53 protein-coding genes, 1 rRNA gene and 1 other RNA gene (1 of these 55 cut by a window edge) are annotated in these 57,472 nt (G+C 53.6%); 29 read left to right on the forward strand and 26 right to left on the reverse strand.

Annotated elements, in window-relative coordinates; genetic code table 11:
• Positions 1-117: ribosomal RNA gene (locus tag ACW17M_RS00005) — 16S ribosomal RNA — on the reverse strand; the annotation flags it as partial.
• 579 nt (positions 118-696) lie between these two features.
• On the opposite strand from ACW17M_RS00005, the gene ACW17M_RS00010 reads away from it, so the two are divergent.
• Complete coding sequence (locus ACW17M_RS00010; protein WP_027958465.1) at positions 697-1,722, forward strand: aspartate carbamoyltransferase; 1,026 nt, start codon at positions 697-699, stop codon at positions 1,720-1,722.
• Positions 1,723-1,760: 38 nt separating this feature from the next.
• Here ACW17M_RS00010 and ruvX read toward each other — a convergent pair whose 3' ends face one another.
• The 4 genes from ruvX to ACW17M_RS00030 all read right to left on the reverse strand — a co-directional run bounded on the left by ruvX (position 1,761) and on the right by ACW17M_RS00030 (position 4,572).
• Positions 1,761-2,216, reverse strand: a complete 456-nt coding sequence (gene ruvX / locus ACW17M_RS00015; protein ID WP_022520995.1) for a Holliday junction resolvase RuvX — start codon at positions 2,214-2,216, stop codon at positions 1,761-1,763.
• On the reverse strand, positions 2,216-2,773 hold the full coding sequence (locus tag ACW17M_RS00020) for a YqgE/AlgH family protein (protein WP_027958466.1): 558 nt from the start codon (positions 2,771-2,773) through the stop codon (positions 2,216-2,218). Before ACW17M_RS00020 ends, ruvX begins: the two co-directional genes overlap by 1 nt.
• A gap of 72 nt (positions 2,774-2,845) precedes the next feature.
• Positions 2,846-3,802, reverse strand: a complete 957-nt coding sequence (gene gshB, locus ACW17M_RS00025) for a glutathione synthase (protein WP_027958467.1) — start codon at positions 3,800-3,802, stop codon at positions 2,846-2,848.
• Positions 3,803-3,879: 77 nt separating this feature from the next.
• Positions 3,880-4,572 (reverse strand): CvfB family protein, encoded by a 693-nt coding sequence (locus ACW17M_RS00030; RefSeq protein WP_457546700.1) that lies wholly within the window; start codon positions 4,570-4,572, stop codon positions 3,880-3,882.
• A gap of 172 nt (positions 4,573-4,744) precedes the next feature.
• On the opposite strand from ACW17M_RS00030, the gene ACW17M_RS00035 reads away from it, so the two are divergent.
• Both ACW17M_RS00035 and ACW17M_RS00040 read left to right on the forward strand, forming a co-directional pair.
• Complete coding sequence (locus ACW17M_RS00035; protein WP_009286380.1) at positions 4,745-6,373, forward strand: sodium:solute symporter; 1,629 nt, start codon at positions 4,745-4,747, stop codon at positions 6,371-6,373.
• Positions 6,366-6,914, forward strand: coding sequence for a hypothetical protein (locus tag ACW17M_RS00040; protein ID WP_457546701.1), 549 nt, complete (start codon positions 6,366-6,368; stop codon positions 6,912-6,914). The genes ACW17M_RS00035 and ACW17M_RS00040 overlap by 8 nt, the downstream gene beginning before the upstream one ends.
• 25 nt (positions 6,915-6,939) lie before the next feature.
• On the opposite strand, the gene ACW17M_RS00045 is transcribed toward ACW17M_RS00040, so the two are convergent.
• Genes ACW17M_RS00045 through ACW17M_RS00055 form a run of 3 tightly spaced genes read right to left on the reverse strand, consistent with a single transcriptional unit; the run spans position 6,940 to position 8,684 of the window.
• Positions 6,940-7,704, reverse strand: coding sequence for a 16S rRNA (uracil(1498)-N(3))-methyltransferase (locus ACW17M_RS00045; protein WP_051430501.1), 765 nt, complete (start codon positions 7,702-7,704; stop codon positions 6,940-6,942).
• A gap of 15 nt (positions 7,705-7,719) precedes the next feature.
• Positions 7,720-8,220, reverse strand: coding sequence for a protein-export chaperone SecB (gene secB, locus ACW17M_RS00050; RefSeq protein WP_027958471.1), 501 nt, complete (start codon positions 8,218-8,220; stop codon positions 7,720-7,722).
• A 41-nt stretch (positions 8,221-8,261) separates the two neighbouring features.
• On the reverse strand, positions 8,262-8,684 hold the full coding sequence (locus ACW17M_RS00055) for a rhodanese-like domain-containing protein (RefSeq protein ID WP_027958472.1): 423 nt from the start codon (positions 8,682-8,684) through the stop codon (positions 8,262-8,264).
• A gap of 204 nt (positions 8,685-8,888) precedes the next feature.
• Between ACW17M_RS00055 and gpmI the strand changes: the two genes are divergently transcribed.
• From gpmI to ACW17M_RS00070, 3 genes are all read left to right on the forward strand, one after another.
• Positions 8,889-10,466 carry a 2,3-bisphosphoglycerate-independent phosphoglycerate mutase gene (gene gpmI, locus ACW17M_RS00060; RefSeq protein ID WP_041157473.1) on the forward strand — a complete coding sequence of 526 codons (1,578 nt, stop codon included), beginning with the start codon at positions 8,889-8,891 and terminating at the stop codon, positions 10,464-10,466.
• Between the two features lie 23 nt (positions 10,467-10,489).
• Positions 10,490-11,608 (forward strand): murein hydrolase activator EnvC family protein, encoded by a 1,119-nt coding sequence (locus ACW17M_RS00065; RefSeq protein WP_235270462.1) that lies wholly within the window; start codon positions 10,490-10,492, stop codon positions 11,606-11,608.
• A 106-nt stretch (positions 11,609-11,714) separates the two neighbouring features.
• Positions 11,715-13,031: a S41 family peptidase gene (locus ACW17M_RS00070; protein WP_009286378.1), complete on the forward strand. Its 1,317-nt coding sequence runs from the start codon at positions 11,715-11,717 to the stop codon at positions 13,029-13,031.
• A 28-nt stretch (positions 13,032-13,059) separates the two neighbouring features.
• Here the strand turns inward: ACW17M_RS00070 and ACW17M_RS00075 are convergent, their stop codons facing one another.
• The 4 genes from ACW17M_RS00075 to ACW17M_RS00090 form a co-directional block, all read right to left on the reverse strand.
• Positions 13,060-14,340, reverse strand: coding sequence for a UbiH/UbiF/VisC/COQ6 family ubiquinone biosynthesis hydroxylase (locus tag ACW17M_RS00075; RefSeq protein ID WP_041157471.1), 1,281 nt, complete (start codon positions 14,338-14,340; stop codon positions 13,060-13,062).
• A gap of 41 nt (positions 14,341-14,381) precedes the next feature.
• On the reverse strand, positions 14,382-15,611 hold the full coding sequence (gene ubiH, locus ACW17M_RS00080; RefSeq protein ID WP_027958476.1) for a 2-octaprenyl-6-methoxyphenyl hydroxylase: 1,230 nt from the start codon (positions 15,609-15,611) through the stop codon (positions 14,382-14,384).
• Between the two features lie 94 nt (positions 15,612-15,705).
• The gene (gene pepP / locus ACW17M_RS00085; protein ID WP_027958477.1) at positions 15,706-17,046 is read right to left on the reverse strand and encodes a Xaa-Pro aminopeptidase; all 1,341 of its coding nucleotides are present in this window, start codon (positions 17,044-17,046) and stop codon (positions 15,706-15,708) included.
• Positions 17,047-17,086: 40 nt separating this feature from the next.
• Positions 17,087-17,665, reverse strand: a complete 579-nt coding sequence (locus tag ACW17M_RS00090) for a UPF0149 family protein (protein ID WP_039857873.1) — start codon at positions 17,663-17,665, stop codon at positions 17,087-17,089.
• A gap of 181 nt (positions 17,666-17,846) precedes the next feature.
• On the opposite strand from ACW17M_RS00090, the gene ACW17M_RS00095 reads away from it, so the two are divergent.
• From ACW17M_RS00095 to ACW17M_RS00105, 3 genes are all read left to right on the forward strand, one after another.
• Complete coding sequence (locus ACW17M_RS00095; protein ID WP_022521011.1) at positions 17,847-18,146, forward strand: cell division protein ZapA; 300 nt, start codon at positions 17,847-17,849, stop codon at positions 18,144-18,146.
• A 92-nt stretch (positions 18,147-18,238) separates the two neighbouring features.
• Positions 18,239-18,421: non-coding RNA, 6S RNA (gene ssrS / locus ACW17M_RS00100), on the forward strand.
• 47 nt (positions 18,422-18,468) lie between these two features.
• Positions 18,469-19,125 carry a 5-formyltetrahydrofolate cyclo-ligase gene (locus tag ACW17M_RS00105; protein ID WP_009286373.1) on the forward strand — a complete coding sequence of 219 codons (657 nt, stop codon included), beginning with the start codon at positions 18,469-18,471 and terminating at the stop codon, positions 19,123-19,125.
• A 403-nt stretch (positions 19,126-19,528) separates the two neighbouring features.
• On the opposite strand, the gene ilvA is transcribed toward ACW17M_RS00105, so the two are convergent.
• Entirely contained in the window at positions 19,529-21,043 is a 1,515-nt protein-coding gene (gene ilvA / locus ACW17M_RS00110) for a threonine ammonia-lyase, biosynthetic (RefSeq protein WP_009286372.1), read from the reverse strand.
• A gap of 175 nt (positions 21,044-21,218) precedes the next feature.
• Between ilvA and rpiA the strand changes: the two genes are divergently transcribed.
• Positions 21,219-21,893, forward strand: coding sequence for a ribose-5-phosphate isomerase RpiA (rpiA, locus tag ACW17M_RS00115; RefSeq protein WP_027958479.1), 675 nt, complete (start codon positions 21,219-21,221; stop codon positions 21,891-21,893).
• A gap of 23 nt (positions 21,894-21,916) precedes the next feature.
• On the opposite strand, the gene waaA is transcribed toward rpiA, so the two are convergent.
• The 3 genes from waaA to ACW17M_RS00130 are packed head-to-tail and all read right to left on the reverse strand — an operon-like array spanning position 21,917 to position 25,737.
• On the reverse strand, positions 21,917-23,209 hold the full coding sequence (waaA, locus tag ACW17M_RS00120) for a lipid IV(A) 3-deoxy-D-manno-octulosonic acid transferase (protein WP_027958480.1): 1,293 nt from the start codon (positions 23,207-23,209) through the stop codon (positions 21,917-21,919).
• Positions 23,210-23,219: 10 nt separating this feature from the next.
• The gene (hldE, locus tag ACW17M_RS00125) at positions 23,220-24,650 is read right to left on the reverse strand and encodes a bifunctional D-glycero-beta-D-manno-heptose-7-phosphate kinase/D-glycero-beta-D-manno-heptose 1-phosphate adenylyltransferase HldE (protein WP_027958481.1); all 1,431 of its coding nucleotides are present in this window, start codon (positions 24,648-24,650) and stop codon (positions 23,220-23,222) included.
• A complete protein-coding gene (locus tag ACW17M_RS00130; protein WP_041157470.1) occupies positions 24,640-25,737 on the reverse strand; it encodes a glycosyltransferase family 9 protein in 1,098 nt (365 codons plus the stop codon). Before ACW17M_RS00130 ends, hldE begins: the two co-directional genes overlap by 11 nt.
• Here ACW17M_RS00130 and ACW17M_RS00135 point away from each other — a divergent pair.
• From ACW17M_RS00135 to ACW17M_RS00170, 8 genes are all read left to right on the forward strand, one after another.
• Positions 25,736-26,455, forward strand: a complete 720-nt coding sequence (locus ACW17M_RS00135) for a 3-deoxy-D-manno-octulosonic acid kinase (RefSeq protein WP_041157469.1) — start codon at positions 25,736-25,738, stop codon at positions 26,453-26,455. The genes ACW17M_RS00130 and ACW17M_RS00135 overlap by 2 nt on opposite strands.
• Before the next feature lie 102 nt (positions 26,456-26,557).
• Complete coding sequence (locus ACW17M_RS00140; protein ID WP_084625225.1) at positions 26,558-27,931, forward strand: O-antigen ligase family protein; 1,374 nt, start codon at positions 26,558-26,560, stop codon at positions 27,929-27,931.
• Positions 27,928-28,872, forward strand: a complete 945-nt coding sequence (locus tag ACW17M_RS00145) for a glycosyltransferase family 8 protein (RefSeq protein ID WP_041157467.1) — start codon at positions 27,928-27,930, stop codon at positions 28,870-28,872. Before ACW17M_RS00140 ends, ACW17M_RS00145 begins: the two co-directional genes overlap by 4 nt.
• Positions 28,869-30,023, forward strand: a complete 1,155-nt coding sequence (locus ACW17M_RS00150) for a glycosyltransferase (RefSeq protein ID WP_414127314.1) — start codon at positions 28,869-28,871, stop codon at positions 30,021-30,023. The genes ACW17M_RS00145 and ACW17M_RS00150 overlap by 4 nt, the downstream gene beginning before the upstream one ends.
• Complete coding sequence (locus ACW17M_RS00155) at positions 30,020-30,802, forward strand: glycosyltransferase family 2 protein (RefSeq protein ID WP_022521019.1); 783 nt, start codon at positions 30,020-30,022, stop codon at positions 30,800-30,802. Before ACW17M_RS00150 ends, ACW17M_RS00155 begins: the two co-directional genes overlap by 4 nt.
• 3 nt (positions 30,803-30,805) lie before the next feature.
• The gene (locus ACW17M_RS00160; protein ID WP_041157465.1) at positions 30,806-31,843 is read left to right on the forward strand and encodes a glycosyltransferase family 4 protein; all 1,038 of its coding nucleotides are present in this window, start codon (positions 30,806-30,808) and stop codon (positions 31,841-31,843) included.
• Positions 31,843-32,820, forward strand: a complete 978-nt coding sequence (locus tag ACW17M_RS00165; RefSeq protein ID WP_052475486.1) for a glycosyl transferase family 90 — start codon at positions 31,843-31,845, stop codon at positions 32,818-32,820. Before ACW17M_RS00160 ends, ACW17M_RS00165 begins: the two co-directional genes overlap by 1 nt.
• A 170-nt stretch (positions 32,821-32,990) precedes the next feature.
• Positions 32,991-34,571, forward strand: coding sequence for a sulfatase-like hydrolase/transferase (locus ACW17M_RS00170; RefSeq protein WP_101148389.1), 1,581 nt, complete (start codon positions 32,991-32,993; stop codon positions 34,569-34,571).
• On the opposite strand, the gene waaF is transcribed toward ACW17M_RS00170, so the two are convergent.
• Positions 34,561-35,604 (reverse strand): lipopolysaccharide heptosyltransferase II, encoded by a 1,044-nt coding sequence (gene waaF / locus ACW17M_RS00175; protein WP_009286366.1) that lies wholly within the window; start codon positions 35,602-35,604, stop codon positions 34,561-34,563. The two genes, ACW17M_RS00170 and waaF, sit on opposite strands and share 11 nt — an antisense overlap.
• Complete coding sequence (rfaD, locus tag ACW17M_RS00180; protein WP_039857862.1) at positions 35,597-36,553, reverse strand: ADP-glyceromanno-heptose 6-epimerase; 957 nt, start codon at positions 36,551-36,553, stop codon at positions 35,597-35,599. The genes waaF and rfaD overlap by 8 nt, the downstream gene beginning before the upstream one ends.
• A 109-nt stretch (positions 36,554-36,662) precedes the next feature.
• Between rfaD and glyQ the strand changes: the two genes are divergently transcribed.
• From glyQ to gmhB, 3 genes are all read left to right on the forward strand, one after another.
• Entirely contained in the window at positions 36,663-37,634 is a 972-nt protein-coding gene (glyQ, locus tag ACW17M_RS00185; protein ID WP_022521024.1) for a glycine--tRNA ligase subunit alpha, read from the forward strand.
• Entirely contained in the window at positions 37,634-39,700 is a 2,067-nt protein-coding gene (glyS, locus tag ACW17M_RS00190) for a glycine--tRNA ligase subunit beta (RefSeq protein WP_027958491.1), read from the forward strand. Before glyQ ends, glyS begins: the two co-directional genes overlap by 1 nt.
• 167 nt (positions 39,701-39,867) lie before the next feature.
• Positions 39,868-40,416, forward strand: coding sequence for a D-glycero-beta-D-manno-heptose 1,7-bisphosphate 7-phosphatase (gene gmhB, locus ACW17M_RS00195; RefSeq protein ID WP_022521026.1), 549 nt, complete (start codon positions 39,868-39,870; stop codon positions 40,414-40,416).
• 256 nt (positions 40,417-40,672) lie between these two features.
• Here gmhB and gyrB read toward each other — a convergent pair whose 3' ends face one another.
• The 4 genes from gyrB to dnaA all read right to left on the reverse strand — a co-directional run bounded on the left by gyrB (position 40,673) and on the right by dnaA (position 47,010).
• Positions 40,673-43,093, reverse strand: coding sequence for a DNA topoisomerase (ATP-hydrolyzing) subunit B (gene gyrB, locus ACW17M_RS00200; RefSeq protein ID WP_009286362.1), 2,421 nt, complete (start codon positions 43,091-43,093; stop codon positions 40,673-40,675).
• A gap of 57 nt (positions 43,094-43,150) precedes the next feature.
• Positions 43,151-44,254: a DNA replication/repair protein RecF gene (gene recF / locus ACW17M_RS00205; protein WP_009286361.1), complete on the reverse strand. Its 1,104-nt coding sequence runs from the start codon at positions 44,252-44,254 to the stop codon at positions 43,151-43,153.
• Positions 44,255-44,379: 125 nt separating this feature from the next.
• Positions 44,380-45,483, reverse strand: coding sequence for a DNA polymerase III subunit beta (gene dnaN / locus ACW17M_RS00210; RefSeq protein WP_022521028.1), 1,104 nt, complete (start codon positions 45,481-45,483; stop codon positions 44,380-44,382).
• 60 nt (positions 45,484-45,543) lie between these two features.
• Complete coding sequence (gene dnaA, locus ACW17M_RS00215) at positions 45,544-47,010, reverse strand: chromosomal replication initiator protein DnaA (protein WP_022521029.1); 1,467 nt, start codon at positions 47,008-47,010, stop codon at positions 45,544-45,546.
• Positions 47,011-47,543: 533 nt separating this feature from the next.
• Between dnaA and rpmH the strand changes: the two genes are divergently transcribed.
• The 4 genes from rpmH to mnmE all read left to right on the forward strand — a co-directional run bounded on the left by rpmH (position 47,544) and on the right by mnmE (position 51,400).
• Positions 47,544-47,678: a 50S ribosomal protein L34 gene (gene rpmH, locus ACW17M_RS00220; protein WP_008959105.1), complete on the forward strand. Its 135-nt coding sequence runs from the start codon at positions 47,544-47,546 to the stop codon at positions 47,676-47,678.
• A 7-nt stretch (positions 47,679-47,685) separates the two neighbouring features.
• A complete protein-coding gene (gene rnpA, locus ACW17M_RS00225) occupies positions 47,686-48,084 on the forward strand; it encodes a ribonuclease P protein component (RefSeq protein ID WP_027958493.1) in 399 nt (132 codons plus the stop codon).
• 121 nt (positions 48,085-48,205) lie between these two features.
• Positions 48,206-49,894, forward strand: a complete 1,689-nt coding sequence (yidC, locus tag ACW17M_RS00230) for a membrane protein insertase YidC (protein ID WP_009286358.1) — start codon at positions 48,206-48,208, stop codon at positions 49,892-49,894.
• 135 nt (positions 49,895-50,029) lie between these two features.
• Positions 50,030-51,400 (forward strand): tRNA uridine-5-carboxymethylaminomethyl(34) synthesis GTPase MnmE, encoded by a 1,371-nt coding sequence (mnmE, locus tag ACW17M_RS00235; RefSeq protein WP_457546702.1) that lies wholly within the window; start codon positions 50,030-50,032, stop codon positions 51,398-51,400.
• Between the two features lie 18 nt (positions 51,401-51,418).
• On the opposite strand, the gene ACW17M_RS00240 is transcribed toward mnmE, so the two are convergent.
• The 4 genes from ACW17M_RS00240 to rdgB all read right to left on the reverse strand — a co-directional run bounded on the left by ACW17M_RS00240 (position 51,419) and on the right by rdgB (position 54,891).
• Positions 51,419-52,264 carry a 23S rRNA (adenine(2030)-N(6))-methyltransferase RlmJ gene (locus ACW17M_RS00240; RefSeq protein ID WP_009286356.1) on the reverse strand — a complete coding sequence of 282 codons (846 nt, stop codon included), beginning with the start codon at positions 52,262-52,264 and terminating at the stop codon, positions 51,419-51,421.
• Positions 52,265-52,351: 87 nt separating this feature from the next.
• Entirely contained in the window at positions 52,352-53,026 is a 675-nt protein-coding gene (locus ACW17M_RS00245) for an OmpA family protein (protein ID WP_022521033.1), read from the reverse strand.
• A gap of 79 nt (positions 53,027-53,105) precedes the next feature.
• Entirely contained in the window at positions 53,106-54,290 is a 1,185-nt protein-coding gene (hemW, locus tag ACW17M_RS00250; protein ID WP_457546703.1) for a radical SAM family heme chaperone HemW, read from the reverse strand.
• A complete protein-coding gene (rdgB, locus tag ACW17M_RS00255) occupies positions 54,283-54,891 on the reverse strand; it encodes an RdgB/HAM1 family non-canonical purine NTP pyrophosphatase (protein ID WP_009286354.1) in 609 nt (202 codons plus the stop codon). Before rdgB ends, hemW begins: the two co-directional genes overlap by 8 nt.
• A gap of 281 nt (positions 54,892-55,172) precedes the next feature.
• On the opposite strand from rdgB, the gene ACW17M_RS00260 reads away from it, so the two are divergent.
• The 4 genes from ACW17M_RS00260 to ACW17M_RS00275 form a co-directional block, all read left to right on the forward strand.
• Positions 55,173-55,865, forward strand: a complete 693-nt coding sequence (locus ACW17M_RS00260; RefSeq protein ID WP_027958498.1) for a response regulator transcription factor — start codon at positions 55,173-55,175, stop codon at positions 55,863-55,865.
• A gap of 24 nt (positions 55,866-55,889) precedes the next feature.
• Positions 55,890-56,411 (forward strand): CsgE family curli-type amyloid fiber assembly protein, encoded by a 522-nt coding sequence (locus ACW17M_RS00265; RefSeq protein WP_039857848.1) that lies wholly within the window; start codon positions 55,890-55,892, stop codon positions 56,409-56,411.
• On the forward strand, positions 56,411-56,824 hold the full coding sequence (locus ACW17M_RS00270) for a curli assembly protein CsgF (RefSeq protein WP_051051829.1): 414 nt from the start codon (positions 56,411-56,413) through the stop codon (positions 56,822-56,824). Before ACW17M_RS00265 ends, ACW17M_RS00270 begins: the two co-directional genes overlap by 1 nt.
• A gap of 70 nt (positions 56,825-56,894) precedes the next feature.
• Positions 56,895-57,472 carry the 5' portion of a CsgG/HfaB family protein gene (locus tag ACW17M_RS00275; RefSeq protein WP_009286353.1) on the forward strand. It continues 253 nt past the right edge of the window, so the window shows 578 of its 831 coding nt (coding positions 1-578); its start codon is at positions 56,895-56,897; the stop codon falls past the right edge of the window.

The following is a 57,472-nucleotide window of genomic DNA, read 5'->3' on the forward strand; positions in this document are numbered from 1 at the left end:
TACTCACCCGTCCGCCGCTCGTCAGCGGGTAGCAAGCTACCCCTGTTACCGCTCGACTTGCATGTGTTAGGCCTGCCGCCAGCGTTCAATCTGAGCCATGATCAAACTCTTCAGTTTAAGATCTATGTGATCCTTACATGTCACCCGAAGGCAACAAAAGCGGATCAAACTTGGCTCAAGGTTCAAACGAATTCATTCAAAACAGATCCCAAAGGACGAATCCTTTAAAACCTTATTGCTTGAGTCGCTTGCCTTGATATTTGGTGATTTGTCACCAACATCAGCAAGCGCCCACATGAATTACCTGATCAAATTGTTAAAGAGCTGTTTCGCTGTGGTGGCTAGCTAATAAACAAACTGGGCCACTCGGCTTGCCGTTGAACTGGCTTGCCTCAGCGAGGAAGGCGTATTCTACGCATTCCGTGGTGTTTGTCAATCGCTGTTTTTTTAGCGAGTGAGGCGAGCGACACAACCTGCTCTAACCTCCTGACAAACCAAGGCTTTTACACCTTATTCACCGCTGGTAACGCTTGGCGTCCCCGGCAGCGGATGCGTACTTTACGGATTCGCTGACGGGTTGGCAAGCGGTTTTGTAGAAAAATTACAAATTCGTCATATTGAGTGGATTAAACCCCTTCGGCGGTACCCTCATTGGCGGTTACACTAGACTCATCTACCACTTTGCTGAGGTCCGCCATGAGCCACCACCTGCTAACAGTCGACTCATTAAACCGTGAAAGCGTTGATCATTTACTGCGTGTGGCTGCACGCATGGAGCCGATTGCTCAACGGCGCCAAGTGACACGAGTGTTGGAAGGGGCGGTACTCGGCAACCTGTTTTTTGAAGCCAGCACTCGTACGCGTGTAAGCTTTAATGCTGCCTTTTGTCGTTTAGGTGGCAGTGTGTGTGACACCACGGGCTTCACTTTCTCCTCTATGGCGAAGGGAGAGTCACTATATGACACCAGCCGTGTAATGAGTGGCTACTGCGACGCCATTGTAATGCGCCACCCCGACCAGGGCTCGGTGGCTGAGTTTGCCGCGGCGACGAATGTACCGGTTATTAATGGTGGCGACGGCCCCGGGGAGCACCCCAGCCAAGCACTACTTGACCTTTATACGATTGATAAAGAGTTTCAGCGCCTAGGTAAATCACTGACCGGTGCGCATATTTTACTCACCGGCGACTTGAAGTACGGCCGTACCGTACATTCACTGATTAAGCTTTTATCCCTCTATGACCCGCTGCGCATTACCCTGGTGTCGCCGCCGGGCCTTGAGATGCCTTCCAAGCTGATTGACTTAGTAGCCTCTCGCGGCCACCGCATTGAGCAGCGCGATTCTCTCGCTAGTGATTTTGCCGATTTAGATGTGGTGTACACCACACGGATACAGAAGGAACGCTTTACCGACGAGATGAATGAGAGCTTTCAGGGGCTCTCTGACGACTTTATGGTTAACCGCGATTTTCTCGATCACCGCTGCAGCCAAAGCACCATTGTGATGCACCCGCTACCCAGGGATAGCCGCCCCGGCGCGAATGATTTAAACGTCGACCTTAACGGCGATCCGCGTCTGGCGATTTTCCGCCAAACCGATAACGGTATCCCCATGCGAATGGCGATTTTCGCGACACTGCTCAATGTCGATGAGCTAATCGAAAAAGAGCTACGCCCCGTGCGCTGGTACGTACCCACCCAAACGGGCACGCTGGATCGTTAAAGCGCAAAAGTTTAAGGGTAGGAATTTCAAGGTAGAACTTATAGAGAAAGGCGCCCGCCAGGCAAGCCTTCCTGGTGGGCGAACCAGCCTTCAAGAATAAGAATAGCCGCAATGCCATCGACACTGTCTTGACGATAATTGCCTTTATGGCCCGCCTCGCGAGCGATTAGCTTAGCTTCTCGCGTGGTGCCACGCTCATCGACCATTTCACACGGTTTACCAAAACGGCCATGCAAACGATTACCGAACTTGCGAGCGCGAGTGCTCATATCTGACTCGCTACCATCCATATTCAACGGTAATCCCACCACTAACAGATCCGGCTGCCACTCGTTAAGTAGCCGTGACACGACATTCCAATCGGGAATCCCATCCCTTGCCGTCAGCGGAGTGAGCTCGCGCGCACTGCGCAGCAGCTCGTTGCCCACCGCCACACCAATACGCCGAGTGCCGTAGTCAAAGGCCAGGATTAAGCGCTGCCCCGCTTCGGCCATCAGGCGTGCCCCGCGTCTCGGGTCATTAGGTTAAGATCAATACCGAGTAAACCAGCCGCCGCGGTTAAGCGCTCAACGGGCGGGGTATTGAAGAGCACGTTGCTCTCGGCTTCTACCGTTAGCCAGCTGTTCTCCTTCAACTCCTCTTCCAATTGCCCGACTTCCCAGCCCGCGCAGCCTAAGCAGACTAAAAAGTGCTCTGGCCCCTCGCCAGCGGCAAAGGCCTGAAGAATATCCAGCGAGGTGGTCAGCGCAATACCGTCCTCCACCTGGATACTCGAGTCCCACTGCTGACTATCGCCGACATGCAGAATGAAGCCACGGTCTTTATGCATAGGCCCGCCATAATAAACCGGCGCATTACGATGTGGGCTTGTTTCACCGCCTAATTCCAGCTGATCAAACAGCGCCTCAAGCGTGATCTCTAACGGTCGGTTAGTAATCACCCCCATGCAGCCGTTGTTATCGTGATCGCAAAGATAGATCAGACTACCGGCAAAATTAGGATCTTCTAAATGCGGCATAGCCATTAGAAAGTGATGTTTCAAACTTTGCATGCGTCTCCCACTGCCTGCTGGCATCTCAGCAGACATAGCGTAATAAGTGTCATTATAAGAGTGAAGCCGTGCCTAGGCTAAGCGGCGCTCGATGGCATCCAGCAGTAAACCGGCAATATTGGTGCCCCGCTGATCATCAATTTCACGCACACAGGTGGGGCTGGTGACGTTGATTTCAGTAATATAGTCACCGATGACATCGAGGCCGACAAACATTAAGCCTTTGTCCCGAATCATGGGCTGTACCTGCTGAATTAGCCAGCGATCACGATCAGTAAGCTCGCGACTCACGCCCCGCCCTCCGGCAGCTAGATTGCCACGAGTCTCGCCCGCAGAGGGTATACGCGCCAGTCCAAAAGGAACGGGCTCACCATCGACTAACAGAATACGCGTATCGCCATTCTTAATTTCCGGCAGGTAGCGCTGGGCCATAATTTGCCGCTGCCCGCGCAAGGTAAGCTGCTCAATGACCGCGCCGATATTACGGCCTTCCGGGCCAATATGAAAAATGCCGGTACCGCCCATGCCATCCAGTGGCTTGAAGATTACATCGCCGTGCTCCGCATGGAAGGCGCGCAGTACATCGTCGCGGCTGGCCACAAGCGTCGGCGCGCAGCACTGAGGAAACTGTTGCGCAAACAGCTTTTCATTACACTGCAACAGCGCTGCCGTGGGGTTAACCACCAGCACACCCTCACGCTCAGCAAAACCTAATAAATGCACGGCGTTAGTGAAATCGGCATCGACGGGCGGATCTTTACGCATCAGCACCACATCCAGCTCAACCATTGGACGCGCAGAGGGCTCGCCCAGGTCGTACCAGTGGTTCGGATCACGATGCACCGTTAACGGCCGCATACGTGCGTAGGCTTGCCCTGCATTCAAGAAAAGGTCTTCCTGCTCCATATAGTGCAGGGTGTAACCGCGCTCCTGGGCGGCCCATAGCATGGCCATGGTGGTGTCTTTCTTGTAAGCGATGTCGCTGATGGGATCCATCACAACGCCGAGATGCAGATTTGATTGGCTCATCGGGGGCACTATCCAAACATAAACAATTGATGCTCAGTATGCCGTACTGCTCGCCCGGCTCCAACTGCCCCCGCTAACTACTCGCTAAGCGCGCCGGGCACTAAGCGGATAGCTCCAGATTCTAGGGTAATCAGCTGCTGCTTATAAAGCCGCCCAATGGCCTGTTTATAGGCGCTTTTACTCACCCCTAAACGGGCTTTAACTTCATGAGCAGGGCTTTTATCCCCCAGCGCCAAATAGCCGCCGCTTTCACGCAATACCTGCAGTATCTTATCGCCCACCACATCCAAACGAGCCGCACCTGGCGGTAGCAGCGAGATATTTAGGCGACCATCTTCACGACGCTGCTTTACGTAGCCCTTGACTGATTGACCACGGCGCAATGGCTGGGTGACGTCGTCCTGGTAAATAAGCCCCCAGTAGCGGTGATTCACCACCACCTTCATACCCAGATCAGTACGCTCCGCCACTATGACGGCGACTTCGTCACCCTTTTCCATGGCCCAGGCGTCATCGGTCAAAAAACGATCCAGCTTCATCGACGCCACTGGCCGCCCCTGGTCGTCGCTATACAGCATGACCAGTACACGTTTGCCGGGATCAGGGCGGAACTGCTGCTCACTAAACGGCAGCAACACATCCTTCGGCTGCCCCCATTGCAAAAACGCCCCGATGTTATTGACGGCCGTGACCGTTAGGTACGCCACTTCTCCCAACTGGGCGGCTGCATCGCTGGCGGATCGGGGGGATGAGTGTGACTCACGCACCATGGGTAACGTCCTTCAAGAAAATAGACCAACATTATGGTGCCTGACACCCACAGGGCAAAGCGAGATAGCATTTTTTAGTGGTTGAAAGCATGCCTGACGCCTGAAAAAGCAAACACTCCACAACCTGCTACTCTCAAAAACACTAGACAAAATTAGGCGTAAGGGGGCGAACATGGAAGGGTTCACGCTTTTTGATACGATCGTTTTGATTGGTTACATCAGCTTAATAGCCTGGATTGGTTCACGCTTCGGCAAAGATCAGCATAACCCCGAAGACTATTTTCTAGGCGGACGCAAAATTCCCGGCTGGGCCATCGGTCTTTCGGTCATGGCGACCCAAGCCAGCGCGATCACCTTTATCGGGGCGCCGGGCTGGGGCTTCGAGGGAGGCCTTGAACGCCTGGTGACGTTTATCAATGTGCCCTTGGCCATGATTGTGTTGATTTTGGTGCTGGTACCTATTTTCCACCGCGCGGGCATCTACAGTATTTACGAACTGCTGGAGCGCCGTTTCGGCCCAGCGACGCGAACCCTCACAGCCCTGCTGTTTCTGATTGCCCGCGGCCTAGCCACTGGCGTGGTGCTCTATGCGCCAGCGCTCGTGCTTGCAGTGGTGACCGGCTGGAGCGTTAACCTCACCATTATCATTATGGCGGTACTGGCCATCACCTATACCGTGATGGGCGGTATCAGCGCGGTAATTTGGACCGATGTGGTGCAAATGTTCGTACTCTGGCTTGGTGCACTGTTAAGCATCTTCTTTTTAGTGACCAGCCTGCCTGGCGGTTGGGGCGATGTCTTCGACTTCGGCGCGGCCAGCGGCATGTTCAACGCCATCGATTTATCCTTCGACCCCAGCGTAACCTACTCGCTATGGGCAGGCTTACTCGGCGGTTTTTTCCTCCATGTGGCCTACTTCGGCACTGACCAGAGCCAAATCCAGCGAGTGCTCTCAAGCCCATCAGTGCTCGATGCTCAGCGCTCGCTGCTGATTGGCGGCTACCTGCTGATTCCGCAGATGCTGCTGTTTCTATTTATTGGCATCATCTTGGCCGCCTATTACCAGCAGCATGGGCTAACGCCCCCCGAGGATCTCAATGAACTGCTACCCCGCTATGTCGTCAGCGCCTTTCCCTCAGGCATGGCGGGACTAGTCATTGCCGGGGTGTTTGCCGCGGCGATGTCGAGTCTCGACTCGGCGCTCAACTCGCTTTCGGCGGTAACCGTGCGGGATTTTTATAGTCGCTATATCAACCCCAATGCCAGCGATGCTCATTATCTGAAAGCATCACGCACGGCCACCATTTTCTGGGGGCTTTATGCCACCCTGTTTGCTTTCTTCGCCGGTAATCTTGGCCCTGTGATCGAGGCGGTCAACCAAATCGGCTCGTGGTTTTACGGGGCGCTACTAGGTACCTTCCTATTGGCTATTTTTAGCCACCGCTCCAACGCACGGGGAGCGATGGCCGGACTGATTGCCGGCATGCTCTCCGTATGGGCCGTGTCTGCGCTCCTCGATATCTCGTGGCTGTATAACAACACGGTGGGGGTAGCGGTTTCGATGAGCGTTGGCTATCTCGTTAGCCTAACAGCAACCGCACCCAGCCAAGATCAGCTAAGCGATGTGATGATGACCGAAGCCGCGCCGGATATGCAGGCCGTATTGGCCGCAAGAGCCGATAACGCCCAGGTGATTGGTCAAGAGGCACGGTTGACGCGCCGTCGCTGTATCGGCCTATTCGCTTGGTTTTGTCTCATACTGGGCATGCTAGCGCTGCTGCAGGGGTGGGCAAATGGCTGAACGCTTAACACTTGCGCGGCGGATTGAAGAAGATGCTGCTAAACGGTGCTTACAGCGCCTTGGCGCGACGGCTTGCGAACCTGCCTGGGTTGGCCTCTGGGCGGCACCGCTAGGCCTATCGAATGGTGCAGCGGGTGCTTGGTTACTGTGTGCTAAGGAAATGCGCCGTGCACTACTACTAGTGGGCACCGAACTACCCACCCAGGCCGAAGAACCCAGCTCAGCACTTAACATTGATAGCGGCTTACCGCCAACGCCAGAAGCACTGGACCAGCTGTGGCTATGGGAGCGCATGGCGACACCACGCCACTGGCGAATTCAAGTGCTGGATAGCGCCCCAACGCCGATATGGCTGCCCTGCTATCTGGGCTATGCGCAAGGCCGACAACACCGCTTGCTGGTGATCAGTGGGCTATCAGGTGAACCGCTGCCGATGCTTAAACCCATCGTGCTTAAGGGCCTTCAGCAGGCATATCGAAATGGGCCGGAATCAGAGACAAAGAGCTCAGGGGCAAGCAAGCGAAGGGGAAAAGCAGTTTGACAAGGCTTCGATTGATAGTAAGTACTTACAAATCACCAAAGTAGTGCTGCAGCAACGAAAGCGCCACCACCGGTGCCGTCTCCGTACGCAAAACCCGTGGGCCAAGAGTCAGCGGCGTAAAGTCAGCGGTTTGGGCAGCGGCGATATCACTCTCGCTTAAACCGCCTTCAGGGCCGATAAGCAGCGCTACCGAAGCCGGTCGGTCTTGGCGATCAAACGCATTGCCGGTCGCTAGATGCAGCATCAAGCGCAGCGGCTCCTGGCGCTCTTCAAGCCATGCTGATAACGGCATCGGTGAATGCACTTGGGGCACCACCGCACGGCCACTCTGCTCGCAGGCACTGGCCGCCACTGCCTGCCAGTGGGCGAGCTTTTTATCTTCACGGTCGCCCTTTAAGCGCACATCACCGCGCTCGGTATACAGTGGAGTAATTGCCGCAACGCCCAACTCGACGGCCTTCTGAATGGCATAATCCATTCGGTCGCCTTTAGAGATGGCCTGGCCTAAATGGACAGACAGCGGCGATTCACCACTGCCCGACCATACCGCTTCGACCCGCACGAGCGTCTGCTTGCGGCTAACGTCCGCCAAGCGCACCCCCGCCTCAAGACCTTGGCCATCAAATAGCACCAACGGTGCACCTTCGCCCATGCGCAACACGCGGGTGATATGACGCACCGGGCCGTCAGGCAATGCAAGTTCTCTGCCTGCTACGAAAGCAGCAGGCACATAGAGACGTGGCATTTTGCCATGCAGGGCGTACCAATCAGCGGCGTGCGTTTCTGACATGGCTTTTGGCATCGCTTAGTGAGTGTTTTCGGCGGCTTGCTTAGCTTCGCGCTGCTTACGCTGGGCGTACATCGCTTCGAAGTTAACCGGTGCCAGCATCAGTGGCGGGAAACCACCACGGTTGACCAGGTTATCCACGCACTCGCGGGCGTAGGGGAACAGCAGGTTAGGGCAGAAAGCGCCTAGGGTTTGATCCAACTGCGCACCTTCAATACCGGCAATACGGAAAAGGCCCGCTTGCTCCACTTCCGCCAGGAAAGAGGTGGTACCGGTTTCGTTGTCGTTCACCTGGGCAGTAACTTTGACCACCACTTCATACTGGTCATCAGCAATTTTAGTGCTGGTGGTATTAAGATCCAGGTTCACCTTGGGTTTGAACGCCTGCTTAAACACCGAAGGTGAATTGGGCGCTTCAAACGAAATATCTTTTACATAAATACGCTGCAGCGAGAATTTGAGCTGCGGTTTTTCGTCCGCCGCGGCACCAGCCTGCGGGGTGTTGTTATCTTCCGCCATGAGAAAACTCCTGATTGTTCATTAAATAAAGGTAGCGTTGCTTACTTTTTAACCACCGGAAGGCCGTCGCCTTGCCACTGCGCCATACCGCCTCTCAACTTGTAAGCACGCTCAAAGCCTGCTTTGGTGAGCTTGGCCTGTGCGGCGCCAGAACTCTGACCGTGCTTGCAAACCACGATGACCGGCTGGGCTTTTACTTTATCCAGTTCGCTCATGCGGCTATCGAGGTTGCTCTGCGGAATGTTGCGCGCCCCCGCGATATGCCCGGCTTTGAAGTCTTTGTTTTCACGGATATCCAGCACCACCGCGTCTTCGCGGTTGATAAGCTGAGTGGCCTGCGAGGCAGTCAGTGCATTCGTGGCGGCGCTGCGCGTTTCATAAATAATCCACGCTATCAGCACCAGCAAAAATGCCCCAACTAGCAGGGGGTGGTTCTGTACGAATTCGAACACCTGATCGATCATCGCGAACACAATCTCTTGGTCTATGCAGAAAAAAGCGGCCTAACCGCTGCCAAAACGCGACAAGTATACACGTCAGATAGCTTCCCGCGCAGGCCTAACTCATGACGCCTGGCAGTTGCCTGCGTTATGATGCCCCAAGCGTGCGCCTGTCGCGACCCCGAATTTTCGAGTCGTTCGGCTTGCCAATCTTAACGAGGTTTTTTTATGGATACTTCTCGCACCCCGCGCCCCGTGGCGCTGATTATTCTCGACGGCTACGGCCACAACCCCGAGAGCGACCATAATGCGGTGGCCGCTGCCCATACGCCGACAATGGATAAACTGTGGGAAAGCCGCCCTCACGCCTTCGTTCACACCGATGGCCTTAACGTGGGGCTTCCCGATGGCCAGATGGGCAACTCTGAAGTTGGCCATATGAATATTGGTGCCGGACGTATCGTTTATCAGGACTTTACCCGTATCAGCAAGGCGATTGAAGACGGCGACCTGGATGTTAATGACAACCTCACCCAGCCGATTGACGAGGCTGTCGCCAATGGCCGGCCGGTACACTTGATTGGCCTGCTCTCCCCCGGCGGCGTCCACAGCCATGAAGACCACTTTATTGCCATGGCCGAACTTGCGGCACGCCGTGGGGCCCAGCGTATTTTTATTCATGCCTTTCTCGATGGTCGTGATATGCCACCGCAAAGTGCGCTGGCCTCGATAGAGCGCGCCAATGCTCGCCTGGCCGAGCTGGTGGGCGCTGACAATGGCTTTGTCGCCTCGATTATTGGCCGTTTCTACGCCATGGATCGCGACAACCGCTGGGAGCGCGTCGAGCAGGCCTACCGTCTGCTTACCGATGGCCAAGCAGAGTACTACGCCACCAGCGCTGAAACCGCACTGCGTGACGCCTATCAGCGTGGTGAAACCGATGAATTTGTGGCGGCTAGCAGCATACCGCTCAAAGACGGTTCCAAAGAAAAAGCAGTTACTTTGCAGGATGGCGATGCAGCGATTTTCCTTAACTTCCGCTCCGACCGCGCCCGTGAGTTAACTCGTGCCTTTGCCGAGCCGGATTTCAACGGTTTCGAGCGGCGGGCATGCCCTAAGCTTGCCGGTAAAGGGCTGGTAATGATGACCCAGTACGCCGCTGACATTCCTGCGCCTGCCGCCTTCCCGCCATCGGATCTCAATGACACCCTGGGGGAGGTCGTCGCCAAGCGTGGCTTGAAACAGCTGCGTATTGCCGAAACCGAAAAGTATCCCCACGTGACGTTCTTCTTTTCAGGCGGTAACGAAGCCGAGTACGAAGGCGAAGAGCGCATCCTCGTGCCCTCTCCCCGTGATGTGCGCACCTACGACGAAAAACCTGAAATGAGCGCCTTTGAGATTACCGATAAGCTTGTCGATGCCATTGACGGCGGCAGCTTCGACCTGATCGTTTGTAACTACGCCAACGGTGATATGGTCGGCCACACCGGCGACTTCAATGCGGCGGTAAAAGCCATTGAGACCGTCGATACCTGCGTGGGTCGTGTCGTTGAAGCCATCGAGCGTGCAGGCGGCGCCTGCTTAATTACCGCCGACCACGGTAATGCCGAACAGATGGTTCATCCCGAAACCGGCGCACCGCAAACCGCCCACACCACCTTTGTGGTGCCGCTTATTTACGTCGGCGAACGTGCGGCCTCGCTTGAAGAGGGCAAACTATGCGACCTGGCCCCCACGCTGTTGACCATGATGGATCAGAAACAGCCCGAGGCGATGACGGGTAAACCACTGATCCATTATAAGTAATGTCTAATCGGTGCTATTTGGCAATGACCCTCCTGCTGGCGATAAGTTATGCGCCAGCAGGCTTCGCCCAGCAGGATGAAAGTGCGGCGCGCCGGCAGTTGGATGCGATTGGCCAAGAGATCGAGTCCGTTGCCCAACGCCTCAGCGCCACTGGCGAGGCCCGCGATAGCGCCGAACGCGAGCTCAAGGAAGTCGAAACCAAGCTTGCCGAGACTCATCAGCGCTTAGACACGCTACAAGCTGAGCGCCGCCAGTTGAATGATGAAACGACCCAGCTCCGTCAACATCGTGACCGACTGGAGAGCGAGCGTGCCGATCAATATGCAGCCTTGGGCCAGCAGCTCTCAGCGCTTTACCGCCTTGGCCCAACGCCGCAGCTCAAACTGCTGCTTAACCAGGGCGACCCGTCCGAGCTTGATCGTATGCAGGCGTATATGAATCGGCTGACCGAAGCACGCAATCGCCGCTTAAATGCTATCGCCCGCCTCGATACGGCGCTCTCCGATACTCAGGAGGAACTAAGCGAGCGGCAGGCCCGCCTCGATACGCTGGCCGACGAGTTAGAAGAGCAAAGCGCGCTGTTAGCCCAACGCACCACCGAACGGCGAGGCGTTGTTTCCAATCTGGATGACCGCTACGGAAGCGAAGAGGAGCGGCTGGCCGACCTCAATCAGAGCCGCGAAGAGGCCGAAAGGGTACTCCGTAATATCCAGGCGGAGATGGCAAAACTTGCTGAACCCACGCCTACTACGCATATTGTAAGCACCCAAGGTGATTTGCCTTGGCCGGTACAGGGTTCAATCAGCAGCAGTTTTCACCATCGCGACGGCGTGCACTATAACGGTATTGTGATTCAGGCCAGCGCGGGCACCCCGGTCACTGCCGTACACACTGGCCGGGTGGTATTCGCTGACTGGATGCGGGGGTTTGGTAACTTGTTGATTATCGACCACGGTGACCAGATCATGACGCTGCATGCTCACCTGCAACAGTTTAGCGTCAGGCCTGGTCAGCAGGTCAGTCGCGGTGATGAAATTGGTCGCGTAGGTGATAGCGGTGGTCAAACCCGCGCGGCGCTCTACTTCGAAGTTCGCCGCGGGGGTGAACCAATTAATCCACAGCGTTGGATTGCGCGTCGCTGACGGGATAAGCTGCATGACTATTGATGTCTCAATGTTCATTTTCAACTAAACACTTTCCACGACAGGGTGCGCGCTATGGCGCCACCTATCGCCCTGCGGAGTCTGCATGACGCTATCAGTTACCGGGGTATCAGCCCCCGCCAAGCGCTTCTTGGCTACCCTGCTCCCGATTGCTTTACTGGCGGCCCCGCTACCGTTGCTCGCCCAGCCAGCCGGTAGCGGTGCAGTGGATGAGCCATCCTACGACCAACTACCCCTGGAAGATATTCAGACCTTCGCCGAGGTGTTTGAGCGCATTAAGCGTGCCTACGTTGAGGAGGTCGATGACAGTACGCTGCTGCGCAACGCTATGCGCGGCATGCTGAGCGAGCTAGATCCCCACTCCGCCTACTTGGATGAGGAGGAGTACCAGAGCCTGCGCGAGTCGACTCAGGGCGAATTTGGCGGCATCGGTATCGAGGTGGGCACCGAGAATGGTCAGCTCATGGTGATTACGCCTATCGACGACACCCCCGCTTCCCGCGCGGGGCTACTTTCTCGCGATATTATCGTCGCCATTGATGGCACCCCCACCGACAGCATGTCGCTGCAAGAGGCCGTCACCCTGATGCGCGGTGAGCCGGGCACCGATCTACGCATTAGCGTGCTGCGTTCAGGCGAAGATTCGCCGCGGGAATTTATTCTGACCCGCGAGGTTATTCGCAGCGAAAGCGTTAAACATGAGCTGCTCGAGCCCGGTTATGGCTACCTGCGCGTTAGTCAGTTTCAGTCGCGCACACCGGAACAGGCGCGCGATGCGCTTGAGCTTATGGCTCGCGAACAGCCTTTAGAAGGGTTGATACTCGATTTACGTAATAACCCCGGTGGGGTGCTACAGGCCGCCGTCGGCATTGCCGACCTGTTCCTGGATGAGGGCTTGATCGTGTATACCGAGGGGCGCCTCTCAGATACCGAAATGTCGTTCTCTGCCTCACCCACCACGCCCGCTGCCGATGTGCCGCTGGTCGTGTTGATCAATGGTGGCAGTGCGTCAGCGGCGGAAATCGTCGCCGGGGCGCTGCAGGATCAGCGGCGTGGTGTGATTATGGGCACCGATAGTTTTGGTAAAGGTTCAGTGCAGCAGATTATGCCACTCGGTAATGGCGAAGGACTCAAACTTACCACGGCGCTCTACTACACTCCCAACGGTCGCTCCATTCAGGCCCAAGGCATTGAGCCCGATGTAGACGTTGTGCGTGGTCGCTTGGAAGTCGCCGAGAGCCGCCGGGAGATTCGTGAAGCCGACCTCGAGGGCCACCTAAGCGCTCAGCAGGCGCCACGGGATCGCCAGGAGATGGCCGAGCGACTACTCAATGATTACCAACTCAGCGAGGCGCTTAATCTGCTTAAAGCACTCAACGTAGTCGACCGTCAACGGCGTTGACGGCAACCTGATTTAACGACAGCCCGGTTTAACGACAGCTAAGCGGCAGGCGGCCGCGCTCCCCGGTCGCCTGCCGCATCAATACCCGTTTTAGCGGCACCAACTGGTTCATGCCACTCATTCCCAGGTTACGCGCCAGCGTCAACGCCGGGTCGTGGCTGCCGAACAGTACTTTAAACCCCTTCATGAGCCCCAGCATGGCGCTGTTATCAAAGCGCCGCCGGCGTTCATAGCGCTTCAAGGTGCTTAACTCTCCCCAGGGCGCACCGCGCTGCCAGGCATACACCACCTCTTCTGCCAAGACCGCCGCATCCATAAGGCCTAAATTGACGCCCTGGCCCGCCAGCGGGTGAATGTTGTGGGCAGCGTCGCCCACCAGAGCAAAATGCGGCTGCACATAGTGGCGGGCATGGCGCTGCACTAACGGAAAACGGTGGGCTTTATCGCAGACCGTTACCTCACCTAGGCGATGACCAAATGCTCTCCCCAGTGCCTCCCCAAGCGCTTCGCGGGGCAGTTCACTCAGTTCAGCGGCGTGCTCCGGCGTGGTTGACCATACGATTGAGCAGTAATGGTCATTCCCTTCCACGGTTAACGGCAGAAACGCCAGTGGGCGACCATCAATAAACGCTTGCCGAGCAGCGCCACCATGGGACTTGGCGCACGTAACGGTGGTTACCACTGCCTCCTGCTGCATATCGTCGCTGGCCACCTCAATACCGGCCATTTCGCGCAGCACCGAGTGGGCACCATCTGCGGCGATGATTAACGGCGCATGTAGCTGTCGCCCATCGTCAAGTATCAGCCAGTCGCCACTTGAGGCTTGCTTTGAAGGATATGAGCTTGGGCGCTGCAGCGCCTGTAGGCGAGCGCCAAAAAATGGGGTGACATTGGGATGCTCAACGACCTGATGATTGAGCGCGGCCAGCGTGACCGCATTCTCAACAATATGGCCCAGTACGGCTACTCCCGCCTCGTCGGCGGAGAAGGCGATTTCACCACTCCCTTCGGCATCCCATACCTGCATGCCTTGGTAGGGCGTTACCCGGGTTTTCTGCATCGCGGGCCAAGCGCCCACATGGGTTAGCAAGCGTTGAGAGACCGGCGTTAACGCGCTAACCCGCGGGGCTGGCAGCTGGCTAGTGGCATTCTCAAGGCTTAACGGCGCGGGCTTTGCCTCAACAAGCGCTACCTGCATGCCCGCCTGGGCTAACAGCGCGCAGAGTGCGGTACCGACCATGCCACCGCCAACAATAATCGCTTCAAAGCTTTCCACTGGCGGCTTCGCAATGGATGAGTCCGTATGCATAGCGTTCCCTTGTTCATATTCATGGCCTAGGATGTATAAGCTTAACGTTCTAAGCCCATGGCGCGTCGAGCCAGCCCTCGCCGCAGGGGCCCAACCAGATTCAAGCCGATTAACCCCGCGGCCCGGGCATTGGGCAACAGCGGGAAGGAGAGCCCGAATAGCCGCACCAGGCCGTCGCTAAAGCGAATCACATTGGCGCGGTCTCGGGAGCGCTGCTTCTCAAAGGCTTGCAGCGTACTCATATCGCCCAACGGCCGCTTGGCCTGCTCACCCTGCTCCAGCGCTTCGACCAGATCCATTACCCCACGCAGGGCCAAGTTGAACCCCTGCCCCGCGACCGGGTGCAAAGCGTGGGCAGCGTTACCCAATACCGCCAGCCCTGGACGCACCGGTTCTTCAGCGGTGACCAGTGAAAGCGGATAAGCGTGCCGGGTGCCGACCCGGGTAAAGCGACCCACTCGGTCGCCAAAGGCACGCTGAAGTTGCAGCAGGAATTCACGCTCGGGAAGCGCCATACGCGCTTGTTCGCTACCACTGGGGTGCGTCCAGATTAGCTCCATGGCCTGGCCGGGGAGCGGCAACAGCGCCATTGGCCCTTGGGAGGTAAAGCGCTCATAAGCGACGCCCATGTGGGGCTGGCTTACCCCCACGTGAGCGATCAGCGCCGTCTGCTGGTAAGATTCATGGCGGCTGCCAATGCCTAACTGCTCTTTAAGACCGGAGCGTCCCCCATCTGCCAATACCGTCAGTCCTGCCTTCAACTGGCTACCGTCTGAGAGATGCAGCTCATGCCCATTAGCTACGGGGGTAAGTAGCTCAACCTTCGCCGGGCAGTGCCACTCCAGCGGCAGTTGGGCAAGCCGTTGGTGCAGCACACGGCCCATCCACGCATTGGGGATTACATGCCCCAGCGCGGCGACGCCCAGCTCGTCAGCGCTCAGCCGTGTCGCTCCTAAGCGGCCTCGCTCACTGATATGAATACGTTTGATAGGCGTGGCCTCATCACGCATCGCTTCCCACACACCCAACTGTTGGAAGCGCTGGGCTGAACCTTCTGCAATCGCACTGGCCCGGGCATCAAAACTGGGCTGCCAGGTCGTTTCCTGTGGCTGAACAGCCATAGGCGCCGACTCAATGATCGCCACACGCCAGCCATAGCGTTCAATCAGCGGCGCCAGGGCGCAGCCTAAGCTGGCGCCTACCAGCCCCCCGCCCACAATCACAATGTCATGCGTCAGCGCTCCCTTAACCGCCTGATTAGACTGCTGCATTGGCTTCTCCCGGCCACGACGCCGACTCATAAAGAGGTAATAATAATTTCGTAACGTAATTTACATAAAGACTTTTATAGACATTGATGACTGGTTACTTTTTAGCCATCAATGCTTCGATTTCAACGACCTGTTTAGGCACGTCGGCGGTCAGTACTTCATGGCCTTCGTTAGTGACGACCACATTGTCCTCAATACGAATACCAATACCCTGATAGGCATCAGGAATATCGTCTTCACTAGGAATATACAGGCCAGGCTCCACGGTGAGCACCATACCTGCAACCAGTGGCCGAGGTGTTTGCTCATCCAACCGGTAAGTGCCGACATCGTGCACATCCAGCCCCAACCAGTGTGACGTTGAGTGCAGGTAAAAACGTCGATAACTCTCATCATCGATGCGCGCCTGAACGTCGCCTTCCAGCAGGCCAAGCTCAATCAGCCCGGCAGTTAAGTCATGCACCACGCCCTGGTGGATATCAGCAAGGGTGGCACCCGGCTGGACGGCACTCACAGCGCGCTGCTGGGCGTTGAGCACCACTTGGTAGAGCGCCCGCTGGGCATCATTGAACTGCCCGGACACCGGGAATGTGCGGGTGATATCACCAGCATATAACTCAAACTCGGCACCTGCATCGATCAGCACCAAGCCGTCTTCACACAGCGGTGCGCTGTTTTCAATATAGTGCAGTACGCAGGCGTTGGCACCGCTCCCCACAATCGTACTGTAGGCAGGGCCACTGGCCCCATGCCAGACAAACTCATGCTCTAACTCTGCCTGGAGCTGAAATTCGCTCAGCCCTGGGCGCGCCACCTGCATGGCGCGCCGGTGAGCATGGGCAGATATCAGTGCCGCATGTCTGAGCAGGGCAATTTCAGCATTGCTTTTGATCAGCCGCATGGCGTGAACCAACGGGCTGATATCCAGCCAACCTTTTAGCGGCGGCCGACCGCGTCTAAGCCCGACCAGGGCTTCATGTAAAGCATCTTCAGCCATGCTGACAGCTTCAGCATTGTCTAGGGGCAGATAAAGTAGCTCACGACCTGCCAACAGTTCAGGTAGCCGCTCATCACGTACTGCGTTTTCAAACGCCTGATCGATGCCGTAATCAGCGACCACGCCTTCGGCACCCAAACGGCGCCCTGTCCAGGCTTCCATGGTGGGGTCGCGATCCTGACAGAACACCACGCTTTCACCTTCAGCGCGTCCTGGTAGCAGCAACAGCAGTGCATCTGGTTCGTGTATGCCCGTCAGGTAGTAAAAATCGCTGTTCTGACGGAAGGCAAATTCACTATCCCGTGAACGGGTCATCAGTCCGGCACCGGGGAGCACCACCGCTGCGTTATCCGGCAGCTGGGCCATTAAGGCGTCACGGCGGTGGCGGTACTCGCCCATACTGATCGCAGGGGGGCGAGGTAACAACGTAGGCAACACAGGGTCGGACAGCATAGCGGCTCCTATCTAGGCAACGGGATTAGTGAACGGGTGCGTCAGTTTGCTCGACTTGCGGCATACCGGGGTGCTGCTCGGTATACAGCAGCATAGCGGCCATGCGGGCATGCTCGGTAAGCGCAAACAGATCGTTTTCGTTTTCGGGGCTGTCGTCGATATCGGTATCTATCCGACCCAGCGCCTGCAAGTCATCAATCGCCTCACGGAGCGCCTGAGACCAACGCTCGCGCAGCTCGTTGTCGGCCACTTCATCGATCACCTCAATAAAGCCCAGCGTCCACTCTTTAAGACCCTGCGCCTGCTCGCCCAGGGAGAACAGCTCGTCGGGTAGCAGTGGGGTATAGTCCAGGTCGCTGGCGCTAAGCGCCTCTACGGTTTGCCGCCGCCAGCCTAATAGCCGCTCGGCACTTGCCTGATCGCGGGGCTGCTCAACACCAAGGCTCTGGCAGACTTCGTCCAACCAAGCCTCTGCATTCACATCGCGTAACGCCAGCAGCGCACATAAGCGGCCATCCAAAAAAGCCGGCGACTGCATGCTGCCATGGAGAAGAAAGACATCTGCGACATCGGAGAAGTCCTGACGCTCATCAATCAATGACATAGTATTTAATAACCTCGTATTTACTGGGCGTGTGGGGGATAGGGTGGCGGCAATGGTACGAGATGCACTCGCCCGCGCGTTGACCGCGCACAAGTGCCTCTCTTATAGTGAGTGACACCTATCTTCCTATGCTGTGATGTTAACGCATTGGGCCCCTTGCTGGCCCGTGCTGGAGTCTTTGATGAGCAACGCCAAGCGGCCAACCAAAGAAATAACCCTATTAGGGCGCGGCTATATCATTGCCTGCGACACGGGCGAAGAAGCCAAACTTGATCGCGCCGCGCGCTACTTAGACCGCGCCATGCAGGGTATCAATGCCCAAAGCAGCGTGCTGGGGAGTGAGCGTGTGGCGATCATGGCGGCCCTCAATATCACCCACGAACTTCTTGAAGCCATGGATGAGCACCGTGCCGGTGAAGAGAGCCTGAACCGTTTAAATGAGCGTCTTGAGCGGGCATTATCCAAAACGCGCCAGTCTTAGGCTTTACCTGAAAGCGCTGTCAACGATCTAAAGACTCGGCGAACGTTTAACCCAGACCTTTGGCATTAGCCGTCGCTCTGTTAGGATGGCGGGGTTCTCTGGGGTGTACGCCAGTCGTTATAGTCCCTCGAGCCTATGCGTAATACCCAGGGGGCCAAATGCTAGCCAGGCCCGTGTGCATGTCCGTGCGTCGGAAAGCCTGACGGTCTGGCTGCGGCCACCCACCTGAACCAGTAGGTTCAGGGCCAGAATGACAGCGGCACTCTGGAGAACACCCAAAGTCTAGGCTATGCGAAAATATAGAGGATAAAAGAATATCTGCATGGAAAGCCTCTATCTGGACGACGATAAGCGCGCGCTCCGCCGCTCTTTACGTCACCAACGCCGAGCCCTTTCTGAGCATGAGCAACGCCTTGCGGCACAGCGCTTGTGCCAACGATTGAAAACCCTGCCTGAAATACGCCGCGCACGGCGCTTAAGTCTTTATCTGCCTGTCAACGGCGAAATCGATCCTACCCCGCTTATTCCCTGGCTACGTCAGCGTAACGTCAATATTTATCTCCCGGTTTTACGTCCGTTTAGCGCTAACCGCCTGTGGTTTGTTGCCTACCGTCCTGACACCCCAATGATAAAAAACCGTTTTGGTATTTGGGAGCCTGACGTGAGATTCAGTGCCCAGCGGCGTAATCGGCTGCCCACTTGGGCGCTAGATACGCTGATTGTGCCGCTAGTCGGATTTGATGCTAATGCAAACCGCATGGGCATGGGGGGTGGATTTTACGACCGCAGCTTAGCGTTCATGCACCGCCCCGGCCCATCGCCTACTTTGATTGGCGTCGCCCATGCCTGCCAACAGGTGGCTTCTCTGCCTGTGGAGCCATGGGATGTGCCTTTACAGGTGGTGGTCAGTGACCAAGGCTACGTTCGCCGGCAATCGCTGTCCTTAAAAACTGGCCATAAAAAAGGGCTGACCCCATAAAGGATCAGCCCCTCTCGTCTGCTATCTGTCACCTTGCGGGGAATTAGCTTCCCGACAACGCCTGCGCATAGCCGGTAGCCAGCACTCCTAATGCAAATACCACCATCAACGCCATTACCATATCAGGCTTCTTCCGCCGCATGCCGCTTCTCCAACACCTTTACCGTTGCCGAATGTGCTAAATCCACCACACTTTACGGTTTCAAAAGGGTGGCAGATTTGCTTAATTTCGTTCACGACTATAGGGCTATTAGGCCATCGTTGACAACTAGTTTAGCGACCTTTTTTAGCCTCATTTCTGAGGATTAAGTTACGTTATGTTACTAGCAGCTCTGACGTTAAAGGTAAGCAACCACTTACACACAACTATTTACGCACGTCTTATGCTTACCTCAGGGCAGCGCTAAGCCATAAATAATCGGTAGGCCGGATTATCGCTTTCACGCCAGTAACGGTAGCCGATGGCATCTAAGTACTCTGCCACATGAGTACGGTCACCGTTTGGGACTTGCATTCCCACCAACACTCGGCCGTAGGCAGCGCCATGGTTGCGATAATGAAATAGCGAGATGTTCCAGTCGTGTGGCAACTGCGTCAAAAAGTTCATCAGCGCACCGGGGCGCTCGGGGAACTCAAAACGGTATACCTCTTCTTCGAAACGTTCGCTGGGGCGGCCACCACTTAGGTGACGAATATGCAGTTTCGCCAGCTCATTGTCAGTCAAGTCTTCTACTTGATAGCCACTCTCACGCAGCTTGTCGATCACTGCCTGTCGATCTTCACCGCCGGGCTTAACCTGCACGCCTACATAGATATGCGCTTCACTGCTGTCAGCGTAGCGATAGCTAAACTCGGTCACCATACGCTTGCCTAGCGTGCGGCAAAACTTCTTAAAGCTACCGGGTTTCTCGGCAATGGTCACCGCCAGGATCGCTTCACGCTGCTCGCCTAGTTCCGTGCGCTCGGCAATGTGCTGTAGGCGATCAAAATTGGTATTGGCGCCTGAGTTAATGCACAGCAGCGTCTCGCCTTCGGCACCGGTCTGCTGCACGTATTTTTTTAGCCCTGCCAGCGAGAGCGCGCCAGAGGTTTCCGCCACGGCACGGGTATCTTCAAAAATATCTTTCACCGCTGCACACATTTCATCGGTATTGACGGTGATAACGCCGTCAATCAGATCTTTGATCAACGAAAACGGCACCTCGCCAATTTGTGCCACCGCGACGCCTTCGGCAAATACACCCACTTGCTCGAGCACCACACGCTCACCCGCCTCTAAGGCGGCTTTGAGGCAGGCGCTGTCTTCGGCTTCGACACCGATTACTTTGATATCCGGGCGGAGGTACTTCACATAGGCCGCGACACCGGCGATCAAACCACCGCCGCCAACCGGCACGAAGATGGCGTCTAAGCGCCCAGCGTGTTGGCGCAGAATTTCCACGCCGATGGTGCCTTGACCGGCCACCACATCAATATCGTCAAACGGCGGAATATAGGTGTAACCGTGCTCTTTGATCAGCTCTTGAGCATGCTCGGCTGCAGCAGCGAAGGCATCCCCTTTGAGGATGACCTTGGCGCCCCGGGCGCGCACCGCCTGCACTTTGATATCGGGGGTAATACGCGGCATCACAATGACGGCTTTGACACCCATCAGCTTCGCGGCCATGGCCAGCCCTTGAGCATGGTTACCGGCGGAAGCGGCAATCACGCCTTTATCTTTTTGATCCTGGGTGAGCTGCGCCATTTTGTTATAAGCGCCACGGATTTTGAACGAAAACACCGGCTGTAGATCTTCGCGCTTAATCAAAATCTGGTTGTTGAAACGACGCGACAAAAAGGGTGCAGGGGAAATCGGGGTCTCACAAGCGGCTTCATAAACGCGGGCTTGGAGGATCTTTTTGACGGTTGCTTCGAGCATGCGGGTATCCCAAGGGAAGAACGTGAACGGACAAAGCTTTTATTGGTAGCAGATTACGTATAGCGGCGTCTAGCCGCGTTTCCATCGGCAGGCAACGTTTAGGCCGTTATACTAACGCCACTACCTCTTTTCTCTAACTCTCCTCTGACTCACAAGGCTATTTATGAACCAAGCTATGAACCAGGATGAATTAAAGGCCGCCGTGGCGGACGCCGCCATTGCAGAAATTAAATCTCAGTTGGAAAAGGATACCATCTTAGGCATTGGCACCGGCTCCACGGCTAACCTGTTTATTGATCGCCTGGGGCCCCTGCGCCATCATTTTAAAGGCGCGGTGGCGAGCTCTAAGGCAAGTGCCGAGCGCCTTGAGAAACTGGGCATTGAAGTTTTTGAGCTCAATAGCGTTGGCACAGTTCCTTTTTACATCGACGGTGCGGACGAAGTAAATGCTAACTTACATATGATTAAAGGCGGCGGTGCTGCGCTTACCCGAGAGAAAATCGTGGCTGCCTGTGCCGAACGCTTTATCTGCATTGCTGATGGCTCAAAGTACGTGCCTCAGTTAGGTCATTTTCCGCTGCCGGTAGAAGTCATCCCCATGGCTCGCTCCTATGTCGCCCGCGAGCTGGTAGCGCTTGGTGCCGAGCCGGTTTATCGCCAGGGGGTAGTCACCGATAATGGCAACCAAATCATCGACTGCTTTGAATTTATGATCGAAGACCCGGTAGCCATGGAGGCGCGTATCAACGCTATCGTCGGTGTGGTGACCAATGGCTTGTTTGCCGCCCGCGGCGCCGATGTTCTGCTGCTGGGCAAAGAAGATGGCGTGGAGCGCATAGCGCTTAAATAAAGATTCTTCGATACAGGCACTGGCTAACGAGACAGTAACGACGCCAATCCTGTCAGGGTGCGATCAAGTGCGCCTTTTTGCGTCTCAATCACCGCGCGGCCAGCGCGCCCAGCCTGTTGGGCGCGCTCAGGGTTAGCAAAGTAGTCCGCCAAGGCATCTGCCAGGGCATCCGAGCTATCGACCAGCGTTAGCGCACCTGCCGCTTGAAGCGGTTCAGCAACATCGGCGAAGTTCTCAATTGAGAAACCGCTAAGCACCGGCCTACCGAGCGCCGCTGGTTCAAGCACATTGTGCCCGCCCAACGGCACTAGGCTGCCCCCCACAAAGGCCACACGACCTGCTGCATAAAGAGCGGCCAGTTCACCGAGCGTATCCCCCAGGTAAACCTGAGTTTGCTTTGTGGCAGGCTGCTGTAGGCTGCGGCGGCTTAGTGTCCAGCTTTCTGTTTGGCAAAGTTTAGCCACCTCATCAAAGCGCTGGGGGTGACGAGGCACCAGCACCAGCAACGCGTTCGGATAGCGCCTAAGTAGCTGACGATGGGCTTGAAGCACAAGTGCTTCTTCGCCGTCTCGGGTGGAGCCCGCTACCCAAACCGGACGCTCTCCCCATTCTTGAAGTAAGCGCTCACTCTCTTCAGACACCTTATCTTGGCAAGCTATTTCAAATTTCAGCGAACCAACGATGCGTGTAATATCCGTGCCGCAGCCAAGGGCATTAAAGCGTTCGGCATCTGCCGGTGATTTTGCGGCTAGCCAGCTAATATTGGCGAGCGTGCTGGCCATTAGCGGGCGCAGGCGTTGGTAGCGCTTAAAGGCGCGGGGCGATAGGCGACCATTCACCACTGCCACCGGCACACCCTGCTGGCGACAGGCGTGGATCAGGTTGGGCCACAGCTCGGTTTCAAACAGGATCGCAAGTTCGGGCTGAACGCTGCGTACAAAGCGTCTGGCAGCACCGGGAAAATCCAACGGTAGGAAGCGATGGGTAAGCCTTGCTTGATCGCTTGGGGTTTGCTCGCTAATAAGCGCTTGAGACTGCTGAGCACCTGTCGCAGTCATGGTAGTGAGCAGCAGGCTATGCGTTGAATAACGCGCTAGTAGCCCCTCAATCAACGGTCGAGCGGCGCGTACTTCTCCCACCGAGGCACAGTGCAGCCAAATACGTGGCGCGGAAGGCAGCGGTTCGAGGCGTAAACCCAGCCGCTGAAGGCGTGAGTAAGTGGGTACTTGCTCACGCCATATGCGCCAGCCAATCAGCGGTGAGAGCGCATACAGTGCCGCTGAGTAGGCAAGCCGAGGCCAGGCAGGTGAAGACATCAGAGGTTTCTTAGCGTTCACGATCTAGAATCGAACTAATCATCGCCGAGGTCGAAACGCCATCTTCAAAGCCCAGTACTTTAACCTCACCACCATTAGCGATAACGGCCGCGCCCCCGGCGATATCTTCTGGACGATAATCGCCACCTTTGACCAAGATATCGGGTAGCACCGCTTCGATCAGCGCCTGAGGGGTGTCGTCACTGAACGGCACAACCCAATCGACAGCCCCTAACCCCGCCAACACCTGCATCCGCCGGTTAAGCGGATTAATCGGACGTTTGGGCCCTTTCAGGCGACCAATAGAGGCGTCGTCGTTAACCGCGACGATTAAACGGTCACCCAGACGTTTAGCCTGCTCCAGGTAGGCGACGTGGCCCGCATGCAAAATATCAAAGCAGCCGTTGGTCATGACCACCCGCTCACCGCGTAGCTGGGCAGCACGCACCGCCTCGATCAATACATTCGGTTCAATCACCCCAAACTCGGCCAGCTTATCGCCGTGTAAGGCAGTGTAGAGCTCGGCGATAGAGAGCGTGGCCGTGCCCGGTTTGGCCACTACCAACCCTGCCCCCAAATTAGCCAGCATCATTGCTTCGGGAAAGGCGTGGCCTGCCGCTAGCGCTAGCCCCATTAAGCCAATAACGGTATCGCCTGCCCCTGTTACATCGAAAACTTCCTGAGCGCGGGTGGGTAGGTGTAGCGGCGCATGCCCTTCACGAATCAGCGTCATGCCTTTTTCGCTGCGAGTAATCAGCAACGCTTCCAGCTCCAACTCAGCACGTAGCGCTTCACCCCGTCGGGATAACTCGGCATCGGACGCACAATGACCCACCACGGCTTCAAATTCGGTCAGATTGGGAGTGATTAAACTTGCCCCACGGTATTTGCTGAAATCCTGCCCTTTCGGATCGATTAGCACGCGCTTGCCCTGAGCTCTTGCGTTGGCTATCAGGTTCTCCACTTGGTTCAGTGTGCCTTTGCCGTAGTCGGAAAGGATCACTACGTCGCAGTCGGGGAGCACCTTTTCTACCTGAGTCACCAGCTCACTGGTATCGACACTGTCCAAGCGCTGCTCGAAATCCAGGCGCAGCAACTGCTGGTTACGACTCATCACACGCAGCTTGGTAATCGTGGGTATCTCAGCGCTACGTTGAAAGTAAGTACTCACACCCGAGGCAGTCAAACTGGCTTGTAGAATCTGCGCGTTGTCATCGTCTCCGATCACGCCCGCCAGCACCGCGTGGCCGCCCAGGGAGGTAATGTTCAGCGCCACATTAGCCGCTCCGCCTGGACGGTCTTCAACATCTTCTACCCGAACTACTGGCACAGGCGCTTCGGGGGAAATCCGCGAGGTACCTCCATGCCAATAGCGGTCAAGCATGACATCGCCGACCACCAGTACACGGGCATGTTCTAACGCGGTTAAATCAATCTTCATCGATGCTCCCTGCGCTGGCAGTCAAAGCGGTATGCGCCAGCAATGTATCCAGTTTAGCGATAACGTCGTCTGCTTTAATCAGCATCATGGCGCTTGGGTGCCGCACCCGTTGGCCCCAGCTCACCTCGTTTACCGACTTATGCAGATAAGTACGTACCGCGTCAGGGTAAGCGTTGACCGCAAAATCACGCCACAAATAGGGCGCGGCGCGCTGGGGATTGGTCGATGCATAAAGACCCAATGCCGGCGTTCCCATGGCATTGGCCATATGGATAGGGCCGGTATCCGGCGCTATCACCGCTTGGGCTTGATCGATCAGCGCTAAAACCCCTTTCAATGAGGTGCCGCCGATGGCGTTAATGACACTGGCTGGCTGACAGAGCGCTTCAATTTGCTCGCCTATTTCACGCTCCAGAGCACTGCCGCCACCGGTCAATACGCTTTTAAGACCGTGCTGCACCCAAGCATGTTCAATCACGCTCGCGTAACCCTCTACCGACCAGTTGCGAAAATTACGCAGGCGTACGTTGCTACACGGGTTAATAACGAGGTAAGGGGTCTCACCGCTGATCACCTGAGCCTCATTACGTGCCGTATCGGGCACAGGTAAATCCCACGCTAAGCGGTCATCCTCTACCCCGAGCACCCGGGCGAAGTCCATAAAGGACTCCAGCACATGGGCATTAGGGTGCGGCGCAAGCTGATGCTGGGTGAACCAGTGCTGAGCATCTTTGGCACGCGCCTTGTCATAGCCCACACGTACGTCGGCCTTCAGCCCAAGCGACAGCACGCTGGCCCGAATAGCCTGCTGCATATGTAGCAACACATCGAAGCGCGTATCGGCAAGCTGCCGCCATAACGCGCGCATTCCGGCAATACCTGTCGACTTGTCGTAAACAACGAACTCGACCCCGGAAAGCCCCGCCAGTAGACTGTGCTCCCCCTTACCGATAATCCAGGTAATGCGCGCATCGGGCCACTGGCGCTGCAACGCCCGCACCGTGGGCACGAGATTGCACACATCTCCTAGGGCGGAGAGGCGCAAAATGGCAATGTGGTTAGGCTGAACAGGCAGAGAGGGCTTCATGCGCTTAGCGGCACTCCGGCAGAGAAATTGGCTGATTTTACATGATGTAGACAGTTTATGTGACGCACCGGGAACACACCAAATTGATCCAGACTTATTCACTCGCGATTACTGGCGTGAGCGCGGATTAATTGTGGGCGAAGCGCCTGGCCGGGGCAGTAGTCTGTTTTTACAGGCAACGCCGACCGAGCAGTGGGTATTAAGGCCCTATCGCCGGGGGGGCATGGCGGCCAAACTCAGTGAAAAGCGCTACCTATGGACTGGCGCTGAGCGCACCCGGGCATTTCGTGAACTGCGCTTAACTGCCACGCTTTTTGAGCAAGGACTACCGGTGCCCCGCCCCGTCGCTAGTGGTGTAACGCGCTATGGGCTTACTTATGAAGCCGCGTTGATCACCGTGCGCATTGCTGGCGCCAAAGCATTCGCTGAGCTACTCGTCAACGATCTGGCGGATGAAGCGTTGTTAAAGCGTGTAGGTGCTATGATTTACCGCTTTCATCAAGCGGGGCTTGATCATGTTGACCTGAACGCCCGCAATATTTTGATCGACCCCAGTGGCACACCTTGGTTGATTGACCTTGATCGCTGCCGCCTCCGTGCGGCGGGAAAGTGGCAGGAAAAGAATTTAGCTCGCTTAGAGCGCTCGCTAAGAAAGTTTTCTGCCATCTCCCACAGTTCAGGATTAATGGGCAGCATTCGACAAGGTTACTGTAGTTAAATTTTTATCGCGACTTGTTAAAACAGCTTTTAAAATACCGGTCAGTTCACCAATGAACATTAATTTTTCATAGATGCAGCAAACAACTGAGAAACTGAGTATATGTTAAGAAAGATCCCTTCAAGCTTATGGGAAACACATTATTTTGGAAAAACGCCCCTACCCTTAATAGCGATAGGCGTATTAACTACGTTGTTTTATGTTTTTTCAAAGCCTCACTTTGATGATTTTAGCGACTTCAATAAATTAGTACTATCTCTCTCTGGTTTAATTAGCATTAAAATTTATGCCGCACCAGTATGGAAACACCCTGTTTTTCATATGTTTTGGTGGGCCTTACTATTAGCAGTATGTCATTGGTTTTTTTTAACACTGGCACTTCCTGATCTGGCAGGTGACTACCCTAAACTGGATCACATTGCCCGACTGTTTGTATTTATTATATTTGCATGGTGGCTTGCTGGCAGCACACAGAACACGCTACTTTTCTGGAGTATTGCTAGCGCAGCTGTCGTATTGGCGCCATGGATCGCTGGCGATGGCCTCGCTGATTTTCAGCGTGGTTTTCTCGGCGAACGCATTGGGTTTGGTATTCGTAACGTTCAGCATTCAGCGATGTTTTTCGGCACAGTACTGCTTGGATTGCTTATTTTTTTACCACGGCTGTTAAGGGCTCCTCTACAACACTATGGCAAACTAAGTTTATGGGTACTCGCTTTTATTATCATTATAGCCGGCGTTATCATTTCACAAACTCGCGCCACTTGGCTAGGTGTGATAGCAGGCCTATTAACGGCACTTTTCTTAATCTTTATTGAGCATCGGAAAAGTTTTTCAAAAAAATATCTACTCATATTTTTTATTTTATCAGCATGCCTGGCGATTCTTATTATTACCAATAGCTCTTTAGTCATTGAAAGAGCTACTGCAGAATTGGATACCATTCAGGCACTACTGAGAGGTGACTGGAGTTCTGTTCCCCTATCAACCAGTGAAGTACGCTCTAGTGTAGGAGAGCGACTATATAGTTGGCGCGCCGCGATCGATATGATTGCCCAACGCCCCTTGCTAGGCTGGGGTGAGCAAGGCATTGATTATCTATTTGATAACATCCAATATAATCAAGCACACTATCAAGCTTTAAATTTTGGTCATCTACATAACCTCTATCTTGAAATCACACTACAGTATGGCTTGTTAGGTCTAGCTGCTTACTTTTATCTACTAGGGTGGTTTATAGCAAACGCATGGTTTGCTTGGAAGCGTGGCGACATGCCGGGTGATGTACTGCTATTTTTCTATGCTTTTTTATGCTTTTGGAGTGTAATTAATCTTTTTGAATCATATTTGATATTTTGGACAGGTGTATTTCTGTTTAATGTTGTTATGGCGGGCGGCCTCGTCCATATATGGAAACCCACATTGCGCACTAACAGTTCAACACCCTCTGTTATATCAGGAAAGGATCGCAAATGATTGATATTGTCCTGTGCTCCGATGAGGCTTATATAGATAAAGCCGCTGCCGTGATAGCGTCAACCGTTTGTCACAGCGAGACACCTGAGGCGCTGCATTTCTATATATTAGGATACAAACTATCTGCAAATACTCATCAAAAGCTGCACAACTGGTTTACGACACTGCCTGCTGAGCTAACGATCATTGAAGCTGAGAATAGTCGCTGGCCCGAGTTAACATTGGGCCGTTTTGGGCCCGCCGCCATGCTGCGTCTAGGCATGCACAACTGGCTGCCACCAAGCTGCCAGAAAGTTATTTATTTAGACTGTGACCTTGTAGTGCTAGACGATATCGCCAATTTGTTGGCATTCGACATACAGGGCGCTCCCATCGCTAGTGTGGCTAATCTACAAGGAACCGAGCAGAGTAGAATGGGCCTTGGTTATCAACACTATTTTAATTCCGGCGTCCTTCTGGTGGATCTAGAAGGATGGAAAGCTCGCAATGTGCTAGATCAAGTAGAGCAAATATTAAAGCAGCACGATTACACCTTAAGTTATCCCGATCAGGACGCATTAAATCTCATTTTCCAAGACTGGTATCGACTACCCATGCGCTGGAATATGCAGCCGTACGCTTATCCGGCCGTAGAAAAAAAAGCAGCTCACTATGCTGATTGGCAGAAGGAACTTGAACACGCTATCCGTGAACCCGCGATCATACATTTTATTGGCGCACGTAAACCATGGCACGCCGACAGCCGCCACCCACTTGCCTATTTGTATCGGCACTATCTTTCGTTAACACCGTGGCAGCCATCTGTACAAGCTACTCGACCTTCCCTGCAACGACGTCTGAAGCAAATGCTGGCGTGGTTTAAGAATCGGCGGCGTCGCCAGCGGTTGCAGTGCAGTCCTGTGATGCAACTTCCGCCCCACCAAAAGGACTCGCCCACATGAAGGTATTGATTGTCGTGCGTACGTTAAAAATAGGTGGCATGGAACGGGTTGCGGTAAACCTTGCTGACGCCTTTGCGGAACACGGCCATGAGAGCCATTTGATGTACTTTAAGCCGCGCCCCCCTCAGTTAGAACCAAGCAATAAGCGAGTCAAAGTTCACCATTTCGCACTGTCTCGTGCCATGTGGACATCGGGTGTGGGTGGCATTATTGAGGTGGTAGCACGCCTGCTCAATAGCGTGTTAAGGAAAAGCTATTTTTTATTATCAGGCTGGTGGGGTGGAAAACTTTTTCGTCGCGAAGTACGTCGCCTTGAGCGCCAATATGGCGCTTTTGATCGAATTATTTTCCGCGGCATTGGTACCTTTGAAACGGTATGGTCCTTCCAAGACCCCCGCGCCTGTTATGTTCTGGAAAATATCGTCAAAACTACCGGAAGTCATGCCCCTTGGCTAGAGCGACTAAAAGCACGCTGTCTGTTTCATAACAAACACTTAGTAACCGTATCCCACGGCGTCGAAAAGCAAATCGCCACTGCCATGCAGACGCTACAAGTCAAGCCGTCCTCGCTGAGAACCATCACCAATCCATGCCCTTTAGGGGCTATTCGAAAGGCTATGTGCGAAGACTTCCCGGAGCGACCCAATTCTCCATATTTACTCAATGTAGCCCGCTTGGTACCGCAGAAAAACCATCACCTTCTACTGCGGGCGTATGCCAAGATGCGCACAACGCTTCCACTGGTGATTGTCGGCGAGGGGCCACTGCGCAAAGAACTGGAAGCGCTAGCCGTTGAGCTGGGTATTGCGGCACGGGTTACGTTTACCGGTCGCCAACTAAACCCTTATCCTTGGATGCATCATGCACGCCTATTCATCTTGAGCTCTGCCCACGAAGGTCTTGGCATCGTATTACTTGAAGCACTGGCCTGCCAAACGCCGATTGTCTCGGTCGATTGCCCAGGCGGGGTACGTGATATTATGGCCGGTGAGCTGGAAGCTTATCTGTGTGAAATGACACCGGAGGCGTTAGCAGCCCGTGTCGATGCCATTCTTGATGCTGACGGCTATGCTATTGATGAACGTTGGCTGGAACGTTTTTCTCCAGCGCACATTACGACTGCCTTTTTGCAAGAGATGCCTGCTTCATGATATCGGCTAATATTATTACCTTTAACGAAGAAGCCAATATTGCGGACTGTATTGCTTCCGCTCGCCAAGTATGTGAAGACATCGTTGTGGTGGATTCAGGCAGCCAAGACCGCACCACCGCTATCGCGCGTGAGTTAGGTGCCAAGGTGGTTCAACAAGCCTATTTAGGTGACGGCGTTCAAAAAAATATCGCGCTAGCGCACGTAAAGTACGACTGGGTGCTCAGCTTAGACGCCGATGAACGCCTAACGCCAGAGATGGTCGAAGCGATTGGACAACTAGACCTAGCTGCAACCGAGCATGACGCCTTTGCCTTTCGTCGCCGCAATATGATTGGCTCACGCTGGATTAGAGTCTGTGGCTGGTATCCCGATTACTGTATTCGGCTCTACAACCGGCACCATGCTCGCTTTGCTGATGTAAAACAGCATGCCAGCATAGGGGCTGCCAACCCCAAGCGACTTAACGCAGATATAGTGCATTACTCCTTTGCTAACTTAGGTCAGTTATTTGCCAAGCCAGGGCGAAACTTCAGCGGTCGTGCGGCCAAAATCATGTTTCAAAAGGGGAAGCGGGCCAACTCCTTTTCACCGTTTGCGCATGGCCTGAATGCCTTTGTACGCAAATACATATTCCAGCGAGGCTTCATGGGCGGAGTAGACGGCATGACCGTTGCGATCAGCGCAGGTCTCAATAGCTACTTGAAGTATGCCAAGCTACTCGAATATCAACGCGATCCCAAAGTGCTTGAAGCGGAAGACTTTAATAAGGTTTGGTGATTGATGCATATTACTCATGTAAATTTGGCGCGTGGTTTTCGCGGTGGAGAGCGTCAAACTGAGTTATTAATTAAAACGTTAGCAGAGCATGCACCAAACGATATTGCACAAACGCTGGTTTGCCGTCGAGACTCGCCCATGCGCCAGCACCTGCAGAGTGTAGCGCGACTCAACTTTCAAGCAGCCAATCACCAGTTAGCGGGGCATTTTGATCTCGGCGGGACACAGCTGGTACATGCCCACGATGCAAAAGGCGTTCATTGGGCTTACTTACACTACCGTTTAAAAGGCACGCCCTATTTAATTACACGCCGTGTCGACTCGCCCGTCAAACGTAAGTGGTTTAATCAGCAGTGTTACTCTCAAGCATCCGCCAGGGTTGCCCTCTCCCACGTCATAAAGCGTCTGCTGGAAGACAATCAGTGTGGCGACGTTACCTTGATACCCAGTGCCTATGCGCGCTTAACGCCCTCGCCTGAGGCGACCAAAAGTTTTCGCAATGATTTTGCCGATAAATTTTTGGTCGGCCATGCAGGCGCCATGGTTGACCGTCATAAAGGTCAGCGAGTGCTATTGCAGGCTGCGCAGAAGCTTGAGCATCAAGCGCCTGATATACAGTTTATTTTTCTAGGTGACGGTGAAGATGCAGAAACGCTAAAAGCAGAATCCTCGTCACTTAGCAATGTTTCCTGGCTGGGATTTAAAAGCAATATTGCCGACTATCTCGCTGGCCTGGATGTGTTTGCATTTCCTTCACGCAATGAAGGCCTGGGATCTGTGCTGCTGGATGTCATGCAGCTAGGCGTTCCTGTCATTGCTACCAAGGTTGGCGGCATACCCGATATCGTCAAGCACGAACAAACGGGGTTGCTGATACCGTCCGGCGACGCCGATGCACTGGCTAACGACATTATGCGATTAAGGCAGGATCCCGCTCTTCGGCAACGATTGGCCCAAGGAGCCACTGAACGTTTAGATCATTATAGCCCTCAGTCAATGACTGCAGCGTACTGGCACCTCTATCAAACAATAGTGAGTTAATGATTATGCTTGCAGCTTCTGCAAAAGCGCATAAAAATCTTCATAAACTAGGCTTTTATGCGCAACATACCGTTCACCGCCTAATTCCCAGTACGTTTCTGCAACGGCAAAGATTAAATTTACTTCGCTCATTAAAGCAATTGTCAAAAGAGGAGCAGCAGCAGTTACTTCTCCGAGTTAACTACTGTAATCAACTGGAAAACAACGTTGAACTGCCTAAGGAGGCTATAAGTTTATCTAGTTTCAAACGCGAGAAAAGCGGCACTTATTACTTGGATTTGCTCAGTGTGCTGCGCTATTTTCCGCCTGAACTACGCTTCTGCCATCGCTTTGGTGATGTAACCACCGTGCCGGATGCACCTACCTTAGTGAAAAGCCGGCCCATTAATGACCACAATCAAAACTCAGTTTTACTTAAGTTAAACCGTGTTCGTCATTACTACACGGTGAAAGATCCTCACCGCTATGATGACAAGCTTGACCTTGTGGTATGGCGTGGTTCTTGTCATCAAGAACATCGGCGACAATTCATTCGAGACTTTTATGATCACCCGCTATGTAATGTGGGCGATATTCACAAAAATGCGCAAGGTCAGCCCTGGCATAGCCAATTTATGTCGGTACTGGAGCAACTGAAATATAAATTCGTACTCAGTATCGAAGGCAAAGATGTTGCAACGAATCTCAAATGGATAATGGCCTCTAATTCACTCTGTTTTATGCGACAACCGCGCTTTGAAACATGGTTTATGGAAGGCACTTTGTTACCTGACTATCACTATGTGCAGCTCAAAGATGATTACTCAGACCTTGAGGAGAAAGTCACCTATTACCTTGAAAACCCCGCGGCGGCGAAAAAAATTATCGGTAATGCTAACCGCTACTTCGCTCAATTTATGAATACTGATAAAGAACGCTTGATGGGTCTTTTGGTTATGCAGAAATATTTCGAGCGCACCCATCAACTTCTCCCGTAGTAGCCGTTATCATCAGAGCTATCAATTTTCTGTAGTGTCCCCTTTTTCACTGTTTATATTAGGTAAATGTCATCATACGTTATCGCTCTTTCATTGCATGGGATACCGCTAGGCTAGCCACCATTGCATTGACACTAATTGGCCTCAGCCTGGGTTACACGGTCACGGTAATGACCCGTCTGCCCTGGTGGACGCTATTTTTAGTAGCGGCCGCATGGATTGGTGTGGGGCTTAAGCTGCGCTGGGGCCAGCCTGCCAATGCTCGCTATCGTAAAATGTGGCCCTGGTCGCTTGTACCGTTAAGTCTTTGGGGTGTGTACGTTTACTTGGCGGACAGCTTTGGCATTGTCGATTTGGGTGCGGTGTTTTTTCACCTCCAGGCAGGCATAGCCAAGCATGGTGGCGCAGGCAAAATGATTTCCGCGGTGCTCTATACGTTAATAATGATTGGCGTACTGGCGGCCGTGACGTGGCTATCACGCCACGACCAGCGCTGGCGGTTAGCCGAGCGCTTTTTCGCTATTATATTATTGGCTAGCAACCCGCTACTTTATGGCATAAGCCAACGCAGCGCGGCCATTGTCACTGATGACGGCGCCTGGCTGGATCGACGCTACAAGCCGCCCCCTGCCGAGGAACTTAGGGACGCCCCTAACTTACTCATTCTGTATTTGGAAAGCATAGAGCGTACCTACTCTAATGACATATTTGGGGACGCCTACGCCAGTCTCAACGCCCTAGGGGAACGAGGTGCCGTTTTTGAGGGCGTGCGCCAGATGGATAATACGGGCTGGACAATGGCGGGCATGATTGCCAGCCAGTGCGGCGTGCCATTGATGCCTGCTGGACTCCTTCACGACAGCCAGTTCGAGCCTCTTTCCAAGGTTGTTCCCGGGGTCGATTGTCTCGGCGACATTCTTGCTGCACAGGGCTACCAACTAAGCTATCTAGGCGGTGCTAGCACACAATTCGCGGGTAAAGGACTATTCTATCGCGGCCACCAATTCGATACGGTGAAAGGACGTGAAGATTTAGAGCCCCTGCTAGAGAATCCTGAGTATGTAAATAGCTGGGGCCTGTATGACGACACGCTGTATGACATCACCGCCGATGAGATCCGGCATTTAGATAGCCAGAATAGCGGCCCCTGGGGTGTAATTAGCCTCAATCTGGCGGGTCATGCGCCTAATGGTTATCCCTCCCAGTCGTGCGTGGAACGTCAAGGAGAGTTTGACGGCCAGGATATTCTTTATTCGGTGGAATGCGCGACTTGGCTGGCTCAAGATTTGGTTGAACGGTTGGATTCTGAGGGTCTTCTCGATAATACCTTGGTGGTCATACTGAGCGACCATCTGACGATGCGCGTTTCTGTGTGGGATCAATTGACCGCGCTAGACCGCGACAACACGCTGATAATGCTCGGCAACGATATCGAGCCACAGCGTATTCGCCGAGACGCTACCATGCTGGATGTTTTCCCCACGATACTCGATGCGCTGGGCTTTAGTTTAGAGCGCGACCGCGCTGGATTGGGCACTTCGCTTTTCAGTAATAATCGTACGCTGGTAGAGGCCCACGGTATCGAAGTGCTTAATGAGCGTTTACGGGAAGAGACGGCGCTTCAGCACCGCCTTTGGGAGGGCATTTCCCCTCAGCGGCGTGAGTCCGACGAGCCTTCTCAAGAAGTTACTCAAGAGCAAACCCTAGAGACGCCTGCTGACGCGGCAGACGAAGTCGAGCTCATCCATTAACGATCACGCTCTCCCACTGATGAGCCGCGTGAATCTGTTGGTAGACTTGCTCAACGCTGAGCAGATTCAAGCAATTGGTATGCCCCAATGGGCAGGTACGCTGAAAGCAAGGAGAGCAAGAGAGCGCTAGGTAGTGAATGACGGCGTTATCAGTCAGCGGCGGCGTGTATGCGGGCGATGAGGAGCCATACAGCGCATGGACACGAACACCTACCGCTGCAGCCACATGCATTAACCCCGAGTCGTTGGTGACTACCTGCCGGCAATCCGCCAACAGATCGACCGCATCAGCCAGCTGCGTCTTACCACACAGGTTATGGGCATGGGAAAGCCCCTGTGTGATCTCCTCGCCCGCCGGGTGATCCTTTGCCCCCCCGAGTACGCGTACTTCAAAACCCTCTTCCACCAGCCGTTTGGCTAAGCTGTGAAAGTAGCTGACCGGCCACTGTTTGGCGGGACCGTATTCAGCGCCCGGCATCATACCAATCGCCGTGCGCGAAGAAAGCGAGTGAGTTAGCCGCAAATTGACCAAGTTATCACGGTCAATCTGCAGTCTCGGTTTGGGCAGCGCAAAGGCGCCGCTAGCCGCTTCTTCCAGAGGCAGGCCGAGCGATACAAAGCGCTTTACCGTTTGATCCAGCACCTGTTTATCGAGTTTGCGGCGCTCCTTGAGAAGCCCATAGCGGTGTTCGCCTAAAAAGCCTATGCGTTCAGGAATGCGCGCCATAAAGGGCACCAGCGCTGCCTTCCAAGAGCGTGGCAAGACAATGGCTCGGTCAAAACGGCCACGCAAACGGTTGGCCAGTTCACGGCGGCTGGCCAAGCCAAATTCACCGTGCCCCACTGCCAGCGGCAGCACTTCATCCACTTCGGGCATACGCTCTAAAATAGGCTGTGACCACTTTGGTGCAACCACCCCTATCGTCGCGCCTGGCTGGCGGGCTTTTAAGGTCATAAACAGGCTTTGTGCCATGACCATGTCACCGACCCACGAAGGGCCAATCACCAGCAAGCGCTGAGCTGAATTAGCCATTTAACCACCCCAAGTAGGCCTTCACCCCTTGAGCAACGGTTTTAAACTCAACATCGCAGCCGCTCTCACGTAGCTGACCAATGTCAGCTCGGGTATAGCTCTGATAGCGTCCTTTGAGTTCTTCGGGGAAGGCAATGTAGTCGATCTCACCTTTACCGTAAAAGTCGATAACCGCCTCGCCAATGGCTTTAAAAGGTTCAGCCCGACCAGTGCCAAGATTGAAGATTCCTGACTTGTCAGGATGATCCAAAAACCAAAGATTCACATCGACTACATCGCCCACATAAACAAAGTCACGACTCTGCATGCCTGCCTCGTAGCCGTCATAGCCGCCAAACAGCTTGAGCGTTTCACCATTACGAATTTGCAAGTGGTTGTGATAGGCCACACTGGCCATTTTGCCCTTGTGCTGTTCACGGGGGCCATAGACATTAAAGTAACGAAAGCCCACTACTTGAGTGGTTAACTCGCTCCAGCGCGAACGCACGTGCTGATCAAACAGCAGCTTGGAATAGCCGTAAACGTTAAGCGGCTTTTCGCATTCGGGTACCTCTTTAAATACCTCGCTGCCGCCATAGGTGGCGGCTGACGAGGCGTATAAAAAAGGAATACTCTGCTGCTCGCAGTAATTAAGCAGCACTTTGGAGTACTCGAAGTTATTCTCCATCATGTAGTGGCCATCCCATTCGGTAGTATCCGAGCAGGCGCCTTCATGGAAAATAGCATCGATTTTAGGTAGCTCGACGCTTTCACCGCGCAGGGCAGCTTTTACCCTGGCGAGGAAATCATCTTTATCGAGATAATCAGCCAGCGTGCAGTCGGCTAAATTGACGAATTTGGTACCATCGCGTAGATCGTCAACGACCATCACATCGTTTCGACCGCGGGCGTTCAATGCTTTAACTATGTTGGCCCCGATAAAACCGGCACCGCCTGTTACCACAATCATACTGTTCTCCTTACCTAAAGCAGCTTGTTGGCATACGTGCCTATAACCCATCTGCCTAGGATTGTATACTTGACGCCTTATGAATTCATGGCCAACGGTGCTTTCCGCGATGAGTGTCTCGACAAACCAATCGACACCCGATGTGTCGACCTTTCAAGGCTTGATCCTTGCTCTGCAGCAGTACTGGGCAGAACAGGGTTGTGTCATCCTTCAGCCGCTCGATATGGAAGTCGGCGCGGGCACCTTCCACCCCGCTACCTTCCTGCGGGCGATTGGTCCCGAAACCTGGAATGCTGCCTATGTACAGCCTTCCCGCCGCCCTACTGACGGCCGCTATGGCGAGAACCCTAACCGCCTTCAGCACTACTACCAATTCCAGGTGGTGATGAAGCCATCGCCAAGCAACTTGCAGGATCTCTACCTGGGCTCACTCAAACGCCTGGGTCTTGATCCGCTGGTTCACGATGTGCGCTTTGTCGAAGATAACTGGGAATCTCCTACTTTGGGCGCCTGGGGCCTGGGCTGGGAAATCTGGTTAAACGGCATGGAAGTGACCCAGTTTACCTACTTTCAGCAGGCCGGTGGCATCGAATGCTATCCGGTCACCGGCGAACTGACCTATGGGCTTGAGCGCATCGCCATGTACCTGCAGGACGTCGACAGTGTGTATGACCTCGTCTGGGCCATTGCCCCCGATGGCAGCAAAGTGACTTATGGCGATGTCTATCTGCAAAACGAGCGCGAACAGTCCGCCTACAATTTCGAACATGCCGATGTCGATCAGCTATTTGCTAACTTTGACCATCAGGAAAAAGAGTGCAGCAAGCTGCTCGCTGCCAGCCTGCCGCTGCCGGCCTACGAACAAGTCCTGAAGGCATCACACACGTTCAACCTATTAGATGCCCGTCACGCTATCTCGGTCACCGAGCGTCAGCGCTTTATCCTGCGCGTTCGCACTATGGCCCGGGATGTCGCCACTGCTTACTTTGAGTCGCGTAAGGCCGAAGGTTTCCCCATGGCGCCAGAAATACTTCGCCGCGAACTGTTACAAGAGCTACTCGCCGATCAGGGAGAGGACTAATGGCTGTTAATACGCTTTTACTAGAACTCGGCGCAGAAGAGCTGCCGCCCACGGCCCTGGACGCTCTTTCCGATGCGTTCGCCGCGAGCATCGAGAAAGGCCTGCAAGAAGCCGATGTTCCCTTCACCAACGTTACCGCTTTTGCGACACCACGGCGTTTAGCGGTACAGGTGCATGAACTGGCCGACAAACAGCCTGATCGTGACGTTGAGCGCCGTGGCCCAGCGCTGGCGGCTGCCTTTAAGGATGGCGTTGCCACTAAAGCCGCGGAAGGCTTTGCCCGCTCTTGCGGTGTAAGCGTCGACGAGCTGATTCATTTAGAAACCGATAAAGGTACTTGGTTAGGTTTTCGTGAGCAGCAGCAGGGAGAATCTATTCAAGCGCTGCTGCCTGAGATTATCCGCAAATCAATCAGCACCCTCCCTGTGCCTAAAAACATGCGCTGGGGCGCTTCACGGGTTGAGTTTTCCCGTCCCGTTCATTGGCTGGTAGCCATTTACGGTAGCGACGTAGTGGCCGCCGAGGCACTTGGCCTAGAGGCTAGCTGCACGACCTACGGTCACCGCTTCCACGCCCCTGATGCCATTCAGTTGGCGCACGCTGATGAGTATGTGGCTACGCTGGAAAATGCCTATGTACTGGTGGATCGTGAGCAACGCCGCGAGCGCATCCGCGAACAGGTATTAGCAGAGGCCGAAGTGCAGGAGGCCAATGCGGTTATCGACGAAGAGCTTCTGGTAGAAGTGAGCGGCTTGGTGGAATGGCCAGTCGCCCTTACCGGGAGCTTTGATGAGCGCTTTCTGGAAGTGCCCGCCGAGTGCTTGATCTCTTCGATGAAGGCTAACCAGAAATATTTTCACCTGTTGGACGACGCTGGCAAGCTGAAACCGCTATTTATCACCATTGCCAATATCGACAGCGCTGACCCCGACCAGGTCATTGCCGGTAACGAGAAAGTCATTCGTCCGCGCTTAGCCGATGCAGCGTTTTTCTACGACACCGATCGCAAGTACACATTAGCGTCACGCATCCCACAGTTAGAGAGCGTGGTATTCCAGCAGCAGCTAGGCACCCTGGCGGATAAAGCTCGCCGCAGTTCGGTTATTGCGACATTTATTGCCGAACGTATCAATGGCGACGTGGCTCACGCTCAGCGCGCCGTGGCACTCGCCAAGTGCGACCTTGTGACGGAGATGGTGCTCGAATTCCCTGAACTTCAGGGCATTATGGGACGCTACTATGCGCAGCAAGATGGCGAACCCGCGGAGGTTGCCCAAGCCCTTGAAGAGCAATACCTGCCCCGCTTTGCTACTGATGCGATTCCCCAAAGTGCTACAGGCAAGGCATTAGCCCTGGCGGATCGACTGGATACCCTGGTAGGCATCTTCGGGATAGGCCAACGCCCAACCGGTGCGAAAGATCCTTTCGCTTTACGTCGTGCTTCGATTGGCGTGCTTAACATTCTGGTCAAAGGCGAGCTGGATCTTGACCTGCGCGAGCTGCTTACGGTTGCCTCTGAGCAGCACCAGGGCCTCCCCAAAGCTGACGGGCTGGTTGAGGACGTGCTGACGTACATGTTGGATCGCTTCCGCGCCTGGGGCCAGGATGAAGGCATCAGCGCAGAAATGTACCTTGCTGTTCGTGCGCGCCCAGTCACAAACCCGCTCGACTTCGCTCGCCGCCTGCGCGCTGTGAAGGCCTTTGCCCAGCGTGACGAAGCCACAGCGCTGGCGGCGGCTAACAAGCGCGTTTCGAATATTTTAAGCAAGCAGGAGCATGACGGCAGCACACAGGTCGATCAACACTTGCTGCAGGAAGATGCCGAGCGGGCACTGTTCGACGCTGTGACAGGTAGCCAAGCACAGGTGGCACCCCTATTTGCTGCGGGTGACTACCAGCGTGCACTCGACGCACTTGCCACACTGCGAGATCCAGTGGATGCCTTCTTTGACCAAGTAATGGTGATGGCGGATGACCCGGCTATTCAGCGTAATCGGTTAGCGCTTCTTGCAAGCCTTCAAGCGCTGTTTTTAGAAGTCGCCGATATTTCGCTGCTCCCTCAGTAGTCGTCGACTAATGGATCGCAAATCCAAGCCCAGCCCTAACGGCTGGGCTTTTTTTATTGTTTGGGGAGTACGTGTTTCACGTGAAACATCTTTGTTAGATCGGGGTAAAATAGTCTTAAATCTCGCGGACAGAAAGTATCGCCGACAACCGTACCAATAGGATCACTATGCTAAGTGCCGATAACCTTGTCATCCTGGATCGAGACGGCGTCATCAACCATGACTCTGATAACTACATCAAATCTCTCGAGGAGTGGGTACCCTACCCCTCTTCAATCACTGCCATTGCCCGCCTCACCCGCGCGGGATACACCGTTGCCGTCGCAACGAATCAATCCGGGATTGCCCGAGGCTATTATGATGAAGCAACCCTCCATACGATGCATGAACACTTAATTTCGTTAGTAGAAGCGGAAGGCGGGCATATTGCTCATATTGCTTACTGCCCCCATGGACCAAATGATAATTGCCAATGCCGTAAACCATTGCCAGGAATGCTAATACAGATCCAGCAGATCCTGGGACTAGAAAGTTTAACGGGAAGCTGGATGGTCGGTGATAGCCTTCGCGATCTCCAGGCGGGCGAAGCCGTAGGTTGCGAAACAGCGCTGGTCAGAACTGGAAAGGGAAGTAAAACGGAGCAAGCAGGCGCTGGTCTTGAAAAGAGCAATATCTTCGATGATTTAGCGCAATTTGTTGAATGGCTCATTAAATAACTAAGCGACACCGAGCTGGTAGTCATGATCGCTCTGCGTTGCATGAGTAACTGTTGCATGAGAAATTTGGCTGAAACTAACTACCCTCTTCTGCTTCTGCTACACGTATCCTGATCCTGCCAATCTATCTATGAATAAAAAAAGCGTCGCTATAAAATTCATAGCGACGCCTATCATAGTGGCATTAAACCATACTGAGGCTAAGGATCGTTAAAGCAGTGTTTCACGTGAAACATCTTAACGAATGCAATCCACCTTACACGTCTAAATTTGCCACCAACGCGTTGGTCTCAATAAAGTCACGGCGCGGTTCTACATCGTCACCCATCAAGGTGTTGAACATCATATCGGCACCAACGGCATCTTCGATCGTCACCCGCAGCATGCGGCGGCTATCGGGATCCATGGTGGTGTCCCAGAGCTGATCCGGGTTCATTTCACCCAAGCCTTTATAGCGCTGTACAGACAACCCGCGCTGGCCCTCTTGCATTAGCCACGCCAGTACTTCCGAGAAGTGCGATACCGGCTTCTGCCGCTCGCCACGGGCAATAAAGGCGCCCTCTTCCAGGAAGCCATCCAGGGTTTCGCCCAGCTCAGCGATACCGCGATAGTCGGCGCTTTCAAAGAAGTCGAGGCCCCACCTATACTCAGTCGTCACACCGTGAGCAACCAGCGAGACGGTAGGTAGGAAAAGCCCGCGCTCAGAATCTTCGTGGAGATGGAAGTGGTAACGGGGCCCGCCTTCATAGGCAACCATGTCATCCATGATCTTCTGGAGTTCATCAATCCAGTTCTGCATGGTCACACGATCTTTCAGGCTCTCCTCACCTTTCAGTGCCGAAGCATGAACGATTTGCTTAAGTACTTCATTAGGATAAACCCGCGACAAGCGATCAATTCGCTTCATCACGTTGCGGTACTGGTTCACTAACGCTTCAAGCTGTGAGCCGGAAATACCCGGTGCATTAGCGTTAACATGCAGGCCGGCCCCGTCCAAGGCCGTGGTGGTTAAATAATCCACCATCGCCTGTTCATCTTTCAGGTAAAGCTCTTGCTTGCCGCGCTTAATTTTATAAAGTGGTGGTTGAGCGATGAAGATATGACCACGCTCAATCAACTCCGGCATCTGACGGAAGAAGAACGTCAACAGCAGCGTACGAATGTGCGATCCATCGACATCGGCATCGGTCATGATAATAACCGAGTGGTAACGCAACTTATCGGGGTTAAACTCTTCACGGCCAATGCCGCAACCCAGGGCAGTGATAAGCGTGCCCACTTCTGCAGAGGAGAGCATTTTGTCGAAACGTGCTTTTTCCACGTTCAGAATTTTACCCTTGAGCGGCAAGATAGCCTGTGTACGGCGGTCACGGCCCTGTTTGGCACTGCCACCTGCCGAGTCACCCTCCACCAAGTAAAGCTCTGACTGACTGGGGTCTTTTTCTTGGCAATCCGCCAACTTGCCAGGTAAACCGGCAATATCCAGCGCGCCTTTGCGGCGGGTCATATCCCGCGCTTTGCGTGCCGCCTCACGTGCACGCGCGGCATCCAGCATCTTATTGACGATCGCCTTGGCTTCGTTAGGCTTTTCAACAAGATACTCGGAAAAGAGACGGCTCATTTCCTGCTCAACCGCTGTCTTCACTTCGCTGGAGACTAGCTTATCTTTTGTTTGAGACGAAAACTTAGGATCCGGGACTTTAACTGAAATAATAGCTGTTAGCCCCTCACGAGCATCATCGCCCGTGGTATTCACCTTGGCTTTTTTCAGCAGGTTTTCAGCTTCAATATAGTTATTGAGCGTACGGGTAAGCCCTGCCCGGAACCCCGCCAAGTGCGCCCCGCCGTCTCGCTGCGGAATATTATTGGTGTAGCAGAAAATATTTTCAGTGAAGGCTTCGCTCCACTGCATGGCTACCTCTACTTCAACGCCGTCATCACGAACAGCGTTAAAGTGGAATACCGGATTAATCACACTCTTATTGGTATTGAGGTGATCAACAAAGGCTCTCAAGCCACCTTCGTAGTGAAACAGCTCCTCTTTGCCGCTGCGCTCATCCAGTAAACGGATAGCCACACCAGAGTTCAAGAAGGATAGTTCGCGAAGTCGTTTGGCTAAAATATCAAAATGAAACTCGATATTGCCAAAGGTTTCTGGCGATGGGCGGAAGTGAACCCGGGTACCGCTTTTTTCGGTTTTGCCCACAACGCCCAATGGTGCTTGAGGAACACCGTGACGGTACATTTGTTCGAACACTTCACCCTGACGCCAAATCGTTAAGCGCAGCTCAGCGGAAAGCGCATTGACAACAGAAACACCGACGCCGTGCAACCCACCGGAAACCTTGTAGGAGTTATCGTCGAATTTACCGCCTGCGTGCAGAACCGTCATAATAACTTCTGCAGCGGAAACACCTTCCCCTTCATGAAGCTCGGTAGGTACGCCACGGCCGTTATCACTCACGGTGACCGACTCATCCGGGTGGATGACAACGCGAATTTCACTGCAATGCCCAGCCAACGCCTCGTCGATGGAGTTATCCACCAATTCGAAGACCATGTGGTGGAGCCCAGTACCGTCGTCGGTGTCACCAATATACATACCTGGCCGCTTACGCACCGCGTCCAGCCCCTTGAGCACCTTGATGCTTGATGAATCGTAAGCCTGCTCGCTCATTGACCACTCCGTTGTGAAGTCTGTCTCATCCTGTATCGTCCTACCCTTCTTCCTGCGCTAGCTGACTTTCTCTAAACCACTAAACCCCTCCTTGCAATGTTTCACGTGAAACATATTTACGGGGGTATCAGTTCGCCAGGCATTCTTCAATGCAGAAGGTTCGACACTGGTAATAAATGCTTGGCACTGCATATCTTCGAGTAAACCACAAAACTGGTAACGGTTTTGCTCGTCAAGTTCTGCGGGCAAATCATCGATAAGATAAATACAGTGCCGCTGTGCTGTTCTTTCCAGAAACCGCCCTTGGGCAAGCTTTAATGCACTCACCACTAACTTTTGCTGGCCTCTGGAAAGCACTTCTACAGCAGGCTGTTTGTTTATCCTGATACGTAAGTCAGCGCGCTGCGGACCTTGCTGAGTAAACCCCATCTGCTGATCAGTTGGCCGACTATCGTGTAACACAGTCGCAAGAGTTCGCTCTTTATCCCAACCTCTGGCGTAGTGAAGCGACAATCCCGGCAAGGGAAGCAACACCTTAAGTGTCTCTTCAAAGACAGGCAAAAAGTCACTAAACCAAGCACGGCGTAACGAGTCCATCTGTTCACCCCAAAGGGCTAGTTCATGCTCCCACACCGCCATTTCCTGAGGTAGTATTCTACCACGCCTGAGCAGTGCATTCCGATGTTTCAACGCACGCCGGGTGCGCTTCCAGATTGCTAAAAAGTCATGTTTCACGTGAAACACGCCCCAGTCGAGAAACTCACGACGTCCGGCTGGAGAACCTTCAAGCAATCGAAAAGCATCTGGGTTAATTAATTGAAGCGGCATAGCCTCTACCAGTTCCGCCAACCGAGCGTTTTTATCTCCCTTTAAACGAAGCTCCAGCTCCCGCTGAGCTCTTAAACGACGCACACCAAGGGTAACCTCAGGCTCACCACTTAAACGCCCGTACAGCGTCATATACGGCTCATCTGTTTGGATCGCGTTTTTTAACTGGCGAGTACGAAAAGAGCGGCCCATGCCAAGAATATGTACCCCCTCCAACAGACTGGTTTTACCGCTGCCATTAGCACCGCTAATGACGTTGATATGCGAAGAGGGCGTCATCTCAACCGGTCTGAGATTGCGCAAAGCGTGGAAATTAAGCAGTGTCAGGCTCATCCTATTATCACCACTTAAAATATCCTCGAAAAAAGGGAGTATTCCAACGCGTTAGCGGCGCTTCTGCTACCAGAAGCGCCGCTAACGTAGCTTGCTTACGTATTGCTGTTACCCGCCCAAAGCGTTTACAGGCGCATCGGCATAACGACATAAAGCGCATCACCGCCGCCGGGCTCTTCCAGCAGCGCGCTACTATTGGGATCGGCCAGGGTAATCTGCACGCGATCTTCATTTAGCACTGTTAGTACATCAACTAAATAGCCGACGTTAAAACCAACTTCCATTGCCCCGCCGTTATACTCAACGGCGATATTCTCCTCCGCTTCCTCCTGCTCGGGGTTGTTGGCCATTACCTTAAGGTTGTTCTCTTCAAGATAAAGGCGCACACCACGGTACTTCTCATTAGAGAGGATAGCAGTACGTGAAAGTACTTGGCGAAGCTCCGCACGCTCGGCAATCAATACTTTATCGCCATTGCGCGGCACGACACGCTCATAGTCAGGAAATTTACCGTCGATTAACTTGGAGGTGAAGGTAAAGTCGCCTGTATGAGCACGCACATGGCTGGAGCCAAGCGTTAAGCTGACAGGCTCATCGCTATCGTCTAGCAAGCGCGACAGCTCTAAAATCCCCTTCCGGGGCACAATCAACTTTTGAGACTGGCTCACAGAGACCTCGATTGGCCGCGAGCACATCGCCAAACGGTGCCCGTCAGTAGCGACCGTGCGAAGCAAATTGCTTTGAATTTCCAGCAGCATACCGTTGAGGTAGTACCGCACATCCTGCTGCGCCATGGCAAACGAGGTCGCTTCTATCAGGTGCTTTAGGGTACCGCGGGGTACGCTAATCTCCTGGCTGCCGTCCGCATCTTCGATATTGGGGAATTCAGCGACCGGGAGCGTCGACAACGTAAAACGTGAACGGCCACTGCGTAGTACCGCGCGGCCCTCTTCAACGGCGAGCTGAATGTCGGACTGATCGGGCAATGATTTACAGATATCCATCAGCTTACGCGCTGGCACTGTCGCGGAGCCCGCCTGATCGACCTGGCTTGCCACCGTGCGGCCCACGAGCTCGACTTCTAAGTCAGTACCGGTGAGCGACACCTGGTCACCCTCTACCTGAATCAGCACATTAGACAGTACTGGCAGCGTTTGACGGCGCTCAACAACACCAGCGACCAGAGTCAGCGGACGTAGCAGCGCCTCTCGGGAAATCGAAAATTTCATCAATACTCCGGTTCTATATCCTGAAAGACCTGCGTATAACAGGCCCGTCCCATGGAATGATTAACTGGTCAACAGGCGCAGTAAATTCTTGTAATCCTCACGAATATCCGCGCTCTCTTCCTGCAATGATTTCACTTTTCGGCAAGCGTGCAACACCGTTGTGTGGTCACGCCCGCCAAAGGCATCGCCAATCTCAGGTAAGCTGTGATTGGTGAGCTCTTTAGCAAGCGCCATCGCCACCTGACGAGGGCGGGCAACTGAGCGTGAACGGCGCTTCGAAAGCAGATCCGCCACCTTAATCTTGTAATATTCGGCGACCGTACGCTGAATATTATCTACCCCTACCTGCTTATCCTGAAGCGCTAACAGATCTTTCAGAGACTCACGAATAAAGTCTTGGGTAATCGTTTTACCCATAAAGTGCGAATCAGCAATGACTTTTTTCAGCGCACCTTCCAATTCGCGCACGTTGGAACGAATTTTTTGCGCAATGAAGAAAGCCGCATCGTGAGGCAAATCGACCTTAGCCTGGTCGGCCTTTTTCATCAAGATGGCCACACGGGTTTCAAGCTCAGGCGGCTCTATCGCGACCGTAAGCCCCCAACCAAAACGTGATTTAAGGCGCTCCTCTACCCCACTGATCTCTTTAGGATAGCGATCAGAGGTCAGGATCATTTGCTGACCACCTTCTAATAACGCATTGAAGGTATGAAAAAACTCTTCTTGAGAGCGCTCTTTTCCAGCAAAAAACTGAATGTCATCAATAAGTAACGCATCAACACTGCGATAAAAACGCTTAAAATCATTAATCGCATTAAGCTGGAGCGCTTTAACCATATCGGCGACAAACCGCTCTGAGTGCAGGTATACCACCCGGGCGTTTTCACGCCGGGTTGCCAATGCGTTCCCCACTGCATGCATTAAGTGGGTTTTACCCAAGCCTACGCCGCCGTATAAAAACAAGGGGTTATAAGCGCCACCAGGGTTTTCAGACACCTGGCGGGAGGCAGCACGAGCCAACTGGTTAGACTTACCTTCCACGAACGTATCGAAAGTAAAATTCGGATTGAGCCCGCTGCCATGTTTCAGACTGCCTTCTACCTGTACCTGACGTTCATTATTACGCCGACTCGGCGCTTCATCGCGCAGCCTATCGATTTCACGCTCATCAGCAATATCGCCGCGTGGCGGCGTATGTACCGCTGGCGATGCTGGCCGCGACGGCGAAGCCGATACAGGATTACCTAAATCACGATGCTGAGGGGCCTGGGCTGCCAAACGGCGACTACCCACCGTCAGGCTGACCTTTGGCGGCTTGGCCGGTGCGAGTTCACGCATCAGCTCACTAATCCGCTTGGCATACTTATCGCTCACCCAATCGCGCACAAAACGATTCGGCGCCAATAAGCGCAGCTCGTTGGACTCTCCTTCTTCTGCCTGCAGCGGGCGTATCCAGGTATTGAACTGCTGTGAATTCAGCTCATCCTGCAGGTTGTCCAGGCACTGTTGCCAAAGCGTCAGTGACACTCATCTCACCATCGGTTGAAAACGGCCGACCATTGTAGCGCCCAAAGCCTCGGTTATCCACACGGGTTTAGCCCTCAATATTGGCCTGTGGACAACTAGCGATGAGCCCATGGGAAAACCTTGTGGAGGGACGGGGATAATCGTTAAATACGTGTCTTACACACGGGTTAATCACATCTCGCCAACACCTTGTAGACGGCTTATACGGGACTTACACACAGATTTTTTATTGTTATAGGCAATTGAAAAATATCGTTTAAAACCACTTATCCACAAATAGTATCCCCACTATTAATAACAACAGGTTTAGAACTACCTATTAGTAATAATAGTGACTTTATTAATGGCTACTCTTTCCGTATCAAGCACGCTGGTTGAGGCGTGATAACGCTTTTATGCAAGGAAAAATTGCACCCAGCAGAGGAAGTCTCTACAATTTCCGGTCTTGAATTGAATCTCCCCGGCTAGTTCCTCACTGGACCGGGCTTTTTGGAATTCACTTTCCGTCCTAAACCACGTGGGAATAACGAGTTATGAAACGCACTTTTCAACCTAGCGTTCTCAAGCGCAAGCGCGCGCATGGCTTCCGTGCTCGTATGGCAACCAAAAACGGTCGCGCCGTCCTCGCACGTCGCCGTGCCAAGGGCCGCAAGCGTCTGAGCGCCTGATCTCAGATTGCGTGTACCGCAGCAAGGCTTTCCCCGGCAATTACGGTTACTAAATGCTGGGGACTTTAGTCACGTGTTTGAGCAAGCCGACCTGAAAGTGCATGGCAAAGGTATGATGGCGTTAGTTCGCTTTAGTACTCGGGGACACCCCCGCCTTGGACTGGTGGTCAGCAAAAAAAATGTTAAGCGCGCCGTAGATCGCAACCGTTTCAAGCGTCTGGTTCGAGAATCCGTTCGCCTTCGTCAAGATCACCTACCCTCTGTGGATATAGTGGTACTTGCGCGACGTGGCGTTCAGGATCTCGATAACGACACCTTGCATCGCCAGTTACACGGCATGTGGAAACGACTACAGCGTGACGCACAGGCGGTGATCGCAGCACCAACGCCTAAGCGTGACACGTGACCTTTGGTGCACCCCTCGCCGCTCGACCTCGGCCTGCCAACTGGCAGGCTTTCGTGTGTCAAGAGTCGAGTAAATGACACTGCGCCATTAGCATGTTCACCACCCAGCGGGCAGAACCCTCATGGACGTAAAACGACTTTTATTACTGATTCCACTAGCCGTACTCGCTTACTTGCTAGTCGTCCAGTGGAATCAGGATTACGGGCAGCCGAATTACGATTCAGTGCCTGAAACGACGCAACGCAGCAATTCCACGTCTCCTAGCAATGCTGAAGATGGAGAAAGCGGCTTAGCGGTGCCGAGCACGTCTTCACAGCAAAGTGCGGTAGGTGAAGGTATTCCTGATACCGAAAGCGAGACATCAAGCCGCGACTTCATTGCCGTGACCACCGATGTTCTGGATGTGCGTATTGATCCACACGGTGGCGATATTGTTTATGCCGCGTTACCGCAGCACAAACTCTCTCTGGATTCAGACCGTAACTATGTGCTGTTATCCGATAACAGCAGCCGTAGTTACGTGGCTCGCTCAGGCCTGCAGCTCGATGGCCAAGCCAGCCGTATCGCGTTCACGCCTGAAAACTCGGAGTATCGTTTAGGCGATAACGATGACGAGCTAAGCGTTGATCTAACCGCTGATGTTAACGGCGTTGAGGTCATTAAGCGGCTTACCTTTGAGCGCGGCAGCTATGCGGTCAACGTCAACTACTACCTGGCCAATAACACCGACGCACCGGTTAGTGCGCGCTTTATTGGTCAGTTGGCACGCGACAATAGCCCTGACCCATCAAGCGGTGTCTCCATGGGTATGAAATCCTACTTAGGGGCCGCTTACTCAACGCCAGATGCACGCTACGAGAAGATCGACTTTGAGGATATTCAAAGCCATAACTTCGAAAACCGTGAAGCACAGGGCGGCTGGATAGCCATTATTCAGCACTACTTTGTGTCGGCATGGGCGCCTCAGCAGGATCAGCAAAACCTTTTCTACGTCACCACCGACTCCAGTAATCGTAACGTCGTAGCCTTTGCTGGCCCCACCAGCACTGTGGCCGCCGATAGTGAAACCACTCTAGGCGCCACTCTGTACGTCGGGCCAAAAGTGCAGGACTATCTGGAACAAGTCGCTCCCAACCTGCAATTAACCGTAGATTATGGCTGGTTATGGTTTATTGCTAACCCCCTCTTCTGGCTGCTGGATCATATCCACGAGGTAGTCGGTAACTGGGGTTGGTCGATTGTCCTGTTGACCATACTGGTTAAGACAGTGCTGTTCCCGCTTTCAGCCAAAGCTTACAAATCCATGGGTAGGATGCGTAAACTCGGCCCGGAAATGCAGCGCCTGAAAGAGATGTATGGCGACGACCGGCAGAAAATGTCGCAAGAGATGATGAAGTTCTACCAGAAGGAGAAGATTAATCCGCTGGGGGGCTGTCTACCTATTGTGATTCAGATGCCTGTCTTCATCGCTCTCTACTGGATGTTGCTGGAGTCGGTTGAACTGCGGCATGCGCCGTTTATCTTCTGGATTCAGGATCTATCGGTGAAGGATCCGTACTTCATTCTGCCGATTCTGATGGGCATTTCGATGTTCGTTCAGCAAATGTTGAACCCGACACCTCCGGATCCTATGCAGGCGAAGATCATGAAGATGCTACCCATCATCTTTACTTTCTTCTTCCTGTGGTTCCCGGCCGGTCTGGTTATTTACTGGGTGGTCAACAACATCATTTCGGTGGCGCAGCAGTACTACATCACGCGCAAAATCGAAAATGATCCGAGTATCGGCAAAGGCATGAAAACCAAATAGACTGCCTTTGTCATCGCCCTTCAGACCCCCGCCCCGAGCGGGGGTCTGGCGTTTTAAGGTCGACAAATCCAAACTATGTAGATCGATGCTAGACCGATCAAATGCTACTTCTGCCAATTGACTAAGAGATTCACCATGGCCGAACGCCTCTATACGCCTGACACCATTGCGGCGCTGGCAACTCCCCCAGGACGCGGCGGCGTGGGTATTATCCGCGTCTCCGGGCCCACCTGCCGCGAAATCGCTCAAGCCATGGTTGGGCATTGCCCTGCCCCGCGATACGCTCACTACGGCCCATTCCAAGGCGCAGAAGGGAGCATTGATGAAGGCATCGCCCTGTTCTTCAACGGCCCCCATTCGTTTACCGGTGAAGACGTACTGGAACTCCAGGGACACGGCGGCCCGATTATTATGGATATGCTGCTGGAGCGCTGTGTGGTCTTGGGTGCCCGCCTGGCGCGGCCGGGAGAGTTTTCCGAACGGGCATTTTTGAACGATAAGCTCGATCTGGCTCAGGCGGAAGCGATTGCCGATCTCATCGATGCCACCTCACGCTCGGCGGCAGAAAACGCTGTACGCTCGCTCCAGGGTGAGTTCTCGAAGCGCGTTTCTGCGCTGGTGGAGCGCTTGATCGAACTGCGCGTTTACGTTGAAGCGGCGATCGACTTCCCCGAAGAGGAGATCGACTTTCTTGCCGACGGTCACGTTGCCCAGCACTTAAGCAGCGTCCAGCAAGCGCTGAGCGACGTACGCCAGGCGGCAGGCCAAGGTGCACTGCTGCGAGAAGGAATGAGCGTGGTCATTGCCGGGCGACCCAATGCGGGGAAGTCGAGCCTGCTAAATGCGCTGACCGAACAAGATACCGCCATTGTGACGGATATCGCGGGCACGACCCGGGACGTGCTCCGTGAGCACATTCATATTGATGGTATGCCCCTACATATCATCGACACCGCTGGATTGCGCGATACGCCTGATGCGGTGGAGAAAATTGGTGTCGCACGTGCCTGGGCCGAAATAGAGAAAGCCGACCGAGTGCTGCTACTCGTTGATGCCAGCACCACTACTTCAACCGACCCCATGGCCATCTGGCCGGAGTTTGTCGCTCGCCTGCCCGACCAGAGCCGCTTAACCCTGGTGCGTAATAAAATCGATACCAGTGCCGAGCCGGCGGGCATTGATTTATCCACAACCATACCCATTGTGCGCCTATCGGCGAAAACCGGTACGGGTGTGGATAACTTGAAAGCGCATCTGAAGGATGTGATGGGTTTTGCCGCCACCACCGAGGGTCGCTTCTCCGCCCGCCGAAGGCACCTGGACGCCCTAGATCGCGCCATGGCAGCCCTTGATACCGGCCGTGCTCAGTTGGATGGATATGGCGCAGGGGAACTGCTGGCGGAAGATTTGCGCGACGCCCAACAAGCCTTAGGCGAGATCACTGGCGAATTCAGCGCCGATGATTTATTGGGCGAAATTTTTGGCAGTTTTTGTATCGGCAAATAGGGTTACTTTTTTCGACAACTACTCTCCCACCCACCAATCCGCCTGATAGCGGCTATCAGCGCCGAGCAGCGGGGTAATTTCTGCCATCGCTGCTGCCAGGCGTTTATCCAACCCCCAGGGCGGATTGATCACCAGCATACCGCTACCGAACATGCCGTGAGCCTGCTCGCCAGGTTCGCGCAGCAGCAGCTCGCTGCGCCATATCTTGCGTATTCCACTGGCCTGCAGCACGTCCAGCAGCATTTGGTGATGCCCGGCAGGCAGCAGCGGGTACCAGATCATCATCACCGCATGGCGAGCCTTTTCCAGGGCCTGGATAGCAGTGTCAGCGACCTCCTGGTACTCCACCTTGCGCTCAAAGCTTGGGTCAATCAGCACGCATACCCTGGGTGTTGCTACCGGCAGCATCGCTCTAAGCCCTGCCAGCCCGTCGCCATACACGCGCTTGACCTGCGCAGGGAGCGCCTGGCCATTCAAGTGCTGGTGTTCGCCCGGGTGCAGCTCAAACAGGCACAGACGATCGTGCTCGCGCAGCGGCTGGCTCAGCCACCAGGGCGAGCCTGGGTAGAGGGTCAATTCATTATGATCTGGCTGCGCCCCAACAATAGCGTTTAACCAGCTTCCCAGCAGCGCGTCGGTTAGCTGTTCACGCTTCTGCCACAGTGGCCAGATGCCCTCACGGTACTCTTGGAGTCGCTGGGTCTCTTTGGTGGCTAGTGGATAAAGCCCTCTACCGGCATGTGTATCTATATATGTAATAGGTGTTTTTTTACGTAATAGGTAATCAGTGACGGCGTAAAGCGTCAGATGCTTGTGTACATCGGCAAAATTACCGGCGTGGTAAGCGTGTTGGTAGGACAGCATGGTAGCTCGTAAACAGGTGAACGAAAAAAGCCCGCTATAGGAGCATAGCGGGCTTTGAGCGGCAATGCGCAGCTTTAAGAGGCTTACTTAGCCCTGGCCGTTACCGGTAGGCGTCAAGGTAATTTCTACCCGACGGTTTTGAGCACGGCCCTGCTCATTGTCGTTGCTGGCGACTGGCTGAGTAGCACCGTAACCAGAAGTATTCAGGCGCATGGATGAAACGCCGTTCTGAGACAAGTAGCTGGCGACGGCTTGGGCACGGCGCTCAGATAGACGCTGGTTATAGCTCGCGTCACCGGTACTATCGGTGTGGCCAGCGATACTAACGCGGGTATCCTGGTACTGAGAAAGTACGTTAGCAACTTCATTGAGTGAGCCACGCGCTTCACTAGTCAGCTCAGCAGAGTCAAAGCCAAAGGTAACGCCGCTGGGCATATTGAGCACGATATCGTCGCCACGGCGATCGATTTCAATGCGTGACCCCTGTAGGTTGTCACGTAGCTGCTGCTCTTGGCGATCCATATAGACACCAATACCAGCGCCCGCTGCTGCGCCTACGGCAGCACCAATTAGTGCACGGTCACGGCGGCTGGTGCTGCCATCGCCAGACAGAGCGCCTGCAGCGGCCCCCACGGCGGCACCAATCCCGGTGCCCATAGCGGTGCTAGAGCGCTGCGTTTGGCCACCGTAAGGATCCGATGTAGCGCAACCGGCCAGTAGAATAGCAGCCGCCAACGGTGTCAGTAGTCGAGAAATACGCATCACTCACTCCTTGTAAGTCGTCAAGCTTGATGGTTCAAGTCTGTTATTTCAGAAAAAAAGAATTTTTGTAGATTGCTGGTCAATCATCGCTGATCAAAGCTAGCAACTCATTCAAGAATAATAGACCTTGAGGTGATGCACGCAGTTTTTCGGGCATTTGCATCAAAAGTCCTTTTTTCTCGGCGGATTGTAAACGCTCCAGTAACATAGCATTTGGCTGCCCGGTATTAGTTCTCCATGTCTCAAGTGACACTCCGTCGGTGAGCCGTAAAGCGTTCATGGCAAACTCCAACGGTAGCTCATCCGTTTTTATCAGCTGTTTACCGGCTATAAAGCCACGCAGGTCATCTACGCGCTTTAGATAGGCATCTGGCTGGCGAGTTTTCCAGCGCCGTTCAATGAGCCACTCCCCATTTGGGTCAATACGGCTAAGCTTGCCATGGGCACCAGCGCCAATCCCAAGATAGTCACCAAACTGCCAGTAATTAAGGTTATGGCGACTCTGGTGACCGGCACTAGCGTAAGCCGAGATCTCGTAGCGCTTGAAGCCCGCCAGCTCCAGGAGCTGATGCCCTTTATCCTGAATATCCCAAAGCGCCTCTTCCTCTGGCAATACCGGGGGGTGGGAGTGAAAGGCGGTATTCGGCTCAAGGGTCAACTGATACCAAGAGAGATGTTCAGGTGCCAATGCCAGCGCTTGGGTAATATCATCCATCGCCAATTGAGGCGTTTGATCAGGCAAACCGTGCATAAGGTCAATATTAATGTTGGTAAAGCCTGCTTGGCGCGCCTGTGCTACCGCAGTAATCGCTTCATCACCGCTATGAATTCGCCCCAGCGCATGCAGTTGATCAGGCTGAAAACTTTGAATACCCAGCGAAAGACGGTTAATGCCTGCTTTCCGGTAACCAATGAAACGCTCTTGCTCCGTGGTACCTGGATTAGCCTCTAAGGTAATTTCTATCTCTTTAGAGAAGGGTAAACGGATCCGGATCTCTTTCAGTAATCGTTCATAAAATGCGGGGGACAGCAGGCTGGGAGTCCCACCGCCTATAAAGATGGTTTTAATTTCTCGACCAGCCGCCAGGTCAAGATCACTATCCAGGTCTTGTAACAGCGCATCTAGATAGGCGGCTTCAGGTAAATCCCGCGGAGTAAAACCGTGTGTGCCCGGCTCATGAGAATTGAAATCACAGTACGGACATTTACGGACACACCATGGCGTGTGGATATAGAGAGAGAGTGGCGGCAACGTATCAGCCATGCGCCACCTTCAGTAACTCCACCAACCCCTGCAATGCGCGACCACGATGGCTAAGGCGATTTTTACTTTCGCTGGGCAGCTCGGCGACGCTCATACCCTGATCAGGTAACCAGAAAAGCGGATCATAGCCAAATCCCTCCTTCCCTCGGGGATGAGCAAGAATTTCGCCTTCCCAACTCCGTTGCACAATGACCGGCACCGGATCCTTCGGATGGCGCAAATAAACCAGCACACACCAGTAACGTCCACTTCTCTGCCCTTCCGCACAGTCACTTAATGCGGCTAACAACGTTTGGTTATTTTTCTCGTCGCTTCTCGGCTCACCGCCATACCGAGCGGAATAGATACCGGGCGCACCATTGAGTGCGTCTACTTCAAGCCCAGAATCGTCAGCTAATGCAGGTAATCCACTGATGAGACTCGCTTCACGCGCTTTTAACAGTGCATTTTCGACGAAGGTTAGCCCCGTCTCTTCCACATCCGTGACGCCAAAATCCGCCTGGGGGCGAACATCGAACCCCAAAGGTGAAAGTAACTGACTGAATTCTCTTAATTTTCCTGTATTGCCACTGGCAAGTACAAGGGTATTGACGGCGGCCATGGTATGTACTCCTAACAGTAGAACTGCAGTTTACGCGCTCACTGCTGGTATCAAAAGCCATCAAAATGTTACATAACGTATCTAATGATTAGGTAATTAATTTATTGCTTAATTAATAATAAACATTTGTTAAATAACAATATTTTCCATATTAATGAAAATATTGAAGAGATGAAAAATATTTTTACCATATATTTAATAACAAAACTTTACGAAACGTATCTTATGGTCAACACTTCAGTGGTTACCTGCTCACTCTTTCTTTCCACGAGGGCCACCCAATGTCGCAGGAAAAGTCTACCGGAACGGTGTATGTCGTTACCGAAAAAAGTCCCCAGGTTCAGTTGTTCGCTGAGTACTTGAACAAACACACCGGCTGTCAAATTAGTATCCATTCTCCTCATACAGCGTTACCTATTTCCGCATCGGGCAACTTGCTGATTCTCATTGACAGCGATCATATTGGCATTGATGCACTGCCAGAGTGGCAAGATAAGTTACCCGACACGTTAACTAAAACTCCCCTAGCGGCCTTCAATATTCATGATATGGATCACGCCCTTGAAGCACTTTCGTGCGCTCAGTTAAAAGGCGTTTTTTATCGCAATGAAAGCCTTGAGGTAATTTGTAAAGGCATCCACTCGCTGCTTGAAGGGGAGCTGTGGATGTCACGAGATTTAATGGCGCGTTTAATTCTGTTTTATCGCAAATACCAAAGTAATGCTTTCCGCCCAGCCTGCGGACTCACTAACCGGGAAATGGAAATTATTTCCCTACTTAGTGCTGGCTCTTCTAATCAACAAATTGCCGAAAAGCTGTTTGTTAGCGAACACACCGTTAAGTCACACCTATACAACATTTTTCGCAAAATTAACGTTCACAACCGCATTCAAGCGCTCAACTGGATTCATCAGAACCTGGGCCCGATTCTGCCCAATATTGAGACCGCACGCAGTCTTCAACGACATCGTTAGCGCTAATGCGCAAGGGTAACTGTCATGCCATCAATACGCCGTTTGAGCATCGGCTCTTTAACCATAGCGATGTGGATCATGTCGTCTTTAGTACTGGCCAACGAGCCAGTTCCTTCGGACGAAGCGTTGCCCGCTAACGAACAAGCGGCCATCGACGCGATTAATCAGCTCTCAAGCCCTGATGGGCCTGAAGTGCGCGGCAACGCTAACGGGGGAAGTGAGCTGACTGGCGTCATGGTAGACCGCACGATCACCATGGCCGGTAAAACCTTTTATCGTGCCTTTAGCCAACGGGCGATGGATAACCTGATTATTGGCAATGCCACCATCACCATTAAAGAGCGCCCAGATGCCCGATGGGGTAGCCAAATATGGGTAATGGAAGGCAATCGTATGTATTTCCGCACACAGCTCTCCCCAAGAATAAATGAAGCCGATAGGGCGGCTGGGGAAGCCGTGCAGACCGTCGAAAGAGCACTGATTGAACGGCAAATATCCGCAGCGGTATCTTCCGACCAAGACTTGGGGAAAGAGGAGTTATTCTAATGAAATCTATAAAAAATGGCTTAGTCGTAACCGGGTTGTCCGCTTTACTATGCGCAACATCCCAGGCTGGGGATTTAATCTACAAGCCACTTAATCCATCCTTTGGGGGCGACCCCTTTGTGGGCAGCTATTTGCTAGGGAAAGCGCAGGCGCAAGATACAAATAAAGATCCAAATACACGCAATTTTCAAAGCCTATCTTCAACTGAACGCTTGTTACAAAATTTGGAAAGTAGACTTATTTCCCAGCTAATTTCTGACGTCAGTCGTGGAGAGGTCAGTGAAGGAAGTTTTGATAGTGATGAGTTTGGGGTAGTGGTGAGTGATAATAGTGGGCAACTCGTCGTACGCGTTGTTGATAAAATAACTGGTGACGTTACAGAAATCAGTGTGGGTGGCCTATTCAATCCTTAAAAAATAGTTAAACAACAATTCCAAAGAAATTAAAAAAGACAAACCCAACCTGTTTCATCAGGGGAACACCATGAAAATTATTGTATCTATCATACTAGCCAGTTTACTCACTGGCTGTGCAGGTATGGTCGCGACGTCTGAAAACTTGGAAGGTGCACAACCAACTCTCACTCCAAGAGGCGCCACTTACCAAGATCTGGTCTCTTTACCGCCACCGGCAGGGCGCATTTTTGTTTCAGTTTATGACTTTCGTGATCAAACTGGCCAATATCGCCCAGCCCCCGCAAGCACGTTCTCGACCGCTGTTACCCAAGGTGCCGCAGCAATGCTGACCGGTGCATTGGCGGATTCTGGTTGGTTTATACCGCTTGAGCGTGTGGGGTTACAAAACCTGCTTACCGAGAGACGCATTATCCGCGCCGAATTCGAACGCTTTGGTCAGCCCGATACACTTCCGTCGCTGCGTGCTGCCTCAGTGATGTTGGAAGGAGGTATTATCGCTTATGAATCCAACGTACGCACAGGGGGAGCTGGCGCTGAATATTTCGGTATTGGCGCCTCAGGTCAATACCAAGTTGATCAGGTAACGGTCAATTTACGTGCGGTTGAAATATCCACCGGGGAAGTCTTGGCTAACGTAACCACTAC

Source organism: Vreelandella sp. 2A-K22 (assembly GCF_054065485.1).

Coding starts and splice junctions, on each gene's coding strand:
- ACW17M_RS00165 (WP_052475486.1), top strand. CDS start 31,843: ATGATTATGCTTGCAGCTTCTGCAAAAGCGCATAAAAATCTTCATAAA.
- ACW17M_RS00070 (WP_009286378.1), top strand. CDS start 11,715: ATGACGCTATCAGTTACCGGGGTATCAGCCCCCGCCAAGCGCTTCTTG.
- glyS (WP_027958491.1), top strand. CDS start 37,634: ATGGCTGTTAATACGCTTTTACTAGAACTCGGCGCAGAAGAGCTGCCG.
- ACW17M_RS00270 (WP_051051829.1), top strand. CDS start 56,411: ATGAAATCTATAAAAAATGGCTTAGTCGTAACCGGGTTGTCCGCTTTA.
- gmhB (WP_022521026.1), top strand. CDS start 39,868: ATGCTAAGTGCCGATAACCTTGTCATCCTGGATCGAGACGGCGTCATC.
- ubiH (WP_027958476.1), bottom strand. CDS start 15,611: ATGCAGCAGTCTAATCAGGCGGTTAAGGGAGCGCTGACGCATGACATT.
- ACW17M_RS00160 (WP_041157465.1), top strand. CDS start 30,806: ATGCATATTACTCATGTAAATTTGGCGCGTGGTTTTCGCGGTGGAGAG.
- recF (WP_009286361.1), bottom strand. CDS start 44,254: ATGAGCCTGACACTGCTTAATTTCCACGCTTTGCGCAATCTCAGACCG.
- ACW17M_RS00140 (WP_084625225.1), top strand. CDS start 26,558: ATGTTAAGAAAGATCCCTTCAAGCTTATGGGAAACACATTATTTTGGA.
- ACW17M_RS00075 (WP_041157471.1), bottom strand. CDS start 14,340: ATGCATACGGACTCATCCATTGCGAAGCCGCCAGTGGAAAGCTTTGAA.
- gshB (WP_027958467.1), bottom strand. CDS start 3,802: ATGAGCCAATCAAATCTGCATCTCGGCGTTGTGATGGATCCCATCAGC.
- rfaD (WP_039857862.1), bottom strand. CDS start 36,553: ATGATTGTGGTAACAGGCGGTGCCGGTTTTATCGGGGCCAACATAGTT.
- rpiA (WP_027958479.1), top strand. CDS start 21,219: ATGAACCAGGATGAATTAAAGGCCGCCGTGGCGGACGCCGCCATTGCA.
- ACW17M_RS00135 (WP_041157469.1), top strand. CDS start 25,736: ATGCGCTTAGCGGCACTCCGGCAGAGAAATTGGCTGATTTTACATGAT.
- ACW17M_RS00040 (WP_457546701.1), top strand. CDS start 6,366: ATGGCTGAACGCTTAACACTTGCGCGGCGGATTGAAGAAGATGCTGCT.
- secB (WP_027958471.1), bottom strand. CDS start 8,220: ATGGCGGAAGATAACAACACCCCGCAGGCTGGTGCCGCGGCGGACGAA.
- ACW17M_RS00260 (WP_027958498.1), top strand. CDS start 55,173: ATGTCGCAGGAAAAGTCTACCGGAACGGTGTATGTCGTTACCGAAAAA.
- yidC (WP_009286358.1), top strand. CDS start 48,206: ATGGACGTAAAACGACTTTTATTACTGATTCCACTAGCCGTACTCGCT.
- glyQ (WP_022521024.1), top strand. CDS start 36,663: ATGAGTGTCTCGACAAACCAATCGACACCCGATGTGTCGACCTTTCAA.
- ACW17M_RS00240 (WP_009286356.1), bottom strand. CDS start 52,264: ATGCTGTCCTACCAACACGCTTACCACGCCGGTAATTTTGCCGATGTA.
- ACW17M_RS00030 (WP_457546700.1), bottom strand. CDS start 4,572: ATGGTGCGTGAGTCACACTCATCCCCCCGATCCGCCAGCGATGCAGCC.
- ACW17M_RS00145 (WP_041157467.1), top strand. CDS start 27,928: ATGATTGATATTGTCCTGTGCTCCGATGAGGCTTATATAGATAAAGCC.
- hldE (WP_027958481.1), bottom strand. CDS start 24,650: ATGAAGATTGATTTAACCGCGTTAGAACATGCCCGTGTACTGGTGGTC.
- ACW17M_RS00035 (WP_009286380.1), top strand. CDS start 4,745: ATGGAAGGGTTCACGCTTTTTGATACGATCGTTTTGATTGGTTACATC.
- ACW17M_RS00170 (WP_101148389.1), top strand. CDS start 32,991: ATGACCCGTCTGCCCTGGTGGACGCTATTTTTAGTAGCGGCCGCATGG.
- ACW17M_RS00105 (WP_009286373.1), top strand. CDS start 18,469: ATGGAAAGCCTCTATCTGGACGACGATAAGCGCGCGCTCCGCCGCTCT.
- ACW17M_RS00090 (WP_039857873.1), bottom strand. CDS start 17,665: ATGTCATTGATTGATGAGCGTCAGGACTTCTCCGATGTCGCAGATGTC.
- ilvA (WP_009286372.1), bottom strand. CDS start 21,043: ATGCTCGAAGCAACCGTCAAAAAGATCCTCCAAGCCCGCGTTTATGAA.
- rdgB (WP_009286354.1), bottom strand. CDS start 54,891: ATGGCCGCCGTCAATACCCTTGTACTTGCCAGTGGCAATACAGGAAAA.
- ACW17M_RS00130 (WP_041157470.1), bottom strand. CDS start 25,737: ATGAAGCCCTCTCTGCCTGTTCAGCCTAACCACATTGCCATTTTGCGC.
- ACW17M_RS00150 (WP_414127314.1), top strand. CDS start 28,869: ATGAAGGTATTGATTGTCGTGCGTACGTTAAAAATAGGTGGCATGGAA.
- gpmI (WP_041157473.1), top strand. CDS start 8,889: ATGGATACTTCTCGCACCCCGCGCCCCGTGGCGCTGATTATTCTCGAC.
- ACW17M_RS00245 (WP_022521033.1), bottom strand. CDS start 53,026: ATGCGTATTTCTCGACTACTGACACCGTTGGCGGCTGCTATTCTACTG.
- ACW17M_RS00265 (WP_039857848.1), top strand. CDS start 55,890: ATGCCATCAATACGCCGTTTGAGCATCGGCTCTTTAACCATAGCGATG.
- gyrB (WP_009286362.1), bottom strand. CDS start 43,093: ATGAGCGAGCAGGCTTACGATTCATCAAGCATCAAGGTGCTCAAGGGG.
- ACW17M_RS00065 (WP_235270462.1), top strand. CDS start 10,490: ATGACCCTCCTGCTGGCGATAAGTTATGCGCCAGCAGGCTTCGCCCAG.
- ACW17M_RS00020 (WP_027958466.1), bottom strand. CDS start 2,773: ATGCAAAGTTTGAAACATCACTTTCTAATGGCTATGCCGCATTTAGAA.
- waaA (WP_027958480.1), bottom strand. CDS start 23,209: ATGTCTTCACCTGCCTGGCCTCGGCTTGCCTACTCAGCGGCACTGTAT.
- ACW17M_RS00095 (WP_022521011.1), top strand. CDS start 17,847: ATGAGCAACGCCAAGCGGCCAACCAAAGAAATAACCCTATTAGGGCGC.
- rpmH (WP_008959105.1), top strand. CDS start 47,544: ATGAAACGCACTTTTCAACCTAGCGTTCTCAAGCGCAAGCGCGCGCAT.
- ACW17M_RS00010 (WP_027958465.1), top strand. CDS start 697: ATGAGCCACCACCTGCTAACAGTCGACTCATTAAACCGTGAAAGCGTT.
- ACW17M_RS00055 (WP_027958472.1), bottom strand. CDS start 8,684: ATGATCGATCAGGTGTTCGAATTCGTACAGAACCACCCCCTGCTAGTT.
- ruvX (WP_022520995.1), bottom strand. CDS start 2,216: ATGGCCGAAGCGGGGCAGCGCTTAATCCTGGCCTTTGACTACGGCACT.
- ACW17M_RS00155 (WP_022521019.1), top strand. CDS start 30,020: ATGATATCGGCTAATATTATTACCTTTAACGAAGAAGCCAATATTGCG.
- mnmE (WP_457546702.1), top strand. CDS start 50,030: ATGGCCGAACGCCTCTATACGCCTGACACCATTGCGGCGCTGGCAACT.
- dnaN (WP_022521028.1), bottom strand. CDS start 45,483: ATGAAATTTTCGATTTCCCGAGAGGCGCTGCTACGTCCGCTGACTCTG.
- waaF (WP_009286366.1), bottom strand. CDS start 35,604: ATGGCTAATTCAGCTCAGCGCTTGCTGGTGATTGGCCCTTCGTGGGTC.
- ACW17M_RS00045 (WP_051430501.1), bottom strand. CDS start 7,704: ATGTCAGAAACGCACGCCGCTGATTGGTACGCCCTGCATGGCAAAATG.
- hemW (WP_457546703.1), bottom strand. CDS start 54,290: ATGGCTGATACGTTGCCGCCACTCTCTCTCTATATCCACACGCCATGG.